Source organism: Streptomyces silvae, from assembly GCF_016745505.1.
Taxonomy (GTDB): domain Bacteria; phylum Actinomycetota; class Actinomycetes; order Streptomycetales; family Streptomycetaceae; genus Streptomyces; species Streptomyces silvae.
In genome coordinates, this window is record NZ_JAERUC010000111.1 from 56,667 (window position 1) to 107,465 (window position 50,799).

A 50,799-nucleotide genomic window follows, 5' to 3' on the forward strand; every position below is an offset into this window, starting at 1 on the left:
CACGCCGCTCCTACACTCCGTCGAAGACCTGGAGATCACTCGGTCGCACCGGACCGGTTCACAACGGAGTGTCCCCATTGCCTGAGCACAAAATGCTCGTACTCGGGTTGTCGCACATCGAGGAAGACATCTACCGGCATCTGCTCCGCAACCCCGGCATCGAGGTGGACGAGATCCACGTCCTGCTCCGCCACGAGGCCGAGCCGACCCGCCGGTCCATCCGGAGACTGCGCGAGCTGAAGATCATCCAGCAGGTCGACGGCCAGACCCGGGCCTGTGAGCCCGAGCTCGTGGTGGCCCGCCTCGCCGAACAGCGACTGGAGGAGCTGTACGACGACATCCGCTCGCTGACCCATCTCCGCCCCCTCGTGGACTCGCTGGGGCGGGAGATCCCCGAACCGGAGCCGGAGGACGACGAGAAGCCCGTCGAGCGGATCACCGGCCTGGAGGCGATCCGTACGCGCCTGGACGAGCTGGCGTTCTTCGCCCGGGAGGAAGTGCTCGCCGCCGAGCCCTACGACGCGCTCACACCCGAGAACATCGAGAACTCCCGGCCCCTGGACCTGCGCTGCCTGCGCCGTGGTGTCAGCTGCCGCAGTCTGATCCGCCGGGTCGCCATGGAGGACGGGCCGACCCTCGCCTACCTCCAGGAACTCACCGCGGCGGGTGCGCGGATCAGGGTCCTGGACGAGCTGGACGAGCTCATGCTCGTCTACGACCGGCACACCGCGCTGGTGCCGCTGGACCCCGGCAACACGGCCAAGGGGGCGCTGTGTTCCCAGGAGGAGGGCATCGTCACCACCGTCGTCAACAACTTCGAGCGGCTCTGGGCGGGGGCGGAGGACTTCGCCGCCCTGGCCGGGCAGCGCGACGGCGCGGACGGCCCCGGGCCCACCGAGATCCAGGCGAAGGTGCTGCGCCTGATGTGCACGGTCGGCAAGGACGAGATCGGCGCCCGCGAGGCGGGCATCGCCCTGCGCACCTACCGCCGCCACATCTCGGACCTGATGCAGCTGCTGGGCGCGGAGAACCGGGCCCACGCGGCACTGCTCGCCCGCGAACGCAACTGGATCTGAGGGCCGCCGGCTTCCGGACGTACCGGGTTGCCGACGGCCTGTCGGTCCTGTCGGTCCTGTCAGTCCTGGCGCCGGTCCGTCACGTGCCGGGGCAGCTGACGGGCGGCTTCCCCTGCCACCCGTTGATCGGGCCCCGGCAGGGGTCGTCCCAGGGGGAGTCGGCCACCTGCCGTACGCCCCTGTCCGCACCGCCCGCCTGACCGGCCGCCACCCAGGACGACCCGGCCAGCGTGAGGACCACCAGAGCCGCTCCCGCCATGGCTCCACGAGTACCGCCGAAGATCACACGCATCATGTTTCCTCGCAACCCGCCCGGCGCCCCAGTCCCCGTACAGCTGGGGCGTCCCGGGTGAACAGCCGTCAGTCTGGCACCCGGGGCACCCGTGCGGGACGGCCGAGCGAGGCAGCCTCCTGCCAACCGGGAGGCAGGATCCTGCCGTTCCCCGGAGGCCGCCCCGCCCCGGTCACGGCTTGGGCAGCGCGCACCCGGCCAGGTCCAGGTCGATCTCGTTGCCGCTGCCGATGCAGGGCACGATGCCGTAGGTCTGCTGGGCGTAGTTGATGCCCTCGCGTACGGTCACGGCGCCGTTCTCGTCGACCTCGCACGGGTTGTTGTCCGTGCACTCCTGCCCGTCCTCGTTACCGGTGTTGTTGACGGCGACCACCTTGCCGGTCGCGTCGTCGATCACCGGGGAGCCGGACGTGCCGCCGATGGTCTGGCAGGCGGAGGTGTAGCGGACCGAGTCCTTCCAGGTCCAGGCGCCTTCCTTGAGCCGGTAGGCGAACCCGTCGACGGCGCAGCTGTACGTGCGCTTCCAGTAGCCCGAGGCGACCGTGATGGCGGTGCCCTGCGCCGGGCGCCCTGCGTCGAGCTCCAGGGCCTCGATGCCGTAGCTGCTCTCGATCTGGGCGTACGTGCTGGTGAGCCGGTAGAGCGAGACGTCCGTGTCGGTCATCGTGCCGTACGCGACCTTGTCGGCGCGCAGGGTGCCGACGCCGCTGCCCGCCCCGTTCAGCAGGGTGAAGCTCCGGGTCGAGGCCTGGTCGAGGACGACCTTGCCGGGGGCGGGGAAACCGGACTCCAGGCAGTGCCCGTTGGACAGGACGAGGGCCGGGTCGTCGGGGAGCGAGGACGGTGCCCGCACGACCGATCCGGAACAGTTGCTGAGCGCGACGGTCCCGGCGAGATCGACGGCCTTCACCCGGACGTCGGCGGTGTCCTGGCCGGTGGCCGCGGTTGCGGGTGCGATGCCCGCGCCGAGGAACAGGACAGCAAAAAGCGCACCGATGAGAGGCTTCTTCATGTGGGGGGTCCCCTCCGTGTTGCATGTGACCGGAGTTCTTCCGGTTTTTGACATGCGCATGTTTGCGTACGGAGAGGGGGTGCACAAGGGTCGGAATCAAGCCGGGACGATCAACTATGGGCGGTGAGGGGGTTATGAGCTGCTGGCCTTTGAGCGTGCAGGAGTGAGTTGTTGGGCCTGGGGGTGAGTCCGGTTGGGTGGGTGGAGGTCGGGAACGGGTGTTCTTGGGTCGTATGGGTGACCTTGGTGGTGGTGGTTCGTTGTGCTGGGTGGCAGTCGGTACGGCTTCGGGGTGGGGGTGTGGTGGTGGGTGGTGTGCGGGAGTTGGCGGCGTCGTTCGTGGTGCCGGGTCCTTCCGGGGTGGCGGTACGGGACCGTCTCAAGCACCTGACACCCCTGGACGAAGAGGTCCTGCGGGCGGTGGGGGCGCATCAAGGTGCGCTCGCCTCCCGCGACCTCAAGACCCGATGTGCGCAGGGCCTGGATCACAGTGCGGAGTCGTGGGCGGCCCGTAAGCGCGAGCTGACGTCGGTGTCGTCGTCAAGGATCGCCGGGGCGATCACGAAGGCCACGCACGCCCAGTGGGCGCTCGCCCGCCGCTGCCAGGCCGCCCACATCCGCTCGCTGGAAGCCGGGATCAAGACCCTCAGGCACCGACTGTCCCTCCCCATCGGGCAGAAGGGCACCAAGCGTGCGGCCGGCGGCTACCGGTCCCGGCGTGAGTGGTTCCAGAAATCGCGTCGCCTCACCGCCCTGGAAGCACGACACACCGCCGCAGTGGCGGACTGGCAGGCCGGCCGGGTGCGGGTGGTGCGGGGCGGGAAACACCTGCTCACCACCCGCCACCATCTGGCCGAGGCCGGGCTCACCGAGGACGAGTGGCTTCAGCGGTGGGAGGCGGAACGCTGGTTTCTGGCGGCGGACGGTGAGTCGGGGAAGCGGTTCGGGAACGAGACGATCCGTGTCACCCCGGACGGCCTGGTCAGCATCAAGCTGCCCGCCCCGCTGGCTCATCTGGCCAACGCCCCGCAGGGCCGCTACATCCTGACGGGCGCGGTCGGGCTCGCGCATCGGGGTGTGGAGTGGGCTGACCGCGTCGAAGCGAACCAGGCTGTCGCTTACCGCATCCACTACGACACCGAGCGTGGGCGCTGGTATCTGACCGCGTCCTGGCAACGCCCCACCATACCGACCGTGTCGCTGGAGGCGGCCCGGGCCAAGGGCGTGATCGGTGTGGACACCAACGCCGACCACTTCGCCGCCTACCGCCTCGACAAGCACGGGAACCCGGTCGGCGAGCCGCACCGCTTCGGCTACGACCTGTCCGGCACCACCACACACCGCGACGCCCAACTCCGCCACGCCCTCACCCGCCTCCTGCACTGGGCCACACAGAGCGGGGTGGCAGCGATCGCCATCGAGGACCTCGACTTCACCGCCGAGAAGACGCGGGAGAAACACGGCCGTCGTAAGAAGTTCCGGCAGCTGATCTCCGGCATCCCGACCGGGAAACTCAAAGCCCGCCTGGTCTCCATGGCCGCCGAACACGGGCTCGCGATCATCGCGGTCGACCCCGCTTACACCTCGATGTGGGGTGGACAGCACTGGCATAAGCCACTGGCCACCCCGCGTCGGAGAATGTCCCGTCACGATGCCGCCGGTATCGCTGTCGGGCGACGCGCTCTCGGACACCCGGTCCGGCGTCGGACGGCACCGCCCCCACAGGACCGGAGTGATCGTGCGGGGCATCGGACCGTCCAGGCCCAACCAGGTGCACGAGGGCGTGAGGGAACCCGCCCGCCCGCAGCGGACCACGCCCCTGGAGGCGTGTCACCGAACGGGACGCGAAAGCGGCAACCCAGCGCATCCAACACCGTTCGGGATGTCCGCAGTGAGCAGGAATGGGTACAAGACCCATTCCTGCTCACTGAATAGGAACGGTATGACACTCGACCTCGACGCCTATTTCGCCCGCATCGGCCGGGCGGGAGACACGGACCGCCGCCCCACCGTGGAGGTACTGCGGTCCGTGCACCGCGCCCACATGCTGGGCATCCCGTTCGAGAATCTGGAGCCTCTCCTCGGCAGCGCCCCGTCCCTCGCGCTCCCCGACCTGGAGAGGAAGCTCGTCCGCAGTGAGCGCGGCGGGTACTGCTACGAGCACAACACCCTTCTCGCCGCCGTCCTCACCCAGCTCGGGTTCCGGGTGACGCTGCTGACCGCGCGGGTGGTGCTGGGTGCCGCGCCCGGTGACATCAGGCCCCGTACGCACATGCTGATGCAGGTGGACGTGGAGGGTGAGTCCACCCCGTGGCTGGCCGATGTCGGCTTCGGGTCGCACGGTGCGCTGCTGGAGCCGATCCCGCTGGTGGTGGACGCCGAGCTGCTCGACACCCCGCGCCGCCACCGGCTCGTGCACGCCCCGCACGACGGGCCGCTGGAGATGTGGGAGCTGCAGGCGGACAAGGGCGGCTACTGGGAGCCGCAGTACGAGTTCACCCTGGAGCCCTTCGAGGCCCCGGACTACGACGTCATCAACTGGCACATCGCGACGAACCCGCGCTCGCCGTTCCGGCAGGCGCTGTACGCCCAGCGCACCCTGCCGGGCCTGCACCGGGCCCTGTCCGGGCGGACGCTGGTGGAGACCGCCGACGACGGCACGGTCACGGAGCGGGAGCTGAGCGACTCCGCCGAGGTGGTGCGGGTGCTGGCCGAGGACTTCGGCGTACGCCTCCCCGAGGGGACCGTGCTGCCCGGCTGACCGGGGCGGGCCGGCGTTCGTGGCGCATCTCACCCGGCTCCGCCGCCCACGCCCGGATTCCAAGCCGTGGCCCCGCCGCGACCGGCCGTTCCCACGGTCCGCGGGCGGGGCGGCATGCCGATGGAAGACCCGGCGCGCCGGAGCGCACCCCCGGAGGGAGCAACCGGTGCGCGAACCGGGCGCAGTGCGGGAAACACGGCCGTAAGCTCGCAGACATGCAGGTCATCCAGTCCACGAAGCTCGCCGGCGTCTGTTACGAAATCCGCGGCCCCGTGCTCGAGGAAGCGATGCGGCTCGAAGCCGCAGGTCATCGCATCCTCAAGCTCAACACGGGCAACCCCGCGGCGTTCGGGTTCGAATGTCCGCCGGAGATCCTCGAGGACATCCTGCGCAACCTCTCCGGGGCGCACGGCTACGGCGACGCCAAGGGCCTGCTGTCCGCGCGCCGCGCGGTGATGCAGCACTACCAGACCAAGGGGATCGACCTCGACGTCGAGGACATCTACCTGGGCAACGGCGTCTCCGAGCTGATCCAGATGTCGATGCAGGCGCTGCTCGACGACGGTGACGAGGTGCTCGTCCCCGCCCCGGACTACCCGCTGTGGACGGCCTCGGTCTCGCTGGCCGGCGGTACGGCGGTGCACTACCGGTGCGACGAGCAGGCCGACTGGATGCCCGACCTCGCGGACATCGAGCGGAAGATCACGGACCGCACCAAGGCGCTCGTGATCATCAACCCGAACAACCCGACCGGCGCGGTGTACGACGACGAGATGCTGCGCGGGCTGACGGAGATCGCCCGGCGCCACAACCTGGTCGTCTGCTCCGACGAGATCTACGACCGGATCCTCTACGACGGCGCGACGCACACCCCGACCGCCGCCATCGCCCCCGATCTGATGGTGCTGACCTTCAACGGGCTCTCGAAGAACTACCGGATCGCGGGGTACCGCTCGGGCTGGATGGCGGTCTGCGGCCCGAAGGCGCACGCCTCCTCGTACATCGAGGGCCTGACGATCCTGGCGAACATGCGGCTCTGCGCCAACATGCCCGCGCAGCACGCGGTGGCGACCGCGCTCGGCGGCCGGCAGTCGATCAACGAGCTGGTGCTGCCGGGCGGGCGGATCCTGGAGCAGCGGGACGTGGCGTACGACCTGCTGACGCAGATCCCCGGGGTGACCTGTGTGAAGCCGAAGGGTGCGCTGTACCTCTTCCCGAGGCTCGACCCGAAGGTGTTCAAGATCAAGGACGACCGGCAGATGGTCCTGGACCTGCTGCGGGCCGAGAAGATCATGGTGGTGCAGGGTACGGGCTTCAACTGGCCGGATCCCGATCACTTCCGGGTGGTCACGCTGCCGCCGGCCAAGGATCTGACGGACGCGATGACGCGGATCGGCAACTTCCTGGACGGTTACAGCCAGCCCTGAGCGACGAAGAGCCACCAAGATCTTCGGATCCGACACAACTTTAGACTGAATCCAAGATAGGATGGCTCTACTGCACGATCAGGAGGCCATCCATGTACGAGCCGATCCGCACCAAGTCGGTCCACACATCGGCCGACGACGCCGATTTCCCCCACCGCAGCCGCGAGGACGAGCTGGACATCCAGCTCGCCGGGCATCTCTCGGCCCTGCTCGCCGTCACCGACGAGCTGGGGCTCGACGCCATGGGCGACCGCATCGCCGGGCAGGTCGCCCGGCTGCGCTCGGCGCCGCCCGCGCGGCACGCGGGCCGGAGCGAGGCGTCCCCGGCCGCTCTGCACCGCCGCGCCCACGCCCTCGCGGGCCGGGTCCTCGTGGTGGCCGCGTCCCGCGCGGACACCGCCGTGGCGATCCTCGCGGCCGAGGCCATGGACGCGCACGCCGCGGCCCTGTCCGTCCCCACCGCGCCGACCGTCCTGGTCGGCGCCCCCTGACGGCCCCGGTCCACGGGTCGCGAAGACGCGTGGACCGGGTGCCACACACCTGCCCGGGCGCCCCGGCACCCGGGGCGCATCCCGGTGCCCTGCACGTGAGACGCGCACCGCACGAAAGCGGCACCCGGAGCCATGAGGGGGCTCCGGGTGCCATGCCGCGGCGGGCCGTTGACCCCACAGGTCAGGGCGGATGTCGGAAGGCCCGGCCGCGGGGTTCGGGAGTGGGTCAGCCCAGGCGCCGGACCAGCGCGCGGTACTCGTCCCACAGCTCCTTCGGTGTGTGGTCGCCGAAGGTGTTGAGGTGCTCGGGGATCAGTGCGGCCTCCTCACGCCAGACCTCCTTGTCCACAGTGAGCAGGAAGTCGAGGTCGGACTCGGAGAGCTCCAGGCCCTCGGTGTCCAGCGAGCCCTTGGCCGGCAGGATGCCGATGGGGGTCTCGACGCCCTCGGCCCTGCCCTCCAGCCGCTCGACGATCCACTTGAGGACGCGGCTGTTCTCGCCGAAGCCGGGCCACACGAACTTGCCCGCGTCGTTCTTGCGGAACCAGTTGACGTAGTAGATCTTCGGGAGCTTCGACTGGTCGGCCTTGTCGGCGCCGACCTCGACCCAGTGCTTCATGTAGTCGCCCATGTTGTAGCCGCAGAACGGCAGCATGGCGAAGGGGTCGCGGCGCAGCTCGCCGACCTTGCCCTCGGCGGCGGCGGTCTTCTCGGAGGCGACGTTGGCGCCGAGGAAGACGCCGTGCTGCCAGGTGAAGGACTCCGTGACCAGCGGGACGGCGGAGGCGCGGCGGCCGCCGAAGAGGATCGCCGAGATCGGCACGCCCTTCGGGTCCTCCCACTCCGGCGCGATGATCGGGCACTGCCCGGCCGGGACGGTGAAGCGGGCGTTGGGGTGGGCGGCGGGCGTCCCGGACTCCGGGGTCCAGTCGTTGCCCTTCCAGTCCGTGAGGTGCGCCGGGGGCTCCTCGGTCATGCCCTCCCACCACACGTCGCCGTCGTCGGTGAGCGCGACGTTCGTGAAGACGGAGTTGCCCCACATGGTCTTCATGGCGTTGGCGTTGGTGTGCTCGCCGGTGCCGGGCGCGACGCCGAAGAACCCGGCCTCCGGGTTGATCGCGTACAGCTGGCCGTCCTCGCCGAACCGCATCCAGGCGATGTCGTCGCCGATGGTCTCGACGGTCCAGCCGGAGATCGTGGGCTCCAGCATGGCGAGGTTGGTCTTGCCGCAGGCGCTGGGGAAGGCGGCGGCGACGTATTTCGACTCACCGCGCGGCGGCGTCAGCTTGAGGATCAGCATGTGCTCGGCGAGCCAGCCCTCGTCACGGGCCATGACGGAGGCGATGCGCAGGGCGTAGCACTTCTTGCCGAGCAGGGCGTTGCCGCCGTAGCCGGAGCCGTAGGACCAGATCTCACGGTCCTCGGGGAAGTGCGAGATGTACTTGGTGGAGTTGCACGGCCACGGCACGTCGTCCTGGCCCTCCTCCAGCGGCGCGCCCAGCGTGTGGACGGCCTTCACGAAGAAGCCGTCGGTGCCGAGCTCGTCCAGGACCTCCTGGCCCATGCGCGTCATGGTGCGCATGGAGACGGCGACGTACGCGGAGTCGGTGATCTCGACGCCGATCGCGGAGAGCGGGGAGCCGACGGGGCCCATGCAGAACGGGACGACGTACATCGTGCGACCGCGCATGGAGCCGCGGAAGACGCCCTTCTCGCCCGTGAAGATCTCCCGCATCTCGGCGGGGGCCTTCCAGTGGTTGGTCGGGCCCGCGTCCTCCTCCTTCTCGGAGCAGATGAAGGTGCGGTCCTCGACGCGGGCGACATCGCTCGGGTCGGAGGCGGCGTAGTACGAGTTGGGGCGCTTGACCGGGTCGAGCTCGGTGAAGGTGCCCTTGGCGACGAGCTCCTCGCACAGGCGCTCGTACTCGGCCTCGGAACCGTCGCACCAGACCACACGGTCCGGCTGGGTGAGGGCGGCGATCTCGTCCACCCAGGAGACGAGCTCCTGGTGCCGAGTGGGAACAGTGAGGGGAGCCGCGATGTCTCGCGCCACGATCGCTCCTTGGAGAGAGGGTGTGTTGTCCGGCCCCGTGGGGGCTGCGACCCGGATGCTGACCCCTTCGAATTCCCCTGGCGCTCATCCGGTGCCGACCGCACTCATTTGATCATCCGACCATCCCGCCCATATGTCCAGAGGGCCGCACACGTGAGCATCGCCACTGATATGAGGCGGGCAGCCCTACCTACGGGAGCGTAGGTAGCATGCCAATATGACTTCTGCCGCCTCCGGGTCCGGACCCGTCGAGCTCACCGACCCCGTCCCGGTCAAACCACGGATGCGCGGGTGGCTGCACGCCGGGATGTTCCCCGCGGTCGTCATCGCCGGAATCACGCTGATCGCCCTGGCCGACAGCACACGCGCCCGGGTCGCCTGCGCGGTCTACGTACTCAGCGCCTGTCTGCTCTTCGGTGTGAGCGGGGTCTACCACCGGGGCACCTGGGGCCCGCGGGGCGAGGCCGTGCTGCGCAGGCTCGACCACGCCAACATCTTCCTGATCATCGCGGGCACCTATACGCCGCTGACACTCCTCCTGCTGCCGGAGTCCACCAGCCGTCCGCTCATGTGGGCGATCTGGGGCGCCGCGGCGGCCGGCATCGCGTTCCGCGTGTTCTGGGTCGGCGCCCCGCGCTGGCTCTACACCCCGTGCTACATCGCCATGGGCTGGGCCGCGGTGTTCTTCCTGCCGGACTTCATGCGGGCGGGCGGCATCGCCGTGCTGGTCCTCGTCGTCGTCGGCGGGCTGCTCTACAGCGCGGGCGGTGTCATCTACGGGATCAAGCGCCCCAACCCGTCGCCGCGCTGGTTCGGCTTCCACGAGGTGTTCCACTCGCTGACGCTGGCGGCGTTCATCGTGCACTACGTCGGCATCTCCCTGGTCGCCTACCAGCAGTGACCCGACCGCGTACGGCGAAGGGCCCGGCCACCACGGCCGGGCCCTTCGCCGTACCCGCGCGCTGCGCGTACCCGCGTGCGTCCGTCAGCCGCCGAGCTTCGCGGCCAGCTCCCCCGCGTCCGTCGTCGGCGCGTCGCAGACCAAGTGCCGGCAGACGTACGCGGTCGGCTCGCCGCCCACCAGCGGCCGGTCCACCAGCAGCGGGAACTCGGTGCCCGCGTCCGCCTCCTCGCCCGCCGCGACGACCGCGCCGGGCGCCCGCCCCAGCAGCGCCGTCCGGTGCAGCTCCCCGCCGACGGGACCGGCCACCGCGACCTCGCGCGGGCCGTCCAGCAGGGCTTCGGCGACCGCGAGGCCCCAGCCGATGAAGCGGGGCGCCTTCGGGCCGAGCGCCCCGACGATGCCGAGGGCGCGCTCGGCCGCGGTGCGGTGCGCCTCGGAACCGGTGTGCGCGGCGTACGAGAGCAGCGCACCGGCGGCGGCGGTCCAGCCGGCCGGGGTGGCGCTGTCGGTGGGGTCCTGGGGGCGGCGGATCAGCCGCTCCGCGTCATCGGCGGTGTCGAAGAGCTGTCCGTCCTCGCCGGTGAAGCGCTCCAGCACGATGTCCAACAGAAAGCCTGCGAAGTCCAGCCAGGCGCCCTCGCCGGTGACGGAGGCGAGCGTGAGGAACCCTTCGGCGACATCGCCGTGGTCCTCCAGGACCCCGGAGTTGTCCCCGGCGCGGCCGTCCCTCGACGTGCGGCACAGCCGGGCGGCCTCGCCCATGTGCACCCGTACGAGCAGGTCGGCGGCCTCGGTGGCCCGCTCGATCAGATCCGGGCGGTCGAAGTACGCCCCGGTCTCGGCCAGCGCGGCGATCGCCAGCCCGTTCCAGGCGGCGACGATCTTGTCGTCCCGCTCGGGGCGGGCCCGCAGCTCACGCGCGGCCAGCAGCCGGGCCCGTACGCCGGCGACCCGGGCCTCCTCGTCCGGCTCGGCGTCCCGCATGAGCCGCAGCACGGAGGAGCCCTCCTCGAAGGTGCCCTCCTCGGTCACCCCGAAGTACCCGGCGGCGAAGCCGGCGTCCTCCTCCCCCAGCACCTCGCGCAGCTGGGCGGGCGTCCACACGTAGAAGGCGCCCTCGACATGGCGCCCCTGCGCGTCCTCGCTGTCGGCGTCCAGCGCGGAGGCGAAGCCGCCCTCCGCGGTCCGCAGCTCGCGGACCATGAAGTCGGCCGTCTCCAGGGCCACCCGGCGCGCCAGGTCCGAGCCGGTGGCGCGCCAGAGGTGGGCGTACACGCGGCAGAGCAGCGCGTTGTCGTAGAGCATCTTCTCGAAGTGCGGGACGATCCATTCCCGGTCCACGGAGTACCGGGCGAAGCCGCCGCCGAGCTGGTCGTAGATCCCGCCGTGGGCCATGGCCGCGCAGCTGTCGGCGGCCATCTGCAGGGCGCCCTCGGCCCCCGTACGGGCGTGGTGGCGCAGCAGGAACTCGATGACCATGGACGGCGGGAACTTGGGCGCGCCCCCGAATCCGCCGTGCTTCTCGTCGTAGTCACGGGTGAGCCGCAACAGGGCCTGCGCCAGCTCCGCCTCGCCCGGCAGGCCCCCCTCGCCGGCGGCCAGGGAGCGCCCGGCGAGGTCGCGGACGATACGCCCGGCGACCTCGGCGACCTCCTCGCGCCGGTCGGACCAGGCGGCGACGACCCCTTCGAGGACCTGCCGGAAGGCGGGCATGCCGTGGCGCGGCTCGGGCGGGAAGTACGTGCCGAAGTAGAAGGGTTCGGCGTCGGCGGTCAGGAACACGGTCATCGGCCAGCCGCCCTGACCGGTCGCGGCCTGCACGGCCTCCATGTACACGGCGTCGACGTCGGGCCGCTCCTCGCGGTCGACCTTCACCGGCACGAAGTGCGCGTTGAGGTACTCGGCGACGGCCGTGTCCTCGAACGACTCGTGGGCCATCACGTGGCACCAGTGGCAGCTGGCGTACCCGACGCTGAGCAGCACCGGCACGTCCCGCCTGCGGGCCTCCTCGAAGGCTTCGGGCGACCACGGCCACCAGTCGACCGGGTTGTCAGCATGCTGAAGCAGATAAGGCGAGGTCACGCCAGCCAGCCGGTTCATGCGATCCAGCCTCTCACAATCCCCCTCCCGGCCGATGAGGCCCGCACGGGCGCTGCCCCGCCTGGCGGAACTGCGCTTCCGCCCCGTCACACGGCGGACGAACCGCTCGCCGCCGGGCACAACTCGCCGAGCAGGAGCAACCCTTGGGACGGCTCGGGGCGGGCGTCGCCCATGCCCCCGTACGTCCCGTCCGGCTGCCCCGATGCGAAGAGCCGGACAGGACGCACGGGGCGCGGGTCAGGCGCGCCTGCGGCGGCGCATCATCACCAGGGCGCCCGCGCCTGCGGCCACCAGGAGGGTGCCCGTCGCCGCCAGCGGGGCGGTGTTCGAGCCGCCGCCGGTGGCCGCGAGGTCGGTGGTGTCCTCGGCCGGGGCCGAGCCGCCGCTCCTGACCTCGGTGGCGTCCACCGCGCCGTCGCCCGCGTCGGTGTCCGAGCCGGTGTGTTCCGGGGCCGGGGCCGGGGCCGGGTTCGCGTCCGTGGTCTTCCCGGCGGAGGGCCCGGAGGTGAGCTTCTCGCCGTCGAGGGAGACCTTCACCGTGGCCTTTCCACCCCCGGAGGACACGACCGCCACGGAGACCTTGCTCGCCGTGTCGGTGACGGCGGTGATCGCGTCGGCGTCGGTCGCGGCGTCGTTGGCGAGGGTCTTGTTGGCCTCCGTCATGTCGATCAGCGAGGAGGAACCGTACGCGCCCTTGGGCACGCGGTAGGCGTGCACGCCCTCGATGGCGCCGTCCAGGGTGCCCGCGGCGTGGCGGTACTCGACGACGAGCCGGTCCTCACCCATCGGTATGTCCAGGGCGCGCGTCCCCTCGCCCGCGCCGTGCAGCGACCGCAGGGTGTACGTGCCCGACGCGTCGACCTTGACGGCCTCGCTGCCGGAGAGCCAGCCGGCCCGGATCATCTCGGGTGCGGAGAAGCCCGCGGCCGGACCGCCGCCGCCCATCAGCGACTTGGCGCTGGTGCCGTTGGAGGTGCAGTCGACCAGGTCGCCGTCGGTGCACATCGAGCGGCCCTGGTGCCCGAGGCCCAGGTTGTGCCCGAACTCGTGGCCGAGCACGCCCAGTCCGCCGGCCGTGCCGTACAGGTTGATCCAGGTGTACGGGCCGGGGACGGAGCCCAGACCGGCCCAGGCGCAGCCGGTCTTCTGCGCGGGGAAGATGACGGACAGGCTCTCGTAGTCCTCGCCCATCACCAGGCCCTGGGCGGCCAGCGCCTCCCGGGTCAGCGTGTTGATCCGGTTGTGGTCGCAGCCCGCGGCGGTCATCGGCAGGGTGACCGGGCCGACGACGCCTTCCTCGACGGCGGGGACCGTCGTGTACTGCCCGCGCGACACCTCGGTGAAGAACGAGGCCAGCGAGTCCTTCCCCGTACCGAAGTAGGTGTCGGGGGTGCCCGCCTTCACGGCGTCCGCGTCCTGGAACGACGCGTCGCTGAACTCCACCATGACGGGGAGGGTCTTCCTCTCGACCTTGCTGTCGTCCGCGTGCGCCGTGGCGGGGAGGGCGCCGGCGGTGAGTGCGGCGACGCCGGCGGCCAGGGCGATGCGGCCAAGGGCGGATGTCTTCATGGGGTCCTTTTTCCTTCGGAAACGCTTCCGCCGGAAAAGGAGGGCGGGCCCTGGAACCCGTCCCGCCGCTTTGCCCTTTCTTTACCTTGAGTGTTACGGGGCTACTGCCCGGACAGCATCGCGGGCTCGAAGCGGAACCTCATGGAGGCCGATCCGTAGTAGTACCGCGTGGTGCCGACCGACGCCCCGTGGGCCTGGTCCTTGTCCGCCCTGGCCCACTCGACGAGGCCCAGATACCGGGTGCCGTCCGCGTCCCGCAGGGCCGCCTCGCCCTTCGCGGCGTCCGCCCACAGATTCCAGAGCTGGGTCTCCCGCGCCGGGTCACAGGCCCGCTGGTCGACCGGCGCGTGGTCCTCCGTGGACCCCGAACGCGTCAGGCACAGCCCGCTCGCCTCGTTCCGCACCTGGGTCCGCGCCCGGTCTCCCTCGTACGGTTCCAGCAGCACCCACCGCTGCCCCGCACCGCCGCCGCACGCGGCCTCCACGGGCCGGGCGCCGGGCCCCGCCGCGATCTCCAGACAGCCGCCGGTGGACACGAACCGCAGGGTGCCGGGGGCGCCCAGGGCCGGCGCCCCGGGCTCCGGGGCCGCCGGGGTGCTCGCCGTGCGCGACGGGGAAGCGGAAGGTGAAGTGGAGGACGAGGCGGACGGGCTCGCGGGCGGGGACAGCTGGGCCCGGGGTGCGACGAGCGCCGCCGTGGCGCTCGCCGCGGGTGAGGGGCGCTCCTGCAGGGGCTCCTCGCCGCCCGGCCGGAGCGCCCAGCCGCCGAGCAGCACCGCCACGGCGCCCACGGCGAGCAGGCCGGCCTTCGCCCCCGCCACGCCGCCGCCGGCCGTGGCCTGCCCGGACGCCTCCGCGACCGTGGCCGCCGCGCGGGCCTCCAGGTAGGCCGGGCCGCCGAACAGCAGCACCGCCACCGGAAGCACCGTACGCAGCCGCTGGTTCAGGTCGGTCAGGTCATGGGCCGCCCGGCGGCACCGCCCGCACCGCTCCAGGTGACGGTCCAGCAGGGGGTCGCGGCGCGGACGGGTGCGCCGTACCGCCGCCGCCAGCCGGTCGCCGCACCTGCGGCACTCCTCGTCGGCCGCGCCCTGGACGGCGTGCGCCGCCAGGTACGCCTCCCGCAGCCCCTCCCGGGCGCGCGCGGTCAGCGAGGCCACCCCGCTCGGGGTGAGGCCCAGCTGGGTTCCCACCTTCGCGGCGGGCTCCTCCTCCACGACGGAGTGCCAGAGCACGGCACGCCACCGTTCGGGCAGGGCGCGGAAGGCGGCGGCGACCAGGCCGCCGTCCTCCGCGCGCAGCACGTGTTCCTCGCCGCCCGTTTCGCCGCTCACCGGCTCCCCGCCCCGGCGCCGCGCGGCGGCGGAGTCCGCCCATGTCCCGAAGCCGGGCGTGAGGTCCACCCTGCGGGCCTGGTCGGCCCAGTCGGCGGCGGTGTGGCGGACGACGGCCAGCAGGTAGGGGCGCCACGCCTCGGCGGGCCCCTTCCCGTCGCGTACGGCCCGCACCGTACGGGCGAACGCCTCCGAGGCGAGGTCCTCCGCGGTGTGCGGGTCGCGACAGCAACTCCGGGCGTACAGCAGGACGGCGGGGGCGTGGCGGCGGTAGAGCTCGGCGGTCGCCCCGGCGTCTCCGCCGTCGCGTATCTCAGCCGTCAGCAGGGCGTCGGACCGTGTGTCCACGGTGTCCTGCGCCCGGTGCCGGCCCGCGGCGGCGCCGTTCCGCGTCCGGCCGGTGGTGCCACGGTCGTCCATGTTCCTGCGCTCCGCATCCGTACGGCTGTCGGCGCGCAGTCTCGCAGACGCCCTGTCGCCGGGGCACCGGACCCTGGAGACTGGGGGGTCCACACGAACGGATCCGGTCGCGGCCGGCGACGCGCGCAACGAGGGGGACGCATGCGGGACAGCCATCGGGCGGAAGCCGAACGGCTGTTGGTACGTGCCGTGGAGGAAGAGGCACGGCGGACAGGGGGCAGGACGGACTCCGGGGCGCTGCTGGCGCGGGCGCGGGGCGCGCTCGACACCATGGCGGCGGGCGCGGCCGACGAGTACGCCGCGTACACCCGGGCGCTGGACGCGGCGGGGGCGGGCCAGCAGCCGCTGTCGGCGCGCTTCAGCCGGGCGACCCTCGGAACTCCCCTGCTGGTGACGGGTGTTGCCGCGGCGGCCGCCTTCGGCGCGGATCTGGCGCTCGGCACCGCTGCCGGGCTCGCGCTGGGCGCGGGCGCGGTCGTCGCCGCCGCCGGGACGACCGCGACGGTGGCGCGGGTGACCGCCTCGCACTGGCCCGCGGCCCATCGCAGGGCGGGCGAGCGGAACCAGCCGGGCGGACCCGAGCAGTTGCGGCTGGAGTGGCTGACGGCCCTGGAGGTACGGGGCATCCGCCCGTTCCTCGACCAGCAGCGCATGCTGACCGCCTCCACCCGTAAGCCCAAGAAGGCCGGCGCCTCGGTGGTGGCGCAGCTGCGCGGCGGTGACCGCAGCGCAGCCGCACGCACCCGCTCACTCCTCGAACAGTCCTTCGGCCATCTGCCCGCCGCCGACGGTCCGTTCGCGGGCCGCCGCACCGAACTGGCGCAGATCGCCCAGTGGGTGCACGCGGCCCGCGCGGCGACCGAGACCCGGCCGACCGTGGTCGTCCTGCACGGCACCCCGGGGTCCGGGCGCACCACACTCGCCGTACGGGCCGCGCACGCGCTGAAGGACCAGTTCCGCGGGGCGTGCGTGGTGGACCTGCGGGGCGGTGTCTCCGGCGAGACGCCGCTGCCGACCCGGGACGCCCTGCTGCACCTGCTCAACCGGCTGGGTGCGCCGCGCGAGCAGCTGCTCTTCCGGGAGAGGTCGTCCGCCGAGCAGCAGGTGCGGCGCCTGAGCGAGCTCTACCACCAGCATCTGACGGGTACGCCCGTCACGATCGTCCTGGACGACGCCACGGACGCCGCCCAGGTCCGCACGCTGGTCCCCGAGCGCTCCGACAGCCTGGTCCTGGTCACGTCCCGCGAACCGCTGGAGCTGCCCGAGGACATCCCGGCCCGGGTGTACCAGCTGCCGGTCGGCGGTCTGGACGCGGCGGGCGCCGAGGAGGTGCTGCGGGAGTCGGCCCTCGTTCCCCAAGCTCTCGACTCCGCTCGAGCAGGGGAGGCCCCTATGGAGACCGGTCCGTACGACTACCCGTCGACGGACACCGTCGTCGAGCTGTGCGGCGGGCTGCCGCTCGCGCTGCGGGTCGTGGGTTCCGCGCTCGGCGCGCGCTCTCGTGCCGAACTCGCCGCCGCCCTCGGGGCGTACGGCCCGGTCGCGCCCGTCGAGCGGGCCCTCTGGCTGCGCTACACCGACCAGTCCGAGGCGGCCCGCCGGCTGCTGCGCCGGCTCGCCCTGGCCGGCCGGGCGAGTCTCGGGGCCGCGGCGGCGGCGTCGCTGCTCTCCTCGGACGAGCAGGAGGCCGGCCGGCTGCTGGAGCTGCTGGCCCGGGCCGGGCTCCTGGTGCATGTGCGGGGCACCCGCTACCGGCTGCACGACCTCGTACGGGACTTCGCGCTGGCCCGGCTGCTCGACGAGGAGCCCGCGGCCGACCGTACGGCCGCGCAGGAACGCCTCATCCAGAACTACGCGGAGCTCGCCGACGCCGTGATCCGCATGGTCGACGGCAAGATGTCCACCCGCGCGGGGCAGTTCGGCTCGCACGGCTTCAGCTCGCTGGACGCCGCCCTGCGCTGGCTGGACGACGAGTCCAGCTTCATCACCTCCGCGCTGCGGCACGCCGAGGGCGTCGACCAGGCGGCGGTGCTCCATCTGCTGGGCGCGCTCTGCGACTACTGCCTGCTGCGCGGCGACCTCTACCGGCTCGGTGAGATCAGCGAGCTGACGCAGGCCGTCGACCAGGGGCTGCTGGAGCGCTCGGTGCAGTGGCGTACGGGGATCGCGGCCCGGCAGCTCGGCGAGCTCGACAAGGCCCGCACCACGCTGTCCTCGGTCGTCGGCCTCTACCGCGAGGCACAGAACGACGCGGGCGCCGCGCTGGCGCTCTGCTCGCTGGGCATCACCCTGCACCACCAGGGCAATCTCACCGAGGCGTCGGCCCGGCTGCGGGAGGCGCTGGCGCTTCAGGCATCCCCGGAGCAGGCCGAGGACCGGGCCTGGTCGCTGCACGCCCTGGCGGCCGTGGAGCGCGACCGGGCCAATCTGCCCGAGGCCCTCACCCTGCTGGACACGGCGCTGGCCCTGCACCGCGAGGGCGAGTCGCTGCACGGCGAGGCCTGGTCGCACTTCCAGCTCGGCCAGGTCTGTCTGCGCCTCGGCGAGGTCGCCAGGGCCCAGGAGGAGCTGTCCGCCGCGCTGGACCTGTACGGGCGCACCCGGGACGAGCGCGGGGAGGCCTGGGCCCTGACCCAGCTGGCCCGCGCCCGGCTGCTCGACGGCGAGACGGCTCCGGCCGTGGAGCAGCTGCGCGGCGCCCTCGCCCGGCACCGGGGCAACGAGGACGCGCGGGGCGAGGCGTGGACGCGGTACTACCTCGGGCAGGCGCTGGAGGAGGACGGCGACACGGATCAGGCGGTACGGGAGCTGGAGCGGGCCCGCACGATGTTCTCCCGGATGCGGGACGTGTACGGACTGGCCTGCGCCCGCCACCACTCGGGGCGCGTCACCCGTGACCAGCGGGCCGCGCAGACCGGCAACCTGCGCAACTCCGGCTTCGCCCGGCAGCTCCTGGTGGACGCCCGGGCCGACTTCCGGCGGATCGGGGTGCCGCACGGCGAGGCCTGGACCTGCCTGGAACTGGCCCTGGTCGACGGCGGGAACAACCGCGCCGCCCAGGCGCTGGAGCTCTGCGGCGAGGCGATCACCCTGTTCGCCTCGTACGGCGATGCCCGGGGCGGCGACTGGGCGGCGTTCCTGCGGTGCACCCTGCTGCCGTACGCCTCACCGGGCGGCAGCGAGGTGGGCACGGCGGTGGCGCAGCAGGAGCTGGCCGATCTGGTGGAGGCCGCCCACCCGCTGCGCGACGCCCAGCTGGAGGACTGCGCCGAGGCCTTCCGGGTGGTCCTGAACCGCGGGGTGGACCTGGACGACGGCTGGCAGGCCTGGCGTCTCGGCCTGACGCCGTCCCGGCACGCCCGCGAGGTGATGGGCGTCGCCGTGGGCGTACGTCCGTAGGCATCGGTCCTACGCGCGGGGCAGGCCGAGCCGGCCGCGGGTGGCGAGGAGCAGCACGGCGGCCGCGGCCGTGGAGCTCACGAGGAAGGCGTGCCCCGCGTACGCCGGGTCCAGCGAGGGGAACATGTCCGTGAAGGCGACCGAAAAGTAGTTGTTGACGCTGGTGTGCAGCAGCATGGCCAGCAGCAGGGCCTGCCGGGTGTGGTTGAAGACCCAGGTCATCACGAAGCTGAAGGCGATCGTGGTGGCGATGAATTCCACGGGCGTCCACCAGAGGACGTGCGGGCCGCCCCAGTCGCTGAGGTACAGCGGCAGGTGCCAGGCGCCCCACAGCGGGCCGAGGACCAGCGTGCCGCGGACGGGGCCGAACCTGTCCTGCAGCCGGGGCATCGCGAAGTCGCGCCAGCCCGGCTCCTCGGCGACACCGGTGGTGACCATCTGGAGGGCCAGGCCGGGCAGGAAGGCGACCAGCACGACGGCGCTCGGCATGACCGGGCTCTCGCCGCCCAGGGCGTACAGCGTGAGGACGAGGACGAGCGGCACGGTGACGATGATCGCGGCCCACCAGCGCCAGCCGACCCGCCACTTGGTCATCCGGCCTGCCCAGGCCCGGAGGCCGGGGCGTCCGTCGGCGACGGCGGTGACGACGAGCGCGGAGAGGATCGGGCCCAGGTAGGCGCCCGGGAGGACCCCCAGCAGCTGGCCGGTGACCTCGCCCCCGGGGAAGGTGAAGTCCAGGACGCCCTGGCCGTTCCCGGACAGGATGTACGGCACCCAGGCCACCCAGCTCAGCGCGAACGCCAGCGAGAAGAACCAGGTGAGGGGGCGGCGGCTCATGCCGGCCCGCCATCCTCCGCGCGGCTCGGGCGTGCTGGGCGCCGGAGGGGAGCCGGGGATGAGCTGTGTCCCGGCGCTCATCGGGCGGTCCTCTCCGGGGAGCGGGCGCGGCGGTGGTCCGCGACGAGGGCGATCCCGCAGGCCAGGGCGGCCAGCCCCGCGGCGACGGAGACGGCCGTGGCGATCCCGCCCATCATCGAGGTGACCGCGTTGCAGACAGCGCAGAGCAGGAGCAGCAGCCAGAGCACGGGACGTGCGGGCCGCCGGGAGGAATCAGCCATCGTCTTCTCCTTGTCCGAGGGGGAGTTGGGCACGGAAAGGACGCTACGGAGGCGGCGCGGTGGCGACGATCCCGCCAGGTGGAGGACCGGGGTACAGCAGGCTGTACCTGCCGTCCCCCGCCCGTCGCGCACCCGCCGGGAGATGCCATAGTGGCGCGGCACCAGGAGGTGGAGATGCCCGCGCACGACGCCCCGCCGGCGACCGCACAGGAACCAGCCCGCCCCTGGGACGTGTTCGCCCGCGCCCGGACCGCTCTCGACGCCTTCGAGCATCTCGTCGGCGGCATCGGTACGGCGATCCTCGCCCTGATCACGCTGCTGTGGCTGGTGTTCACCGCCGCCGCGTGCCTCTTCGGGGTCGGCCTGTTCCTGGTGCCGGGCACCCTGAGGGCGCTGCGCGCCGTCGCCGGACGCGAACGCGTGCGGCTGTCCCGGTGGGGGCCGGAGGTCATCGGGCCGGGGCCCTCACCGACCGGGCTGCGGCAGGCCGTCGCCGACCCGGCCACCCGGCGCGAGGTGGGCTGGGTGGCCTCGCACGCCCTCCTCGGAACGGTGCTGGGCCTGGTCGGGCTGACGCTGCCCCTCACCTCGGCGACGGATGCCGCGTTCCCGCTGTGGTGGTCGTTCGTACCGCCCTCGGAGGCCACCCCGTCCCTGGGCCTGTGGACCGTGACGGACTGGCCGGGGGCCTTCGCGGTCAGTCTGCTGGGAATCGGATGGTTCGCCGTCACCCTGGCCGTCGCGCCCGGCATGGCGCGGCTCCAGGCGTGGCCGGGGCGGCGGCTGCTCACCCCTCCGCCCGGCACCGACCTCGTGACGCGCGTCGCCGAGCTCACCGCGACCCGCGCCGCCGCACTGGACGCGCACGCCACCGAGCTGCGGCGCATCGAACGGGCCCTGCACGACGGCACCCAGAACCGGCTGGTCGCGGTGACGGTGCTGCTGGGGGCGTCCCGCCGGGCGGTGTCCCGGGGCTCCGCCGACGCCGACGCCCTGCTGGAACGGGCCCAGGACGCCGCCGAGCAGGCACTCGCGGAACTGCGCGCGGTCGTACGGGGCATCCTGCCGCCGGTGCTGGCCGACCGGAGCCTGACGGACGCGCTCTCGGGGCTGGCCGGCAGCTGCCCGGTGCCCTGCCGGGTCGACGCGGACGTGGAGGGGCGGTTCGCCGCGTCGGTCGAGGCGACCGCCTACTTCGTGGTGGCGGAGGCGCTCACCAACGTCGCCCGGCACAGCGGGGCACGGGCCGCGTCGGTCACGGTCCGCCACCGCGACGGACGGCTGTGGCTCAAGGTCACCGACGACGGCCGCGGCGGAGCGGACGAGCACGGCGGGTCCGGCCTGGCCGGCATCCGTAAGCGCGTCGAGGCGCTGGACGGCGTACTCACCCTGGCCAGCCCACCCGGCGGGCCCACGACACTGGAGGCCGGACTGCCATGCGGATCGTGATCGCGGAGGACGACCCGCTGCTGAGGGAGGGGCTCGCGCTGCTGCTGCGCGCGGAGGGCCTCGACGTCGTGGCGACCGCGGGTACCCCGGACGTCTTCCTGGCGGCGGTGGACGAGCACCGGCCGGACCTCGCGATCGTCGACGTACGGATGCCTCCGACGCACACCGACGAGGGAATCAGGGCGGCCGTGGAGGCGCGGCGCCGTCAGCCGGGGCTCGCGGTCCTCGTGCTGTCCGCCTACGTCGAGCAGGCCTTCGCCACCGACCTCCTCGCCGACGGCAGCGCCCGGCTCGGGTATCTGCTCAAGGAGCGGGTCGGCCGGGTCGAGGAGTTCCTCACGGCTCTGGAGCGGGTCGCGGACGGCGGCACGGCCATCGACCCCGAGGTGGTCGCGCAGCTCTTCGCGCGGACCCGCCCCGACACCCGTCTGGACCGGCTCAGCCCGCGCGAACGGGAGGTCCTGGCGCTGATGGCGGAGGGCCTGGGCAACGCGGCGATCGCCGAGCGGCTCGTGGTGACGGACGGCGCCGTCCACAAGCACATCCGGAGCATCTTCGCCAAGCTCGGCCTGGCGCCCGCCGACGGCACGGACCGCCGGGTCGCGGCCGTGCTGCGCCATCTGAACGACGCGCACCGGCGGGCCTGAGGGACGGCGCGGGCCACCTCCGCCCCGTACGGGGAAGGGGGGTGGCCCCGCCGTGTCAGCCCTTGCCCGAGGCGGTCGCCTTCGTGCCGGCCGCCTTCGTCCCGGCGCCGGAGGACGCCTCCGCCGGCTCTCCGTCGGTGTCACCCGGCCGGGCCGCCGGGTCGGGGGTCTCCTCGAAGTCGACCTTGCCCATGTGGCGGTTCATCGACTTCATCAGGAGCCATGTCCCGACGGCGAGTGCCGCGAAGACGAGGAAGCCGAGGACGCCGGGGGTCACCTTGTTCTTGTCGAGCTCATCGGCGGCGAGCGGAACGAGCTGCGTCAGTGCCTGGGTCGCGTACATATCAGGCATTGTCGCGGATGCCCGCGAAGAGGTCGCTCTCGGGGAGGGAGGTATCGACCAGAGACTTGGCGAGCTCGTACTCCTCGGTCGGCCAGACCTCCCGCTGGACGTCCATCGGCACCCGGAACCAGCCGCCGTCCGGATCGATCTGCGTGGCGTGCGCGATCAGCGCCTTGTCACGGATCTCGAAGAAGTCGTCGCACGGGATGTGCGTGGTCAGCGTGCGCTCGGCGCGCTCGAACTGCTTCCAGCGCTCCAGCCAGTCGCCGTACGGGGACTCCAGTCCACGGGCGAGCAGCGCCTCGTGCAGGGCGACCGTGCGCGGCTTGTTGAAGCCCTGGTTGTAGTAGAGCTTCTGCGGCTGCCAGGCCGGGCCGAACTCCGCCTCGGGGAACCTCTCGGTGTCCCCGGCCCCCTCGAACGCGATCATCGAGATCGTGTGGGTCTTGATGTGGTCGGGGTGCGGGTATCCGCCGTTCTCGTCGTAGGTGGTGATCACCTGCGGCCGGAACGCGCGGATCTTCGCGACGAGGCGCCCCGCCGCCGTCTCGTCGTCCTCCAGGGCGAAGCAGCCCTCGGGCAGCGGGGGCAGCGGATCGCCCTCGGGCAGACCCGAGTCGACGAAGCCGAGCCACTCCTGCTTGACGCCCAGGATCTCCCGGGCCTCGTCCATCTCCTTCTTGCGCACCTCGTGGATGTTCGCCTCGATGTACGCGTCCCCCTGGAGCTTCGGGTTGAGGATGGATCCCCGTTCGCCCCCTGTGCAGGTGACGACCAGGACGTCCACCCCCTCGGACACGTACTTGGCCATGGTGGCCGCGCCCTTGCTCGACTCGTCGTCGGGGTGGGCGTGGACGGCCATCAGTCTCAGCTGCTCGGTCAAGACTCGGTCCTCAGTGATTGGTCGCAGTGGTCGGCTTCTATAGTGACTGAACCGGGGGGTGGAAAATTCCTCGATCCCCGGTACGGGAGGAACGATCATGGCAGCGGTGCGCGAGGCCTTGCCCGAGGGGCGCTACGGCCGGTCGCAGGACGAACGCGCGGACCGCAAGCTGAAGATCATCGGCTCGGTTCTGGGTGTCGCCTTCCTCGCTGTGATCGGCTGGTTCGGATACGCGTACGTCGCCGGTACGGACGTCAGCGCCGAGCTCATCAAGTCGAGGATCGTCTCCGACAGCCGCGCCGAGGCCCACCTGGAGGTCCGCAAGGACCGGGACGCCGACGGGCACTGCACGCTCCGCGCCCTGAGCGAGGACGGCGGGGAGGTCGGCCGGGCCGACTTCCGGTTCGACGAGCGGTCCGAGCGGATCGACGAGGTCGTCACCCTGCGCACCACCTCCAGGGCCACGGCGGTGGAACTCAAGGGCTGCGCCTCGGGCGGCTGAGCGCACCGCGACGCCCACGGCCGGCCGCGCGCCGGGGCGCGCGCCGTCCTCACCCCCACGATTCGGGGCTGACCTGCGCCGATGTGCGTGTGACGTTTTACCTTCTCCCCCTTTTCGCGCGGAATTGTTAGGCTCGTTGTTTCGCCCACCCGTGGCAGCGCATGCTTGGGGTAGGGCGTTGCTTTGTATTCCCAGCACCGACGAGGAGCACCCTGTGACCCAGACCAGCGATAACGTCACCTGGCTCACGCCGGAGGCGTACAACCAGCTGAAGGCCGAGCTGGAGTACCTGTCTGGTCCCGCGCGCACGGAGATCTCCGTCAAGATCGCGGCGGCCCGGGAGGAGGGTGACCTCCGTGAGAACGGCGGGTACCACGCGGCCAAGGAGGAGCAGGGCAAGATGGAGCTCCGGGTCCGTCAGCTGACCCAGCTCCTGGAGCACGCGAAGGTCGGCGAGGCACCTGCCGACGACGGCGTGGTCGAGCCCGGCATGGTCGTGACCATCGCCTTCGACGGCGACCCCGACGACACGGTCACCTTCCTGCTCGCCTCCCGTGAGTACGCGAGCGCCGACATCGAGACCTACTCCCCCCAGTCCCCGCTCGGCACCGGCGTGAATGGCAAGCGGATGGGCGAGACCGCGGAGTACGAGCTGCCGAACGGCAAGAAGGCCACGGTGAAGATCGTCTCGGCGAAGCCCTACACGGGCTGACCCGAACCCCTTGCGCAGAGGAGCCCCGGCCGCGGACGCGGCCGGGGCTCCCTCGTGTGCGGGGTCAGGCCGTGGCCGAGCGGTACCTGCGGACCGCCAGGGTCCGGAAGACCGCGACGATCACGACCGACCAGATCACCGAGGCGAGGATCGGGTGCTGCATCGGCCAGGCGTCCGGGGTGACGAAGCCGGGCGGCAGGTTGCCGAACAGCTCGCGGCAGGCCTGCACGGTGGCGCTGAAGGGGTTCCACTCGGCGATGTGGCGCAGGACCGTCGGCATCTGGTTGGCGTCCACGAAGGCGTTCGAGATGAACGTCAGCGGGAAGAGCCAGATCAGTCCGCCGGACGTGGCCGCCTCCGGGGTGCGCACGATCAGGCCGATCATCGCGCCGATCCAGGAGAAGGCGTAGCCGAGGAGGAGCAGCAGCAGGAAGCCGAGCAGCACCCTGCCGATGTTCTCGTGGGTCCGCCAGCCGATGATCAGCGCGACACCGGCGAGGACGACGAGGGTGAGCGCGGTCTGGACGAGGTCGGCGAGCGTACGTCCGGTGAGCACGGCGCCCCGGGCCATCGGCAGTGACCTGAAGCGGTCGATCAGCCCCTTGTGCATGTCGTCCGCGATGCCCGCTCCCGCGCCGGCGGTGGCGAAGGTGACGGTCTGGGCGAAGATCCCGGCCATCAGGAACTCCTTGTAGGCCGTCGACGAGAGCGAACCGCCGACCTTGATCGATCCGCCGAACACATAGGTGAACAGCACCACGAACATGATGGGCTGCACCAGGCCGAAGATCACCATCTCGGGGATCCTGACCATCCTGATCAAGTTACGCCGCGCGACGACCAGCGAGTCGGCCACCGAGCGGCCGAGCGCCCCGCGGGTCTTGAGCTGCGGCACGTTCGGTGTGTCCGTGACGGCGCTCACTGCCCGTCCTCCTTCCGGCCCTCTGCGGCCTCGGTCGATGCGTTCTCGCCGTTCTTCCCCAGCTCGGCGGCGTGGCCGGTGAGCGAGATGAAGACGTCGTCGAGGGTGGGGCGGCGCAGGCCGATGTCGTCGATCTCCACGCCGTGGGCGTCGAGGTCGCGGATGACCTCGGCGAGCAGCTTGGCCCCGCCGGTGACCGGGACCGTCAGCTTGCGGGTGTGCTCGGCGACGGCGATCTCCCCCTTGCCGTACGTGGCGAGCACCGAGCGGGCCGGTCCGATCTCGTCCGGCCGGTGCACGACGACCTCGACGCGCTCGCCGCCCGTACGGGCCTTGAGCTGGTCGGAGGTGCCGCGGGCGATGACCTTGCCGTGGTCGATGACGCAGATGTCGTGGGCCAGGTGGTCGGCCTCCTCCAGGTACTGCGTGGTCAGCAGCAGCGTCGTACCGCCCGCGACGAGCTCCTCGATGACCTCCCAGAGCTGCTGCCGGTTGCGCGGGTCGAGCCCGGTGGTGGGCTCGTCCATGAACATCACCGGCGGGGAGACGACGAGCGCCGCCGCCAGGTCGAGGCGGCGGCGCATGCCTCCGGAGTACGTCTTCGCGGTGCGGTCGGCGGCGTCGGCGAGGTTGAACTTCTCCAGGAGCTCCCCCGCCCGCTTCTTCGCGTCGCGTGCGCCCATCTGGTAGAGCTGCCCGACCATCTGGAGGTTCTCGCGGCCGGTGAGGTATTCGTCGACGGCCGCGAACTGGCCGGAGAGGCCGATCGAGCGGCGTACCTCGTCGGGGTTCTTCAGGACGTCGATGCCCGCCACGACAGCCTGCCCGCTGTCCGGCTGGATCAGGGTGGTCAGGACGCGGACCGCGGTCGTCTTGCCGGCGCCGTTGGGCCCCAGCAGGCCGAGGACGGTGCCTTCGGGTACGTCGAGGTCGACGCCGTCCAGTGCTCGTACATCGCCGAAGGTCTTCACCAGGCCTTCGGCGTAAATGGCGCCTGGCATACGGGATTCCCCCAGTTGCTTTCGCGTGAATTCCTGAGCGGATCGTAGGGTTCCCGACCCCTCGGGGCCGGGAACACCGGAGTGTTCGGCGATGCACGGTAACGCGATACATCGCGACTCACAACAGGTTTTCGGAAAGGGACCCGCCCGCCCGGGAAGACCTGGGGAAGACCTGGGGAACCCCTGGGGCACGCCTCAGCAGCGCACCAGGTAGCCCGCGGTCCGCAGCGCGGCGGCGACCTCCTCGCAGTGCTCGGGGCCCTTGGTCTCCAGGTGGAGTTCCACCTCGGCCTCGGTGAGCCCGAGCCGTGGGTCGGTCCGCACGTGCTGGATGTCGAGCACGTTGGCGTCGGCGACGGACAGGGTGGCGAGCATCGCGGCCAGCGCCCCCGGCCGGTCCGTGAGCCGCAGCCGCAGGCTCAGGTAGCGGCCCGCGGCGACCATGCCGTGGGTCAGGATGCGCTGCATCAGCAGGGGGTCCACGTTGCCGCCCGACAGCACGGCGACGACGGGCCCGCGGAACGCCTTCGGGTCGCTCAGCAGCGCGGCGACGGGGCTCGCCCCTGCCGGTTCGACGACCATCTTGGCGCGTTCCAGGCAGAGCAGCAGCGCGCTGGAGAGCTCGTCCTCGGAGACCGTACGGACCTCGTCGACCAGCTCCTGGACCAGCGGGAACGTGAGGTCGCCGGGGCGGCCCACCTTGATCCCGTCGGCCATGGTCTGCACCGAGTCCAGCGCCACCGGGTGGCCGGCGGACAGCGAGGGCGGGAAGGCGGCCGCTCCCGCCGCCTGGACGCCGACGACCTTGACGTCGGGGCGCAGCGCCTTCACCGCGACCGCGATGCCGGCGGCCAGGCCGCCCCCGCCGATGCCGACGACGACCGTGCGGACCTCCGGGCACTGTTCGAGGATCTCCAGGCCGACGGTGCCCTGGCCCGCGATGATGTCCGGGTGGTCGAAGGGGTGGATGAAGACGGCGCCGGTCTGCTCGGCGTACTCCTGGGCGGCGGCGAGCGTCTCGTCGACGACATGGCCCTGGAGCCGGACCTCCGCGCCGTACTCCCGGGTCGCCGCGACCTTCGGCAGAGGGGCGCCGACGGGCATGAAGACCGTGGAGCGTACGCCGAGCAGCGAAGAGGCGAGTGCGACACCCTGCGCATGGTTTCCGGCACTCGCGGCCACCACGCCTGCCGCCCTCTCGACGGGGCTGAGCCCGGCGATCCGCACGTACGCGCCGCGCAGTTTGAACGACCCGGTGCGCTGGAGGTTCTCGCACTTGAGGTGGACCGGTGCGCCGACGAGTGAGCTGAGGTGGCGACTGCCTTCCATCCCGGTCGTTCTGGCCACCCCGGACAGCATCTTCTGCGCCCCTCGGATGTCGTCGAGGATCAGCGGAGGGAAGGGGCCTGACGTACGGAAGCTCATGGCAGCAAGTCTTGCAGCTCGGAGCGGTCGGGGCCGTCGCATCTCATGGCGGCCTGCGGTGGTGTCCACAGGTTTGTGCAGCGCTGGTACACGTTGCCCCGTGGCCGCGTACTCTGTCCCCCACCCATCCGACACCGCACGAAGAGAGCCTCCGGCCATGCCCCCTCAGGACATGACGACTGCTGCGTCTCCTTCCGGGGGCGCGACCCCCGGACATCCGGGAACCGACCACCTGCTCGACGCTCTCCAGCACCAGGTGGCCGTCTTCGCCCGCCGTGCCGAGCAGACCCGCCTCGGCGGTGTCGGCCAGGTCCGCAACTCGATGGACCGGGCGGCCTACCTGCTGCTCAACCGGCTCGACGTGGAAGGCCCCATGGGCGTCAAGGCGCTGGCCGCGGGCATGGGGATCGACTCGTCGACCGTGACCCGGCAGGTCGCGCCGCTCGTCGACACCGGTCTGGTCAAGCGCACCTCGCACCCGGAGGACGGGCGCGCCGTCGTGCTCCAGCTGTCGCCGCGCGGCCAGTCCCGGCTGGAGGAGGTCCGCGCCTCGCGGCGTGAGCTGATGTCCCAGGTGACCGACGGCTGGACCGAGGAGGAGCGCGACACGTTCTGCGCCCTGCTGACCCGGTTCAACGGCTCGCTGGCGGCCCGGCAGTCGGCGCACCAGTCGGCCCAGGAGAACTGACGGGCTCTCCCGGCCTGTCCCTCCGGCCCGGCGGATCTACCCTGGAAGTGCCTGCACTCGCGAGTCGAGGAGGCCCGCCATGACACGGAAGATCGCCGACTGCCGTAGGTACCCGAGCGTCATGAACTGCACCCTCACCATCTCCGGTGAGGAGGACGAGGTCGTCCGGGCAGCCGCCGAGCACGCGGTATCGGTCCATGAGCACACGGACAGCCCGGAGCTGCGTGAACAGATCCGGGCCTCGCTGGAGGACGAGAAGGTAGCTGTCTGACGCCGGTACGCACGCCGTCCGGCGGCCGGGACCGGTCCCGGCCGCCGGACGGATCCGTGTCAGCCCAGCGCCTGCGTCAGGTCGGCCAGCAGGTCGTCGGCGTTCTCGATGCCGACGGACAGCCGGACCAGGTCGGCCGGGACCTCCAGCAGGGAGCCCGCGGTGGACGCGTGCGTCATGCGGCCGGGGTGCTCGATCAGCGACTCCACACCACCGAGGGACTCACCGAGCGTGAAGAGCTTCGCCCGGTTGCAGACCTCGACCGCCGCCTCCTCGCCGCCCGCGACGCGGAACGACACCATCCCGCCGAACGCCTTCATCTGCTTGGCGGCGACCTCGTGGCCCGGGTGCTCCGGCAGGCCCGGGTAGAGGACCTGGGTGACCTTCGGGTGCCGGGTCAGCAGGTCGGCGACCTTGGTGGCGTTCGCGTCGTGACGGTCCATGCGGACCGCGAGGGTCTTGATGCCGCGCAGCACCAGCCACGCGTCGAACGGCCCGGCGACCGCGCCCATCGCGTTCTGGTGGTACGCCAGTTCCTCGGCCAGCTCCGGGTCGCCGACGACGAGCGCGCCGCCCACGACGTCCGAGTGGCCGCCCATGTACTTGGTGGTGGAGTGCACGACGACGTCCGCGCCGAGCGCGAGCGGCTGCTGGAGGTAGGGGCTGGCGAAGGTGTTGTCGACGACCAGCCGCACGCCCGCCTGCCGGGCCACGCCGGCGACGGCGGCGATGTCGGTGATGCCGAGCAGCGGGTTCGACGGCGTCTCCACCCAGATCGCCTTGGTGCGCGGGGTGAGCGCCGCGCGTACCGCGCTCACGTCCGAGGTGTCGGCGACCGAGAACTCCACGCCCCAGCGCGAGGCGACCTTCGCGAACAGGCGGAACGTGCCGCCGTACGCGTCGTTCGGGATGACCACGTGGTCGCCGGGGGTCAGCAGCGTACGCAGGAGGCAGTCCTCGGCGGCGAGGCCGGACGCGAAGGCGAGTCCGCGGCGGCCGCCCTCCAGTGCGGCGAGGTTCTCCTCCAGTGCGGTGCGGGTGGGGTTGGCGCTGCGGCTGTACTCGTAACCGCCGCGCAGTCCGCCGACGCCGTCCTGCTTGTACGTGGACACCTGGTAGATCGGCGGGACCACGGCGCCGGTGAGGGGATCCGCCGTGTTGCCGGCGTGGATCGCAAGGGTCTCGAAGCTGTGCTGGTCGCTCATGGGGCCCGAGCGTAGTTCGTCGGGAGGGCAGTTACAGGCCACTCGCCGCCCGGTTACCCGTCCGGGGACAATGGGCCGCATGGAGATTCTGTGGTTCCTGCTCGCCGTGTGCATGCTCGTCGCCGTCGTCGGCCCGCTCATGCTGCGGCGCCGTGGCGGTATCCGCCTGGTCGCGCCCGGTTCGCCCGACGCCGCCGACCCGGACACGTACGGCTTCGCACGCCAGGAGGAGCTGGACGTCCGGATGCCGGGCCCCGACCAGGACCTCCTCGACGTGCTCGACGTCGTCCAGGGCACGGGGAGCTGGCGGGCCGCCTCGCAGCTGCTCGCGGGGACGCCCAAGGAGAGCGAGATCCGCTGGCAGCGGGTGCAGGCGTTCGCCGGTGCGGCCTCCCTGGAGCTGGCGCAGCGGCCGGGTGCCGGCGGGGCGTGGCTGAGGACGTGGCGGGCCGAGGCGCCGAAGGACGCGGGCGCGGCGGCGGTGCACGCGGAGTTCCTGGTGCAGCAGGCGTGGCGCACGGGCACCGTGGGCACGGACGACTTCCGGATCATCCTGGAGGAGGCCCGTACGGTCTGCGGCGAGGCGGCCCTGCTGGCCCCGGGCGACCCCGTCCCGTACATCGTCGAGCTGGCCGTCGCCCGTGGACTGGGCTACTCCCACGAGGAGTTCGACCAGCTCTGGGCGAAGATCATCGACCGTGCCCCGGCGCACATGGGCGCGCACATCGCGGCCCTGCACTTCTGGTGCGAGAAGTGGCACGGCTCACGCGAGGAGGCCGACCGCTTCGCGACGACGGCCGCCGCCCGCGCCCCGCAGGGCTCGCTGCTGGCCGCGCTGCCGCTCTTCGCGGTGTACGAGCACCTGCCCGAGGTCAACCTGGTGCAGGGCTTCTACCGCGGTGTCGTGGTGACGAAGGCGGTCGAGGGCGCGATGTTCGCGGTGCACGCGGCGCGCGCCGACGACCCGATGCTCGCCCACGTCCGGCACCTGCTGGTCCTCTTCCTGGTCCGCATGGAACGCTGGTCGGAGGCGATGCACCAGCTCGTCCACATCGACGGCCATGTGGGCGCGCTGCCCTGGACCCAGAGCTCCGACCCGGCCGCCGAGTACACGGTGTACCGGGCGCTGGCCGTCGCCGGGTACGAGGCGAACGGCGGCAGCCCCGCGACGCTGCTCCACTGACCCCGGCACGACCTGCCCCCTCCGGATTGGACCGGCACACCCATGGCACGACTGATCCCGCTGATCCTGATAGCCCTCGCCGTCTGGTTCTGGCTGCGGGCCCGCAGGAAGACCGCCGCGTACATGGCCTCCTACGAGTCACCGGCCGGCGGTGACCGCGAGGCCGGTCCGGACCGCGCCGCCGGCCCGGACCGCGAGGCCGGCGAGCGCCGCGATCCCCCGGCCCCCGCGGCCTGAGACCCGGAATCCACGGCGCCCCCGCGGCGTTGTACGGAGCGAACCCCGACCCCGGAGGAGCCCCCGCATGTTCCTGACCCACCGCACCCCGCAGCTCCCCACCCCGGAGGAGGCCCTGCGCGGTCGTCCCACCCCCGAGTTCACCGTGCCGTCCCGCCACACGGTCCTCGGCAACCCGCTGACCGGCCCGTATCCGCAGGGCCTGGAGGTCGCCGACTTCGCGCTGGGCTGTTTCTGGGGTGCCGAACGCAAGTTCTGGCAGACGGAGGGCGTCTGGACGACGCTCGTCGGCTACCAGGGCGGCTACACCGAGAATCCCTCGTACGAGGAGACCTGCTCGGGTCTGACCGGCCACACGGAGGCGGTCCGTGTCGTCTTCGACCCGAAGGTCGTCAGCTACGCGGACCTGCTGAAGGTCTTCTGGGAGTCCCACAACCCGACCCAGGGCTTCCGCCAGGGCAACGACGTGGGTACGCAGTACCGCTCGGCCCTCTACACCCACTCCCCCGAGCAGGCGGAGGCCGCGCAGGCGTCCCGCGAGGCGTACCAGCAGGTGCTGACGGGCGCCGGCTTCAAGGAGATCACCACGGAGATCCTCCCGGCCGAGGGCCGCACCTTCTGGCCCGCCGAGCCGTACCACCAGCAGTACCTCGACAAGAACCCCGACGGCTACTGCGGCATCGGCGGCACGGGCGCCACGCTGGAGTCCCCCTCGGAGACCAACTGGGGCCGCGCCTGCCCGACCGGCATCGCCCCGGCGCCCAGCGCCTCCGAGTGACCTGACGGAGCCGGCCGCGTGGGGCGGCCGGCCCGGGGCGGTGGGACGACGCCCTGAATCACCCTCTGCCCGCGGCATATCTGCCGCGGGCAGATATGCGTGATGCGGGGGCCCGGGTGGGCCAAGAGTGGAGGGAACGCGGCCGCCCAGGCCGCCGCCCCTCACCGGGAGGTCCGATGTCGCCCCACCCCGCCGCCCACCCACGCGCCGCCGACGAGGACACACCGTCGACACGGTTCGACGACCACCTCGCCGCCCAGCTCCTCGCCCAGCGGATCGTCTTCCTCGGCACCCAGGTGGACGAGGTCTCCGCCAACCGGGTCTGCGCCCAGCTGCTGCTGCTGTCCGCCGAGGACCCCCGCACCGACATCAGCCTGTACATCAACAGCCCCGGCGGCTCGGTGACGGCGGGGCTGGCCATCTACGACACGATGCAGCTCATCCCGAACGACGTCTCCACCCTCGCCATGGGGTTCGCCGCGTCCATGGGGCAGTTCCTGCTCACCGTCGGGACCGAGGGCAAGAGGTACGCCCTGCCGAACGCGCGGATCATGATGCACCAGCCCTCGGCGGGCATCGGCGGCACCGCCTCCGACATCGCGATCCAGGCGGAGAACCTCGAGTTCACGAAGCAGGCGGTCGAGCGGATCACCGCGGCGCACACCGGGCAGTCCGCGGAGACGATCTCCCGGGACGGTGACCGCGACCGCTGGTTCACGGCCGGGCAGGCCAAGGAGTACGGCATGGTCGACCACGTCGTCGAGTCGCTCGACGACGTGCGCCCGGCCGGTTCACGGCGACGGATGGGACTCTGACATGGGCCAGTACACGATTCCGAACGTCGTCGAGCGCACCCCGCAGGGCGAGCGGTCCTACGACGTGTTCAGCCGGCTCCTGTCCGAGCGGATCATCTTCATCGGTACGGAGATCGACGACGGGGTCGCCAACGTCGTCATCGCCCAGCTGCTCCACCTGGAGTCGTCGAACCCCGGGGGTGAGATCGCGGTCTACCTCAACTCTCCCGGCGGCTCGTTCACCTCGCTCATGGCGATCTACGACACGATGAGCTTCGTCTCGGCGCCCATCGCGACGTTCTGCGTCGGCCAGGCAGCCTCGACCGCGGCGGTCCTCCTGGCCGGCGGAGACCCCGGGCGGCGGTTCGTCCTGGAGCACTCCCGGGTGCTGCTGGGACAGCCGGCCAGCGGCGGGCAGCAGGGCACGGTCTCCGATCTGCGGCTCCACGCCCGGGAGATGCTGCGGATCCGCTCGCAGGTCGAGGAGGTCCTGGCCCGTCACACGCCGCACGACGTCGCGACCCTGCGCGCGGACACCGACCGGGACCGGGTCTTCACCGCCGAGGAGGCGGTGGCGTACGGCCTGGCGGACGAGGTGCTCAGCCGCCGGGTCCTGGCCGCCGCCTGAACGTAGGCCGGCACCGGACGCCGGCACCGGACGCCGCCCGCCCGGCGTGGCCCGCCGCCCCCGTCCGCGGCGGGTCAGGCGGCCAGGCGCACCTCGCCCATCGGGGCCCGCGCCGGAGCCGTGCGGGACGGTGCGCGGCGGGCGATCTCGTCCTGGGCCAGGGACAGCACGTCGGCCAGCCCGAGCCCCAGCGAGCGGGCCGCGGCGGCGAGCACCTCCGACGAGGCCTCCTTGCGGCCGCGCTCGATCTCGGAGAGGTACGGCATGGAGATGCGGGCGGCCTCGGCCACGTCCTTGAGCGTCCGCCGCTGGGCGGTGCGCTCACGGCGCAGGACATCGCCGACGACGTCCCGCCAGAGCGGCTCCTTGGCGGCAGCGGCGGGGGCCGGTGCGGCGTGGACGGGGCGCAGGGGGATGACGCGGGCTCGGCCGGTCGCGTGGCTGCTCATCGCCCCAGCCTAGGAGCGGTGTGCCCGGTACGGGAGCGGTCGGCCGTCCGCGCCGGGCGGATCTGCTGTCGGCAGAACGGCGGTTGTCACCGAACCGCACCTCCCGGCGTACGTGGGCGGGGCATCCTGGGGGCGTCCGTACGGCCCGTACAGGGGGTTCAGAACCGATGACCGCGAACGAGGACCACAGACATCTCACCGCTCTGCGCGGCCGGCCCTGGGTCGCGGCGAACGAGGCACTCGCGTTCGTCGTCGAACTGGTCGCGATCGGCGCTCTCACCGTGTGGGGCTTCACGGCCCCGGAGGGCGTCCCGGCGTCGGTGGCCCTGGGGATCGGCGCCCCGGCGGCGGCCGTCGTGCTGTGGGGGCTGTTCGCCGCTCCCCGCGCCCGGTACCCGCTGCCCCTGGCGGGGGTGCTGGCCGTGAAGACCCTGGTCCTCGGCGGCGGCGTCGCGGCGGTCCACGGGACGGGCCACCCGGTGGCGGCCGTCGTGCTCGCCGTGGTGACGGTGGCGAACACGGGCTGCGCGGAGTACTTCAGGCGCCGGTAGCACCGGCGCGGGGGCCGGGGGCCCGATGCCCCCGGCCCGGTGCGGCGGGGTCAGATCAGGCCCTGCGCCAGCATGGCGTCCGCGACGAGCTCGAAGCCCGCGATGTTCGCGCCCACCACGTAGTTGCCGGGGCTGCCGTACTTCTCGGCGGTGGTGTAGCAGGAGTCGTGGATGTGGCGCATGATCTCCGCCAGCCGCTCCTCGGTGTGGGAGAACGTCCAGGAGTCGCGGGAGGCGTTCTGCTGCATCTCCAGCGCACTGGTGGCCACCCCGCCCGCGTTGGCCGCCTTGCCGGGGGCGAAGGCGACGCCCGCGTCCTGGAGGACATGGACGGCCTCGGGGGTGGTGGGCATGTTGGCGCCCTCGGCGACCGCCTTGACCCCGTTGCGTACGAGGGCCAGCGCGTCCTCCTCGTGGAGTTCGTTCTGGGTGGCGCAGGGCAGGGCCACGTCCACCGGGACGCTCCAGACGCCCGTGCCGGGGACGTAGCGCACATGGTCGCCGCGCCGCTCGGCGTACTCGGAGATCCGGCCGCGGCCGTCCTCCTTGACCTCCTTGAGCAGCGCGAGGTCGATGCCCTTCTCGTCCACGACGTAGCCGCCCGAGTCGGAGCAGGTCACGACGGTCGCGCCGAGCTGCTGGGCCTTCTCGATGGCGTAGATGGCCACGTTGCCGGAGCCGGACACCGCGATGCGCTGGCCTTCGAGGGACTCGCCGCGCACGCGGAGCATCTCGGCGGTGAACAGGACGCAGCCGTAGCCGGTCGCCTCGGTGCGGGCCTGGGCGCCGCCCCAGCCGAGGCCCTTGCCGGTGAGCACGCCGGACTCGTAGCGGTTGGTGATCCGCTTGTACTGGCCGAAGAGGTAGCCGATCTCCCGGCCGCCGACGCCGATGTCACCGGCGGGGACGTCGGTGTACTCGCCCAGGTGACGGTGGAGTTCGGTCATGAACGACTGGCAGAACCGCATGACCTCGGCGTCGGACCGGCCCTTGGGGTCGAAGTCCGCCCCGCCCTTGCCGCCGCCGATCGGCATGCCGGTGAGGGCGTTCTTGAAGATCTGCTCGAAGCCGAGGAACTTCACGATGCCGAGGTTGACGGAGGGGTGGAAGCGCAGTCCGCCCTTGTACGGGCCGAGCGAGCTGGAGAACTCGACGCGGAAGCCGCGGTTGACGTGGATGTCGCCGGCGTCGTCCGCCCACGGCACCCGGAAGATGAGCTGCCGCTCGGGCTCGCAGACGCGCTCGATGATCCGGGCGTCGACGAACTCCGGCCGCTGCGCCAGCACGGGGCCCAGGGTTTCGAGGACCTCGCGCACCGCCTGGTGGAACTCGCCCTCGCCCTGGTTGCGCCGGAGGATCTCCGCGTACAGCGGCTCGATGACACGGTTCTCGGCGGTGCGCGGGGTGAAGGAGTCGGAGCTGGCCGGCATCTGATCAAGACCTTCCGTGGGTGGGCTCATGCGCGTCGGCGCTCCCCGTCCCTGGAGGCGCCACCGGCCCGTGGGGACCGTTTGCACCCCGCAAGTCTCGCAGCGCGGCCCCGTCGCGCTCCGGCGACATCCACATAGTGGCCACGGGCGCCCGTCCGGTACGGGTGCTTCTGGGCCCGTACACCCGTTCCCGCCGGGGCGCACGGGCCGCGCGCCAGCCGCACCGCGGGGCGGTGCGGGTGGCGAACCTCACAGCCGGAGGAGGATGGCCGTGAGGTCCGGCGGCGGCCGGGGGTCAGGCCGCCGCGTTCTCCGTCACGGTGACCCTGCCCTTGCGGATGGTCGCCACCCTGGGTGCCTTACGGGCGAGGGAGCTGTCGTGGGTGACCATCACGAAGGTGAGCCCGTGCTCCTTCCACAGCCCGTCGAGCAGCTCCATGATCTCGTCGCGCATGGACTCGTCGAGGTTGCCGGTCGGTTCGTCGGCGAGCAGCACCTTGGGCCGCTTCACCAGGGCCCGGGCGATCGCGACGCGCTGCTGCTGACCGCCGGACATCTCGCTCGGCAGGTGGGTGGGGCGGTCGCCGAGGCCCACCGACTCCAGGGCCTCCGCGGCCCGCTCGCGGCGGATCCTCGCGCCGAGGCCGAGGGGGACGAGCGCGGTCTCGACGTTCTCCTGGGCGGTGAGCGTCGGGATCAGGTTGAAGCTCTGGAAGACGAATCCGATGGACTCGGCGCGGACCTTGGTGAGCCGGGACTCGGGGAGCCTGGCCAGGTCGACACCGTCGAGCTCGATGGTGCCGGAGGTGGGCCGGTCGAGTCCGCCGAGCATCTGCAGGAGCGTGGACTTGCCCCCGCCGGTGGGGCCCTGGATGACGAGCCGTCCGCCGTCCTCGATGGTCAGATCGACTCCGGCGAGTGCGTCGACGGGATTCTTGCCGCGCATGTAGCGCTTGGTGACGCCCTTGAGCTGGTACACGTGTGGACTCCTGCTGTACGTACGGGAGGGGAGGGAGGATCTACGCGACGCGGCGCAGTGCGTCGGCCGGCCGCAGCCGGGAGGCACGCCAGCCGCCGAAGGCTCCCGCGATGAGCCCGCCCGCCACCGCCAGGCCCACGGCGATGAGGATCGTGGTGAGGGAGACGGGTGCGGTCAGTGCGATGTCCAGGGTCTTGGACGCGGTCTGACGGCCGCCTCCGCCGCCGCCCATCGGGCCGCCGCCGCCCATGCCGCCTCCGCCGCCGCCCCCGCCGGTGGAGCCGAGCTGGGCGGTGAGGGTGGGGCTGATGGCCGTGACGACGTAGGCGCCGGCGACGCCGACGGCGATACCGAGGACACCGCCCATCAGACCGTTGACGAGGGCCTCCCCGACGACCTGGCGGGTGACCCGCCCGCTCTTCCAGCCGAGCGCCTTGAGGGTGCCGAACTCCCGCACCCGGCGGCTGACCGCGGAGGACGTGAGCAGGCCGGCGACGAGGAACGCGGCGATCAGGACCGCGACGGAGAGCCACTTGCCGACGCTGGAGGCCAGGTCGGAGGCGGTGGAGAGGGAGCCGGACACCGTGTCGGCGAGGTCGGCGGAGGTGGTGACCGTCGTGCCCGAGATGTTCTTCTGGATGGCGGCCTTGACGGTGTCGATCTTCTGCGAGTCGGCGGCCTGGACGTAGACCGTGGTGACCTTGTCCTTGGAGTCCGCGACGGTCTGCGCCTGCTTCAGCGGGATGTAGACGTTGGCGGCCGCGTCGCCGCTGTCCGCCGTGGAGACCCCGACGATCTTGTACGTGGTGCCGGAGACGGCCACGGTCCTGCCGACCGCGAGCTCCTTCTCCTTGGCGTAGGCGGAGTCGACGACCGCGACCTTCGCGTCGGTCTCGGTGGCCTTGAAGGTACGGCCCTCGGTGATCTTGGAGGAGGTCAGCGGGCCGAGGTCCTGCTGGGTGACGTCGGTGCCGTACACGGTGAAGGAGTTGACGTCGAAGGATGCTCCGCCGCCCTGGACCTCACCCTGCGGCTGGCCGCCGCCGCTGCCGCCCCGGCCGCCGGGGCCGTCCTGGGACGCGCTCTCGTCCTGCTTGAACTCGCCGCGCTTGAACTGGCCGTCGACCTTCATGACGGTCAGGCTCAGCCCGCCCACCGCGTCCGCGACGCCGTCCTGCTCGCCCACCTTGTCGACGGTGCTGGAGGCCAGCGTCTGGAAGCCCTGGACCATCACGCGGTCCGTGCTCTGGGTCGCTTCGTCGTCGTCCTTGGCGTCGAAGTTGAACTTGGGCCGCTCGGTGCCGCCGGAACCCGGGGCGGCCGCGGCCTTGGTCACCGTCATGTCCGTGCCCAGGCCGTACAGCGATTCGAGGACCTTGTCCTGGGCCTTGCTCATGCCCGAGGAGACCGAGCTGACGATGATGACGAGCGCAATGCCGAGGGCGAGCCCCGAGGCGACGACGAGCGCCGCCTTTCTGCGGCGGCGCAGCTCGCGCCGGAGGTAGGTGAAGAACATGGCGCGAAGATATGGAGCGGGCGTGATGAGGAGTTAAGTCTCCGATGAGAGCTGGATGAGAACACCGACGGCGCGCCTGCACCCCCTCCGCACACGCCGAAGGCGGCGGCGCCCGGAACGCTCCGGGCGCCGCCGCCTTCGGTGGGGAGAGGGGCGCGGTCAAAAGGTCAGGCGGCGTTGGCCGTCCACTCCGACCAGCTCATGTTCCAGCCGTTGAGGCCGTTGTCCGGGGCGATGGTCTTGTCCGGGGAGTTCTTGACGATGACCACGTCACCGACCATCGAGTTGTCGTACAGCCACGCGGCGGGGGTGTTGGGGTCGTCCGCACCCTGGGTGTCGGAGAGACCGACACAGCCGTGGCTGGTGTTCGCGCTGCCGAAGATCGACTTGGCGCCCCAGTAGTTGCCGTGGATGAAGGTGCCCGACGTGGAGAGCCGCATGGCGTGCGGCACGTCCTTGATGTCGTACTCGCCCTTGCCGTCGTCGTCCGTGAAGCCGACCGTCGAACCGTCCATGCGGGTCTCCTTGAACTTCTCGGAGATCACCATCTGGCCGTTGTACGTCGGGTTGTCGGAGGATCCGGCGGAGATCGGGATGGTCTTCACGGTCTTGCCGTCCCGGGTGACCGTCATGGTGTGCGCCTTGGCGTCCACGGTCGAGACCTGGTTGCGGCCGACCTTGAAGGTGACCGTCTTCTGCTGCACACCGACGACGCCGTCGGCGCCCTCGACGCCGTCCAGGGCCAGCTTCAGCGTGACGGTGGAGCCGCCCTGCCAGTAGTCCTCGGGGCGCAGGTCGAGGCGCTGGTTGTTGAACCAGTGGCCGACGACTTCCTGGCCGCTGCTGGACGTCACCTTGATGCCGTCCTGGACGGCCTTCTTGTTGGTGATCGCCTTGTTGAAGTTGATCGAGACGGGCATGCCGACGCCGACGGTCGAGCCGTCCTCGGGGGTGAAGTTCCCGATGAAGCTGTTCTCCGGGGAGACCGTGGTGAAGGAGCTGTTGCCGTGCGCCTCGCGCCCCTTGGAGTCCGCCGCGGTGGCGCTGATCTTGTACGTCGTGGAGCGCTCGAGCTGGCCGCTGGGCTTCCAGCTGGAGCCGTCGGCCGCGAGGGTGCCCTCGACGGCGTCGCCGTCGGCCGAGGTCATGGTGACCTGGGTCAGCTTCCCCTTGGCGACGGTGACCATGGCGGCGTTGTTGATGCTCGCGTTGGTCGCACCGTTCTTCGGCGCGATCGTTATCTGCGCCTCGGAGGCGTCCTTGGCGGCCGCCTCGTCCACCTGCGCCTGTGACGTCTTCGAGCTGTCGGCGCTCGCGCCGCTGTTACCGCCGTCGTCGCTACAGGCCGAAAGCACCAGCACGCCGCCGAGCAGTGCGGACGCGGCCATGAGGCCCCTGCGCCGCTTGCTGTCCGTCATCACAAGCTTCTCCATCGTTGCCGATTCCCCAAGATCCCCGGACAGGGTCGCCCGACGGCGATTCCCCGTCAATGTTCCAAGAACACCGTGACCGGGTCTTCCGTTCCACATCCACCGCGGATGTGGGGAACACCACTCATCGACGCACCCGGAACGGCGGCGGTTCCCGCCCCCTGTGAGGAGTGCCCCGGCAGCGTCAGCGTTCCGTGTTCCCGCCGCCTTCTTCGTCGTCCGTCTCATTGTCCTCGATCCCGTAGTACGCCTCGTCCCCGTCCTCTCCGGCGGTCCAGTCCTCGGCGTCGGGGTCGTAGTCGATCGTCTCGCTGCTCCAGGAGGCCTGGGCGAGCTCGACCCCGGGCACCTGGCTCACCAGATCGAAGGGGTCGATCAGCGAGGCGAGGGCCTCCGCTGCGTCTTCCCTGACGGTCTCCTCGGCATGCGTACGTTCCTCGTCCGACTCGTCGGCCGAGGCGCCGGTGGCGGTGAAGTCGGCGGCGATGCTCTCCAGCGCCGTTCCGGTCAGGGCGTCCGCGTCGCTGATCTCCAGCACCATCTCCACGCGAAGCCGAACAAATGAGGGTGTCTCCGAAGTGCTCATACGCCGGAGCGTAAGGCTCCCGGGACCCGCGGCTTTCCACCGACCCGCTGCTTTGCTTAGCATCGGCCCACGGGGCAAGGGCCTTTCGTCCGGCCTGATCCGAACGAGTGGCCTCAACTGATGGTTGTCGCAAGGGGATCGATTCTGTGTCCATCGCTCGTCGCACGCTGCTGACCACCACAGCGGCAGGCACCCTGCTCTGTGCTCTCTGGTTCGTCCCCTCCGCGAACGCGACGGGCGGGACGGGCGCACCGAGCGGTTCGGCCGGCTCGTCCGCCGGTTCCTCGACGGAGGTCCGCCAGGCCTCCGCCACGGGGGAGTTCACCTCCCAGGAGACGCTCGCCGACACCGGGACGGGCATCGACACGACGCCCTACCTGATCGGCGGCACGGCCTCCCTGTGCGTCGGCGCGGGGTTCGTCGTGTACTCGATGCGCCGTGGCTCGGCGCAGGGCACCGGCTTCTGAGGTACGCGAGGGCTGCCGCATCCCCCGGGGTGCGGCAGCCCTCGCGCGTACGGGCCGGGACGCTCAGGCCAGCGGGCCGGTCACCGTCTCCACGGCCGCGACCAGCTTCCCCTCCCGTACGAAGGCGTCGGCGGCCTCCAGGTCGGGCGAGAGGAAGCGGTCGGGGCCCGGGCCCTGGACCCCGGCGGCGCGCAGCGCGCCGATGACGGCCTGCGCGGCGGGCCCAGGGGTCAGCCCCTCGGCAACGCGCAGCTCGACGGCGCGGGTGGCGGCGTACAGCTCGACGGCGACGATCCGCGCGAGGTTCGTGACGGCCGTACGGAGCTTGCGCGCGGCCGACCAGCCCATGGAGACGTGGTCCTCCTGCATCGCGGAGGACGGGATCGAGTCGACGGACGCCGGTACGGCGAGCCGCTTCAGCTCGCTGACCAGGGCGGCCTGCGTGTACTGGGCGATCATCAGCCCGGAGTCGACCCCGGCGTCGTCGGCGAGGAACGGCGGCAGGCCGTGCGAGCGGTTCTTGTCCAGCAGCCGGTCCGTGCGGCGCTCGGTGATCGAGCCGAGGTCGGCGGCGACGATCGCCAGGAAGTCGAGGACGTACGCGACGGGCGCGCCGTGGAAGTTCCCGTTGGACTCGACCCGGCCGTCCGGAAGCACCACCGGGTTGTCGACCGCCGAGGCCAGCTCGCGGTCGGCGACGAGCGCGCCGTGCGTGAGGGTGTCGCGGCCTGCGCCGTTGACCTGGGGGGCGCAGCGCACGGAGTAGGCGTCCTGGACCCGGGGGGCGTCGTCCTGGTGGTGGCCGGTCAGGCCCGACCCGGCGAGCACCCGCAGCATGTTGTCGGCGGAGACGCCCTGCCCGGGGTGCGGGCGGATGGCGTGCAGCTCGGGGGCGAGGACCCGGTCCGTACCGAGGAGGGCCTCCAGGGAGAGCGCGGCGGTGATGTCCGCGCTGGTGTAGAGGTTCCTGAGGTCGGCCAGGGCCATCACGAGCATGCCCAGCATGCCGTCGGTGCCGTTGAGGAGGGCGAGGCCCTCCTTCTCGCGCAGCTCGACGGGGGTGATGCCGTGCGCGGCGAGGAGCTCGCCCGCGGGGCGTACGACGCCGTCGGCGCCCTCCGCGTCACCCTCGCCCATCAGGGTCAGGGCGCAGTGCGAGAGCGGGGCGAGGTCGCCGGAGCAGCCGAGCGAACCGTACTCGTGGACGACGGGGGTGATGCCCGCGTTGAGCACGTCGGCCATGGTCTGCGCGACCTGGGGGCGTACGCCGGTGTGGCCGGAGGCGAGCGTCTTGAGCCGCAGGAACATCAGCGCCCGGACGACCTCGCGCTCCACGTGGGGGCCCATGCCCGCCGCGTGCGAGCGGACGATGTTGCGCTGGAGCTGCGCCCGCAGATCCGGGCTGATGTGCCGGCTGGCCAGGGCTCCGAAGCCGGTGGAGACGCCGTAGACCGGCTCGGGCTTGGCGGCGAGGGCGTCGACGATCTCCCGGGCGGCGGCGAGCGCCTCGACGGCGGCCGGAGAGAGCTCGACCCTGGCGCCCCCGCGGGCCACGGCGACGACGTCCTCGGCGGTGGTTCCGGACGTCCCCACCACGACTGTATGCATATCCATATTCAGAAGCGTACGGACTGAAAGCCGTCATGTCACCAGTGGTCGCGGGGTTGACCCCTTACCGATCGCCGCCGGGCGGGTTGCCGCGCAGCCTGCGGCGGTCGTGGGGGGACCGGGGCGGGGAGTCCGCGAGCCGGATCACGTCACCGTCGCGCCCGGCGACCACGGGCCTGCGGGAGTGCGCGGCCTTCGCCTGGTACTGGGCGGCGTCCGCCAGCCGGAAGAGCCGGCGCGCGGACTGGACCGGGCCGATGTCGTCACCGGTGGACGCGACCCCGCAGGCGACGCCGTCGCCGGGCTCCAGGGCGACGGCCCGCGTGCAGAGCTCCTCGGAGACCCGGACCACGTCGTCCGCCGGGGGCCCGACGGCCAGCAGGCAGAACTCGTCGCCGCCCAGGCGCGCGGCCAGGGCTCCGGGAAGCATCGCGCCGCAGAGGGAGAGCACGGAGCCGAAACGTTCCAGCAGACGGTCACCGACCGCGTGGCCGTGCGTGTCGTTGACCGTCTTGAGGCCGTTCAGATCGCAGACCACCAGGCTGACCACGGCTCCCTCGGTGCGGTACCGGTCCACCGCCTCGTCAAGACGGAGATCGACGGCCCTGCGGTTCGCCAGGCCGGTCAGCGGGTCCGTGAAGGCCAGCTTGCGGACCTCCTCCAGCCGCTCGGTCTGCGCGATGCCGGCCGCGACGACGGCGGCCAGCACGGTCGCGAAGTCCGCGTCGTCCCGGTCGAAAACGGGGACCCCCGCGGGGCGGGCCACGTACAGCTCGCCCCAGGCCCGTCCGTGCAGCACGATCGGCGCCACCACGCAGCAGCCCCGCCCGCGCCGGCGCAGCGCGGCGACCCGCTGGTGGCAGTACGGGCGGGCGCCCCTGGCCGGCGCCCCGGCGGCCGGGGCGCCGTCGGCGGTCTCCACCCAGGCGTCGGGCTCACCGCCGCCCGCCCAGCGCTCGTGCAGGAACTCGGTGATCTCCGGGAACTGGTGCACCGGGTAGGCCTCGTCCTCGGGGAACTCCTCCTCCCCCTCGGCCCGCTCCCCCGCGTTCACCAGCACGCGCAGCCTGCCCTGGTCCCGCTCCCACACGGAGAGGGCGGCGAAACTGCCCCCCAGCGCCTCGCACGCCCCCATCGCCGCGGCGTGCCAGGACTCGTGCGGGGTGTAGGCCGCCGCCATCGTCTGTGCCAGCGCAACCACGGCGCGCAGCCGCGCATCATCACCGCCCATCGCCCCAGCTTAGGGAGGTTTGTGATGATTTGATCAGTTGGCAGCGCTGATGATCTTCAGATCGCTCCCGGGCTCCGCCGCCCGGGCTCACTCACCGGGCCAGCTGGGCTTCCGCTTCTCGTTGAACGCTGCGACCCCCTCGGCCCGGTCCCCGGAGAAGGCCACGGACCGCCAGGCGGCGTCCTCCACCTCGAGACCGGCCCGCAGGTCCAGCCCCTGGCCCAGCCGCAGGGCTCGCTTGGCAGCCCGGAGCCCCACCGGCGAGTTCGCCGCGATCCGGGCGCCGAGCGCCAGCGCCTCCTCACGGTCCCGGCCCGCCTCCACCAGCTCGTCGACCAGGCCCAGCTCGCGCGCCTCGGCCGCCTCCACCCGCCGGGCGGTGAAGACCAGCTCGGCGGCGCGCGCGGCCCCGATCCGGCGGGGCAGCAGCTGCGTACCGCCGCCTCCGGGGATGACACCGACGGACACCTCGGGCAGGCCGACCACGGCCGTGCGGTCGGCCACGATCACGTCGCAGGCCAGCGCGAGCTCGAAGCCGCCGCCGAGGGCGAAGCCGTGCACGGCGGCGACGACCGGCATCGGGAGCTCCAGCACCCCGGTGTAGGCGGCCCGCGCCGTGGGCCGCTGCCGCACCAGCTCGGCGTCGGTGAAGGAGTTCCGCTCCTTGAGGTCCGCACCCACGCAGAAGGCCCGCTCATGGCTGGAGGTGAGCACCGTGGCCCGCACCCCCTGGTCGGCGGCGAGCGCGGCGCATGCCTCGGCGATGGACCGCGCCATCGCGGTGCTCACGGCGTTCATCGCCTCGGGCCGGTCGAGCACCAGCTCCGCGACGTGGTCCTGGCCCTCGTGCCGCCGTACGACGACGAACTCCCCGAACCGCTGCTCCGACGTGACACCCATGACTGAACCCCTCCGGTTAACGAGCGTTACCGGAATCCTAGGGGCAGGCCTTTCCGGCACCCGTCCGTCAGGTCGAGGGCTTGCCCCGCCGGGCCAGCAGCCAGGGCTCCACCACGCCCAGACCGCGCACCGGCCGCTGCCACATGGGCTGCAGTCCGAAGCGGTACGACGGGTGCGGGGGCTCCTCGTCCGGGCGGCGGTCCTCCTTCTCCGCCAGCCGGGCCCGCTCGGCCGCCGCGGCGGTCTCCTCGGCCTCGGAGGCGGGGGCGTCGCCGTTCCTGATGAGCTCCGCGGCGAACGCGCCGTCGACCAGCACCGCGTCCTTGGGCGCTATCGACGTGAGCCGGCTGGCCAGGTTCACCGTCGTACCGAACACGTCGCCCATGCGCGTGGTGACCGTGCCGAACGCGATGCCGACCCGCAGCGAGGGCATCGTCGTGTCCTGGGCCATCACCTCGACCAGCCGGAGCGCTATCTCGCCCGCCGTGCCCGCGTCGTCCGCGGCGAAGAGGACCTCGTCGCCCAGGGTCTTGATGAGCCGCCCGCCGTGCGCGGCGACCAGGTCGGCCGAGGTCGTCTCGAAGGCCTCGACCAGCTCGCCGAGCTCCTCCTCCTCCAGCCGCCGGGTCAGCCGGGTGAAGCCGACGAGGTCGGCGAAGCCCACGGCGAGCCGCCGGTCGACCATCTCCTCGTCGTCCCCGGTCTGCACGACCCGGCCCGTGGCGGCGGCGAGCTGGCGCCGCCACACGTAGACCAGGAACTCCTGGAGCTCGGGCAGGAGCAGCTCGATCAGCGGATACGTGACCTCGGTGCGGGTCATCCCGGGCTCGGGGGGCTCGGTCAGCCCCGCCAGGAACGAGTCGATCTGCCACTCGGCGAGCCGGGCGGTGGTCTGCCCGGTCGACCGGGCCACCTGGATCGCCATGGGCTCGCTGAGCAGCCCGGCCTCGACGAGTCCGGCGAGGCGGCGCAGTGCCAGGACGTCGGCCTCGGTCAGCGCCTTGGCCTGCCCGATGTCGGCGAACCCCATCGCCCGCCAGAAGCGGGACGCCAGGTCCATGGAGACCCCGGCGGTCCTGGCCGCCTGGAACGGCGTGTAGCGACGGTCGGCCCCCAGGATCAGCTGTTCCAGCCTGATCGCGAGAGGGTCGTCGGTCGGTTCGGCCGTGTGGTCGACCTCGTGATGCGGTGTCGAGTGGACGGACGGTCCCGACGAGGGCTCCGCGCCGTCGTCGGAGTTCGTGTCGTCGACGGTCACCGGCCGCCTCCTGCCCGTTCCCTGCGCACTGCCCTGCCGATCTGTCGCTGGATCGCCTCAACGATACGGCAGGTGTGCCCTGGCTCACGTCCCCGGTGGCGCGGTCTCACCTGATCCGGCGTCCCGCACACGCGTGGCACCACGCGTGTGTGCGGGGCCGGTGGATCAGGTGAGACCGCCCTCCTCCCCGCGCAGGTGGACGATGTCCCCGGCCGACACCGGCTCCTGGAGGCCGTCGCCCGTGGCCAGCACGAGCCGTCCGTCGCCGTCGATCGCGACGGCCTCGCCGACGAGGGTGCGGTCGCCCGGCAGCTCGGCCCGCACCGTCCGGTCGAGCGTGGCGCAGCCCGCCGCGTAGGCGGCCTGGAGGCCGCTCTCGGCGGCGTCGCCGTTCGCGTCGCGCCACTGCACGTACCACTGTTCCAGTGAACGCAGGACGGCCCGGAGCAAGGTCTCGCGGTCGGTGGAGACGGCTCCGGCGAGCGCCAGCGAACCGGCGTGCGGGGCGGGCAGCTCGGCCGCGCGCAGCGACACGTTGAGGCCGATGCCGACCACGACCCCGTCGCCGGCGCGCTCGGCGAGGATGCCGCCGGTCTTGCGCTCGGTGCCGCCGATGGTCACCAGGAGGTCGTTGGGCCATTTCAGTGCCATGTCCACGCCCGCCGACTGCGCGAGGCCCGTGGCGGCGGCGACACCGGCCAGCAGCGGCAGCCATCCCCACCGCTCGGCGGGTACGTCGCCGGGGGTGAGGTAGACCGAGAGGAAGAGGCCCGAGCGGGGCGGGGCCGTCCAGCTCCGGTCGAGCCGCCCACGGCCCGCGGTCTGCTCCTCCGCGACCAGCACCGCGCCTTCGGCCAGGCCGCCGCCGGAGGCCCGTGCCGCGAGGTCGGTGTTGGTGGAGCCGGTCGCCTCGACGATGTCGAGCGAGGTCCACAGGCCCTCGGGCTTCAGGAGCCCGCGGCGCAGCGCGGTGGCGTTCAGGGGCGGCCTGTCGAGGTCCGACCAGCGGTTGTGCGGCGCATCCGGAGGTGTCATGCAACCCACATTAGGTGTGGCCAACGACGCACTGCCGAACCGTATCCGCGCCGATACGCTACGGGTCAGTAGCAACCACCCGCCGACGAGCAGACAGCCGTCGAGCACGGTACTGGATGCACCAGATGTACCAGCCGTCCCCGTGACCAGGCAGGGAGCCGCCACCCGATGTCCGAGCCGCAGAGCGACATCCACACCACCGCGGGCAAGATCGCGGACCTGCAGCGCCGTATCGAAGAGGCCACACACGCAGGTTCCGCCCGTGCCGTCGAAAAGCAGCACGCCAAGGGCAAGTTGACCGCCCGGGAGCGGGTCGATCTCCTGCTCGACGAGGGCTCCTTCGTGGAGCTCGACGAATTCGCACGGCACCGGTCCACCAATTTCGGCATCGAGAAGAACCGCCCTTACGGGGACGGCGTGGTCACCGGCTACGGCACGGTCGACGGCCGCCCCGTCTGCGTGTACTCGCAGGACTTCACGATCTTCGGCGGCTCGCTCGGCGAGGTCTACGGCGAGAAGATCGTCAAGGTCATGGACTTCGCGATGAAGACCGGCTGCCCGGTCATCGGCATCAACGACGGCGGCGGCGCACGCATCCAGGAGGGTGTGGCCGCCCTCGGGCTGTTCGCGGAGATCTTCCGCCGCAACGTCCACGCCTCGGGTGTGATCCCGCAGATCTCCCTGATCGTCGGCCCCTGCGCGGGCGGCGCGGTCTACTCCCCCGCGATCACCGACTTCACGGTGATGGTCGACCAGACCTCGCACATGTTCATCACCGGCCCGGACGTCATCAAGACGGTCACCGGCGAGGACGTCGGCTTCGAGGAGCTGGGCGGCGCCCGTACGCACAACACCACGTCCGGCGTGGCCCACCACATGGCGGGCGACGAGAAGGACGCCATCGAGTACGTCAAGTCCCTGCTGTCCTACCTCCCCTCGAACAACCTCTCGGAGGCCCCGGCCTTCCCGGAGGAGGCCGACCTGGAGACCACGGACGAGGACCGCGAGCTCGACACCCTCATCCCGGACTCGGCGAACCAGCCGTACGACATGCACTCCGCCATCGAGCACGTGCTCGACGACGGTGAGTTCCTGGAGACCCAGGCCCTGTTCGCGCCGAACATCGTCACCGGCTTCGGGCGCGTCGAGGGCTACCCGGTCGGCATCGTCGCCAACCAGCCGATGCAGCTGGCCGGCTGTCTGGACATCGACGCGAGCGAGAAGGCCTCGCGCTTCGTCCGTACCTGCGACGCGTTCAACGTGCCGGTCATCACCTTCGTCGACGTGCCCGGCTTCCTGCCCGGTGTCGACCAGGAGTACGGCGGCATCATCCGGCGCGGCGCCAAGCTGATCTACGCGTACGCCGAGGCCACCGTCCCGCTGATCACGGTGATCACCCGCAAGGCGTTCGGCGGGGCGTACGACGTCATGGGGTCCAAGCACCTGGGCGCCGACCTGAACCTGGCCTGGCCGACCGCACAGATCGCCGTGATGGGCGCGCAGGGCGCGGTCAACATCCTGCACCGCAGGACCATCGCCGCCGTTGCGGACGCCGACGAGCGCGACGCCACCCGCGCCGAGCTGATGGCGGACTACGAGGACGCCCTCCTCAACCCGTACGTCGCGGCCGAGCGGGGCTACGTCGACGCGGTCATCATGCCGTCCGACACCCGCGCGCACCTCGTGAAGGGCCTGCGCCAGCTCCGTACGAAGCGCGAGTCGCTGCCGCCGAAGAAGCACGGCAACATCCCCCTCTAACCACCGGGAGGCACCATGATCAAGGTCGTACGGGGCAACCCGACGCCGGAGGAGCTCGCCGCGGCCCTCGCCGTGGTCCGGGCGCGAGCGGCGGCGGTGACCGCCGAGCCGTCCGGGGCACCGCTGCCGCCCGAGCAGTGGTCGGACCCGGGGCGGATCGCCCGCCGGGGCGCGCTCCGGCCGGGGCCCCGCTCCTGGGCGCGGACGTACTGGCCCTCCTGAGAGCGGGCCGGGCGGCGCTTGAGTACGCGTACTCAGGCGCCGCTGTCGTCTCCGGAGCACCATCGGAACCATGCTGTGGTCCGACCCCGAGAACAAGCCGCCCAAGGAACTGCGCGACGCCCAGGACATGATGCGTCGCGCGGGGCTGCTGCTCGCGCTGGCCATGGTCGTCGCGATGTTCGTCCTGGGCACCCGCTGAGGGGCCTTCGGGCCCGCCTACGATGGCGGGTATGACTGATCAGCGCCGCCTCGTGCTCGCCTCCGCCTCCCCCGCCCGTCTCGGCCTCCTGCGGCAGGCGGGCTTCGCCCCCGAGGTGATCGTCAGCGGTGTCGACGAGGACGCGCTGACCGCTCCGACCCCGGGTGAGCTGGCGCTCGTCCTGGCCGAGGCGAAGGCGGCCGCGGTGGCGGCCCGCCCGGAGGCCTCGGGCGCGCTCGTCATCGGCTGCGACTCGGTGCTGGAGCTGGACGGCGAGGCGCTCGGCAAGCCCGCCGACAGCGAGGAGGCCACCGCCCGCTGGAAGTCCATGCGCGGCCGGTCGGGCATCCTGCAGACGGGCCACAGCGTCATCGACACGGCCACCGGCCGTACGGCGTCGGCGACCGCGTCCACCGTCGTCAGGTTCGGCGAGCCGACGGACGCCGAGGTGGCGGCCTACGTCGCCTCGGGTGAGCCTCTCCATGTCGCGGGGGCGTTCACCCTGGACGGCCGCTCGGCGCCGTTCGTCGAGTCGATCGAGGGCAGCCACGGCAACGTCATCGGACTCTCACTGCCGCTGCTGCGCCGGCTGCTCGGCGAACTGGGCGTCTCCGTCACCGACTTGTGGGTCTGAGCGAGCAGACCGTCAGCGGGCCTCAGACCGGTTCCGGGGCCGCTCCTGGGCCGGTCTTCGCCTCTTCCGGCTCACGCCGGTCGAACGCCACCAGGGTCAGCACGATCAACGCCAGGACGACCATCAGGAACGCGAAGGCCGCCCAGCCGATCAGCCCCACCGCCAGCGCGCCCAGCACCCCGTGGACGACCGCGCAGGCGATCAGGGCGATCCTGCCGAGGCGGCCGGGCGCCCGGTCGCGTATCCCGGCCAGCAGCGGTATGAGCCCGCAGAGCACCAGCAGGGCCCCGGAGACACCGCCCATCACCCATGTGCCGGTGACCATGGCGTCCGGATCCATCCCGGCCAGGGACATGCTCTGGTTGTCGGCGACCGTCGCGAGGACGCCGTTGACGAGCACGATGCCCACGGCCTCCACGAACAGAACGATCGCGGTCACGACGGCCACTGGTCTGCGCACCACGGCACCCACCCCTTGTTACCTGTAGTACGTCCGGTACAGCGCGGACCCTACGTGGAGGTCCCCCCTGCTCTTCAAGAGCTTGGGGGAGGGTAATGGCAGGGACAAGAGGTCGTGCACACTTCGCACGCCCGTACCGCCGCTTCGGCACGGCGGCAAAGATTCCCTCGTCCGTTCGTAGGGAGTCCACAAAGAAACGCCGCGCGGCGTTGAACGTCCGGACAGAGACTTGGGCCACACTTCGTGGCTACTGTGCGGTTGAGGATCGCGGCGTACCGTGGTGCGACAAGGGATTTCGCGACCCGAGCAAGCCTCGGATCACACTCCGTGTGGGCAAGTTCACTATTGGGGACGGGTCGTACGGCCGTGTCGGTAGTCCCTAAACTCAGCTTGTTCTCAAGGAGGGAGTCATCGTGCGCAAGGTGCTCATCGCCAACCGTGGTGAAATCGCTGTTCGTGTTG

General features: G+C 71.9%; 50 protein-coding genes. 24 read left to right on the forward strand and 26 right to left on the reverse strand.

What is annotated here, in order from left to right:
* Window positions 1–68: 68 nt before the first annotated feature.
* Window positions 69–1,076 (forward strand): helix-turn-helix transcriptional regulator, encoded by a 1,008-nt coding sequence (locus JKV81_RS17310; RefSeq protein WP_307820565.1) that lies wholly within the window; start codon window positions 69–71, stop codon window positions 1,074–1,076.
* A 79-nt stretch (window positions 1,077–1,155) separates the two neighbouring features.
* Here the strand turns inward: JKV81_RS17310 and JKV81_RS17315 are convergent, their stop codons facing one another.
* Together JKV81_RS17315 and JKV81_RS17320 are read right to left on the reverse strand one after the other, a co-directional pair.
* Entirely contained in the window at window positions 1,156–1,371 is a 216-nt protein-coding gene (locus JKV81_RS17315) for a hypothetical protein (RefSeq protein WP_129265222.1), read from the reverse strand.
* Window positions 1,372–1,540: 169 nt separating this feature from the next.
* Entirely contained in the window at window positions 1,541–2,380 is an 840-nt protein-coding gene (locus JKV81_RS17320) for a S1 family peptidase (RefSeq protein ID WP_129265221.1), read from the reverse strand.
* A gap of 306 nt (window positions 2,381–2,686) precedes the next feature.
* Here JKV81_RS17320 and JKV81_RS17325 point away from each other — a divergent pair, with 306 nt between their 5' ends.
* From JKV81_RS17325 to JKV81_RS17340, 4 genes are all read left to right on the forward strand, one after another.
* A complete protein-coding gene (locus JKV81_RS17325; RefSeq protein ID WP_202076708.1) occupies window positions 2,687–4,315 on the forward strand; it encodes a transposase in 1,629 nt (542 codons plus the stop codon).
* Between the two features lie 7 nt (window positions 4,316–4,322).
* Window positions 4,323–5,141 carry an arylamine N-acetyltransferase family protein gene (locus JKV81_RS17330; protein WP_124274415.1) on the forward strand — a complete coding sequence of 273 codons (819 nt, stop codon included), beginning with the start codon at window positions 4,323–4,325 and terminating at the stop codon, window positions 5,139–5,141.
* A gap of 215 nt (window positions 5,142–5,356) precedes the next feature.
* Window positions 5,357–6,568, forward strand: a complete 1,212-nt coding sequence (locus JKV81_RS17335) for a pyridoxal phosphate-dependent aminotransferase (RefSeq protein WP_099174758.1) — start codon at window positions 5,357–5,359, stop codon at window positions 6,566–6,568.
* Window positions 6,569–6,660: 92 nt separating this feature from the next.
* The gene (locus JKV81_RS17340; protein ID WP_129265217.1) at window positions 6,661–7,059 is read left to right on the forward strand and encodes an SCO4983 family protein; all 399 of its coding nucleotides are present in this window, start codon (window positions 6,661–6,663) and stop codon (window positions 7,057–7,059) included.
* 226 nt (window positions 7,060–7,285) lie between these two features.
* On the opposite strand, the gene JKV81_RS17345 is transcribed toward JKV81_RS17340, so the two are convergent.
* Window positions 7,286–9,112: a phosphoenolpyruvate carboxykinase (GTP) gene (locus tag JKV81_RS17345; RefSeq protein ID WP_202076678.1), complete on the reverse strand. Its 1,827-nt coding sequence runs from the start codon at window positions 9,110–9,112 to the stop codon at window positions 7,286–7,288.
* Between the two features lie 217 nt (window positions 9,113–9,329).
* On the opposite strand from JKV81_RS17345, the gene trhA reads away from it, so the two are divergent.
* Window positions 9,330–10,013: a PAQR family membrane homeostasis protein TrhA gene (gene trhA / locus JKV81_RS17350; protein ID WP_129265215.1), complete on the forward strand. Its 684-nt coding sequence runs from the start codon at window positions 9,330–9,332 to the stop codon at window positions 10,011–10,013.
* Window positions 10,014–10,097: 84 nt separating this feature from the next.
* On the opposite strand, the gene JKV81_RS17355 is transcribed toward trhA, so the two are convergent.
* The 3 genes from JKV81_RS17355 to JKV81_RS17365 form a co-directional block, all read right to left on the reverse strand.
* Window positions 10,098–12,116 (reverse strand): thioredoxin domain-containing protein, encoded by a 2,019-nt coding sequence (locus tag JKV81_RS17355; protein WP_202076681.1) that lies wholly within the window; start codon window positions 12,114–12,116, stop codon window positions 10,098–10,100.
* Between the two features lie 237 nt (window positions 12,117–12,353).
* A complete protein-coding gene (locus tag JKV81_RS17360; RefSeq protein WP_202076682.1) occupies window positions 12,354–13,685 on the reverse strand; it encodes an LAETG motif-containing sortase-dependent surface protein in 1,332 nt (443 codons plus the stop codon).
* A 101-nt stretch (window positions 13,686–13,786) separates the two neighbouring features.
* Window positions 13,787–15,439 (reverse strand): sigma-70 family RNA polymerase sigma factor, encoded by a 1,653-nt coding sequence (locus JKV81_RS17365; protein WP_202076683.1) that lies wholly within the window; start codon window positions 15,437–15,439, stop codon window positions 13,787–13,789.
* A 141-nt stretch (window positions 15,440–15,580) separates the two neighbouring features.
* Here JKV81_RS17365 and JKV81_RS17370 point away from each other — a divergent pair, with 141 nt between their 5' ends.
* Complete coding sequence (locus JKV81_RS17370) at window positions 15,581–18,838, forward strand: tetratricopeptide repeat protein (protein WP_202076684.1); 3,258 nt, start codon at window positions 15,581–15,583, stop codon at window positions 18,836–18,838.
* A gap of 9 nt (window positions 18,839–18,847) precedes the next feature.
* On the opposite strand, the gene JKV81_RS17375 is transcribed toward JKV81_RS17370, so the two are convergent.
* A complete protein-coding gene (locus JKV81_RS17375) occupies window positions 18,848–19,675 on the reverse strand; it encodes a CPBP family intramembrane glutamic endopeptidase (protein ID WP_129265210.1) in 828 nt (275 codons plus the stop codon).
* A gap of 77 nt (window positions 19,676–19,752) precedes the next feature.
* A complete protein-coding gene (locus tag JKV81_RS17380) occupies window positions 19,753–19,956 on the reverse strand; it encodes a hypothetical protein (RefSeq protein ID WP_014154384.1) in 204 nt (67 codons plus the stop codon).
* A gap of 174 nt (window positions 19,957–20,130) precedes the next feature.
* Between JKV81_RS17380 and JKV81_RS17385 the strand changes: the two genes are divergently transcribed.
* Window positions 20,131–21,405 (forward strand): sensor histidine kinase, encoded by a 1,275-nt coding sequence (locus JKV81_RS17385; protein WP_202076686.1) that lies wholly within the window; start codon window positions 20,131–20,133, stop codon window positions 21,403–21,405.
* Window positions 21,393–22,052 carry a response regulator transcription factor gene (locus tag JKV81_RS17390; RefSeq protein ID WP_129265208.1) on the forward strand — a complete coding sequence of 220 codons (660 nt, stop codon included), beginning with the start codon at window positions 21,393–21,395 and terminating at the stop codon, window positions 22,050–22,052. Before JKV81_RS17385 ends, JKV81_RS17390 begins: the two co-directional genes overlap by 13 nt.
* 55 nt (window positions 22,053–22,107) lie before the next feature.
* Here the strand turns inward: JKV81_RS17390 and JKV81_RS17395 are convergent, their stop codons facing one another.
* A complete protein-coding gene (locus tag JKV81_RS17395) occupies window positions 22,108–22,395 on the reverse strand; it encodes a hypothetical protein (RefSeq protein WP_129265207.1) in 288 nt (95 codons plus the stop codon).
* A 1-nt stretch (window position 22,396) separates the two neighbouring features.
* Window positions 22,397–23,278: a mycothiol conjugate amidase Mca gene (gene mca / locus JKV81_RS17400; RefSeq protein WP_124274401.1), complete on the reverse strand. Its 882-nt coding sequence runs from the start codon at window positions 23,276–23,278 to the stop codon at window positions 22,397–22,399.
* Between the two features lie 97 nt (window positions 23,279–23,375).
* Between mca and JKV81_RS17405 the strand changes: the two genes are divergently transcribed.
* Together JKV81_RS17405 and greA are read left to right on the forward strand one after the other, a co-directional pair.
* Window positions 23,376–23,780, forward strand: a complete 405-nt coding sequence (locus tag JKV81_RS17405; RefSeq protein ID WP_124274400.1) for a DUF4307 domain-containing protein — start codon at window positions 23,376–23,378, stop codon at window positions 23,778–23,780.
* Between the two features lie 214 nt (window positions 23,781–23,994).
* The gene (gene greA / locus JKV81_RS17410; RefSeq protein ID WP_124274399.1) at window positions 23,995–24,492 is read left to right on the forward strand and encodes a transcription elongation factor GreA; all 498 of its coding nucleotides are present in this window, start codon (window positions 23,995–23,997) and stop codon (window positions 24,490–24,492) included.
* 64 nt (window positions 24,493–24,556) lie between these two features.
* Here the strand turns inward: greA and JKV81_RS17415 are convergent, their stop codons facing one another.
* The 3 genes from JKV81_RS17415 to ilvA all read right to left on the reverse strand — a co-directional run bounded on the left by JKV81_RS17415 (window position 24,557) and on the right by ilvA (window position 27,840).
* Complete coding sequence (locus JKV81_RS17415) at window positions 24,557–25,414, reverse strand: ABC transporter permease (protein ID WP_129265206.1); 858 nt, start codon at window positions 25,412–25,414, stop codon at window positions 24,557–24,559.
* A complete protein-coding gene (locus JKV81_RS17420; protein ID WP_099174780.1) occupies window positions 25,411–26,415 on the reverse strand; it encodes an ATP-binding cassette domain-containing protein in 1,005 nt (334 codons plus the stop codon). The genes JKV81_RS17415 and JKV81_RS17420 overlap by 4 nt, the downstream gene beginning before the upstream one ends.
* A gap of 195 nt (window positions 26,416–26,610) precedes the next feature.
* Window positions 26,611–27,840, reverse strand: coding sequence for a threonine ammonia-lyase (gene ilvA / locus JKV81_RS17425; RefSeq protein WP_202076688.1), 1,230 nt, complete (start codon window positions 27,838–27,840; stop codon window positions 26,611–26,613).
* Between the two features lie 157 nt (window positions 27,841–27,997).
* On the opposite strand from ilvA, the gene JKV81_RS17430 reads away from it, so the two are divergent.
* Both JKV81_RS17430 and JKV81_RS17435 read left to right on the forward strand, forming a co-directional pair.
* Window positions 27,998–28,528 (forward strand): MarR family winged helix-turn-helix transcriptional regulator, encoded by a 531-nt coding sequence (locus tag JKV81_RS17430; RefSeq protein ID WP_129265204.1) that lies wholly within the window; start codon window positions 27,998–28,000, stop codon window positions 28,526–28,528.
* A 79-nt stretch (window positions 28,529–28,607) separates the two neighbouring features.
* Window positions 28,608–28,799 carry a DUF1059 domain-containing protein gene (locus JKV81_RS17435; protein ID WP_099174783.1) on the forward strand — a complete coding sequence of 64 codons (192 nt, stop codon included), beginning with the start codon at window positions 28,608–28,610 and terminating at the stop codon, window positions 28,797–28,799.
* Between the two features lie 59 nt (window positions 28,800–28,858).
* Here JKV81_RS17435 and JKV81_RS17440 read toward each other — a convergent pair whose 3' ends face one another.
* Window positions 28,859–30,004, reverse strand: coding sequence for a cystathionine gamma-synthase (locus tag JKV81_RS17440; RefSeq protein WP_129265203.1), 1,146 nt, complete (start codon window positions 30,002–30,004; stop codon window positions 28,859–28,861).
* 79 nt (window positions 30,005–30,083) lie between these two features.
* On the opposite strand from JKV81_RS17440, the gene JKV81_RS17445 reads away from it, so the two are divergent.
* The 5 genes from JKV81_RS17445 to JKV81_RS17465 all read left to right on the forward strand — a co-directional run bounded on the left by JKV81_RS17445 (window position 30,084) and on the right by JKV81_RS17465 (window position 33,624).
* Window positions 30,084–31,187 (forward strand): hypothetical protein, encoded by a 1,104-nt coding sequence (locus JKV81_RS17445; protein ID WP_202076689.1) that lies wholly within the window; start codon window positions 30,084–30,086, stop codon window positions 31,185–31,187.
* 42 nt (window positions 31,188–31,229) lie between these two features.
* Window positions 31,230–31,424, forward strand: a complete 195-nt coding sequence (locus tag JKV81_RS17450; RefSeq protein ID WP_129265201.1) for a hypothetical protein — start codon at window positions 31,230–31,232, stop codon at window positions 31,422–31,424.
* Between the two features lie 67 nt (window positions 31,425–31,491).
* A complete protein-coding gene (msrA, locus tag JKV81_RS17455; RefSeq protein WP_124274391.1) occupies window positions 31,492–32,202 on the forward strand; it encodes a peptide-methionine (S)-S-oxide reductase MsrA in 711 nt (236 codons plus the stop codon).
* 176 nt (window positions 32,203–32,378) lie between these two features.
* Window positions 32,379–33,017, forward strand: a complete 639-nt coding sequence (locus JKV81_RS17460; protein ID WP_124274390.1) for an ATP-dependent Clp protease proteolytic subunit — start codon at window positions 32,379–32,381, stop codon at window positions 33,015–33,017.
* A 1-nt stretch (window position 33,018) separates the two neighbouring features.
* Entirely contained in the window at window positions 33,019–33,624 is a 606-nt protein-coding gene (locus tag JKV81_RS17465; protein ID WP_124274389.1) for a ClpP family protease, read from the forward strand.
* 74 nt (window positions 33,625–33,698) lie between these two features.
* Here the strand turns inward: JKV81_RS17465 and JKV81_RS17470 are convergent, their stop codons facing one another.
* Complete coding sequence (locus tag JKV81_RS17470) at window positions 33,699–34,073, reverse strand: helix-turn-helix domain-containing protein (RefSeq protein ID WP_124274388.1); 375 nt, start codon at window positions 34,071–34,073, stop codon at window positions 33,699–33,701.
* A 167-nt stretch (window positions 34,074–34,240) separates the two neighbouring features.
* Here JKV81_RS17470 and JKV81_RS17475 point away from each other — a divergent pair, with 167 nt between their 5' ends.
* Window positions 34,241–34,624, forward strand: coding sequence for a YrdB family protein (locus JKV81_RS17475; RefSeq protein ID WP_202076690.1), 384 nt, complete (start codon window positions 34,241–34,243; stop codon window positions 34,622–34,624).
* 50 nt (window positions 34,625–34,674) lie between these two features.
* Here the strand turns inward: JKV81_RS17475 and gdhA are convergent, their stop codons facing one another.
* The 5 genes from gdhA to JKV81_RS17500 form a co-directional block, all read right to left on the reverse strand.
* A complete protein-coding gene (gene gdhA / locus JKV81_RS17480) occupies window positions 34,675–36,054 on the reverse strand; it encodes an NADP-specific glutamate dehydrogenase (protein WP_202076691.1) in 1,380 nt (459 codons plus the stop codon).
* Window positions 36,055–36,349: 295 nt separating this feature from the next.
* Window positions 36,350–37,033, reverse strand: a complete 684-nt coding sequence (locus JKV81_RS17485) for an ABC transporter ATP-binding protein (protein WP_202076692.1) — start codon at window positions 37,031–37,033, stop codon at window positions 36,350–36,352.
* Between the two features lie 40 nt (window positions 37,034–37,073).
* Window positions 37,074–38,549, reverse strand: a complete 1,476-nt coding sequence (locus tag JKV81_RS17490) for an ABC transporter permease (RefSeq protein ID WP_202076693.1) — start codon at window positions 38,547–38,549, stop codon at window positions 37,074–37,076.
* 167 nt (window positions 38,550–38,716) lie between these two features.
* Window positions 38,717–39,982: a L,D-transpeptidase gene (locus JKV81_RS17495; protein ID WP_202076695.1), complete on the reverse strand. Its 1,266-nt coding sequence runs from the start codon at window positions 39,980–39,982 to the stop codon at window positions 38,717–38,719.
* A 181-nt stretch (window positions 39,983–40,163) separates the two neighbouring features.
* A complete protein-coding gene (locus JKV81_RS17500; protein WP_236056977.1) occupies window positions 40,164–40,520 on the reverse strand; it encodes a hypothetical protein in 357 nt (118 codons plus the stop codon).
* Between the two features lie 191 nt (window positions 40,521–40,711).
* On the opposite strand from JKV81_RS17500, the gene JKV81_RS17505 reads away from it, so the two are divergent.
* Complete coding sequence (locus tag JKV81_RS17505) at window positions 40,712–41,032, forward strand: hypothetical protein (RefSeq protein WP_124274382.1); 321 nt, start codon at window positions 40,712–40,714, stop codon at window positions 41,030–41,032.
* 63 nt (window positions 41,033–41,095) lie between these two features.
* Here the strand turns inward: JKV81_RS17505 and hutH are convergent, their stop codons facing one another.
* The 5 genes from hutH to JKV81_RS17530 all read right to left on the reverse strand — a co-directional run bounded on the left by hutH (window position 41,096) and on the right by JKV81_RS17530 (window position 47,064).
* Complete coding sequence (gene hutH / locus JKV81_RS17510) at window positions 41,096–42,646, reverse strand: histidine ammonia-lyase (RefSeq protein WP_202076699.1); 1,551 nt, start codon at window positions 42,644–42,646, stop codon at window positions 41,096–41,098.
* A 58-nt stretch (window positions 42,647–42,704) separates the two neighbouring features.
* Window positions 42,705–43,871: a GGDEF domain-containing protein gene (locus JKV81_RS17515; RefSeq protein WP_202076700.1), complete on the reverse strand. Its 1,167-nt coding sequence runs from the start codon at window positions 43,869–43,871 to the stop codon at window positions 42,705–42,707.
* Between the two features lie 87 nt (window positions 43,872–43,958).
* The gene (locus tag JKV81_RS17520) at window positions 43,959–44,771 is read right to left on the reverse strand and encodes an enoyl-CoA hydratase/isomerase family protein (protein ID WP_202076701.1); all 813 of its coding nucleotides are present in this window, start codon (window positions 44,769–44,771) and stop codon (window positions 43,959–43,961) included.
* Between the two features lie 67 nt (window positions 44,772–44,838).
* Window positions 44,839–46,029, reverse strand: a complete 1,191-nt coding sequence (locus JKV81_RS17525) for an adenylate/guanylate cyclase domain-containing protein (protein WP_124274378.1) — start codon at window positions 46,027–46,029, stop codon at window positions 44,839–44,841.
* Between the two features lie 165 nt (window positions 46,030–46,194).
* Entirely contained in the window at window positions 46,195–47,064 is an 870-nt protein-coding gene (locus JKV81_RS17530) for a biotin--[acetyl-CoA-carboxylase] ligase (RefSeq protein ID WP_124274377.1), read from the reverse strand.
* Between the two features lie 168 nt (window positions 47,065–47,232).
* On the opposite strand from JKV81_RS17530, the gene JKV81_RS17535 reads away from it, so the two are divergent.
* The 4 genes from JKV81_RS17535 (at window position 47,233) to JKV81_RS17545 (ending at window position 49,877) form a co-directional block, all read left to right on the forward strand.
* Window positions 47,233–48,822: an acyl-CoA carboxylase subunit beta gene (locus JKV81_RS17535; protein ID WP_129265189.1), complete on the forward strand. Its 1,590-nt coding sequence runs from the start codon at window positions 47,233–47,235 to the stop codon at window positions 48,820–48,822.
* A 15-nt stretch (window positions 48,823–48,837) separates the two neighbouring features.
* Window positions 48,838–49,044 (forward strand): acyl-CoA carboxylase subunit epsilon, encoded by a 207-nt coding sequence (locus JKV81_RS17540; RefSeq protein ID WP_099174805.1) that lies wholly within the window; start codon window positions 48,838–48,840, stop codon window positions 49,042–49,044.
* A 70-nt stretch (window positions 49,045–49,114) separates the two neighbouring features.
* Window positions 49,115–49,243 (forward strand): morphogenic membrane protein MmpB, encoded by a 129-nt coding sequence (mmpB, locus tag JKV81_RS36565; protein WP_099174806.1) that lies wholly within the window; start codon window positions 49,115–49,117, stop codon window positions 49,241–49,243.
* Window positions 49,244–49,265: 22 nt separating this feature from the next.
* On the forward strand, window positions 49,266–49,877 hold the full coding sequence (locus JKV81_RS17545) for a nucleoside triphosphate pyrophosphatase (protein ID WP_129265188.1): 612 nt from the start codon (window positions 49,266–49,268) through the stop codon (window positions 49,875–49,877).
* Window positions 49,878–49,899: 22 nt separating this feature from the next.
* Here the strand turns inward: JKV81_RS17545 and JKV81_RS17550 are convergent, their stop codons facing one another.
* Window positions 49,900–50,340, reverse strand: coding sequence for a hypothetical protein (locus JKV81_RS17550; RefSeq protein ID WP_187281812.1), 441 nt, complete (start codon window positions 50,338–50,340; stop codon window positions 49,900–49,902).
* Window positions 50,341–50,799 lie beyond the last annotated feature (459 nt).

What these genes read in the sequence shown, in the direction of transcription:
- JKV81_RS17390 (WP_129265208.1), top strand. Translation starts at nt 21,393, where the DNA reads ATGCGGATCGTGATCGCGGAGGACGACCCGCTGCTGAGGGAGGGGCTC.
- JKV81_RS17385 (WP_202076686.1), top strand. Translation starts at nt 20,131, where the DNA reads ATGCCCGCGCACGACGCCCCGCCGGCGACCGCACAGGAACCAGCCCGC.
- JKV81_RS17475 (WP_202076690.1), top strand. Translation starts at nt 34,241, where the DNA reads ATGACCGCGAACGAGGACCACAGACATCTCACCGCTCTGCGCGGCCGG.
- mmpB (WP_099174806.1), top strand. Translation starts at nt 49,115, where the DNA reads ATGCTGTGGTCCGACCCCGAGAACAAGCCGCCCAAGGAACTGCGCGAC.
- JKV81_RS17380 (WP_014154384.1), bottom strand. Translation starts at nt 19,956, where the DNA reads ATGGCTGATTCCTCCCGGCGGCCCGCACGTCCCGTGCTCTGGCTGCTG.
- JKV81_RS17540 (WP_099174805.1), top strand. Translation starts at nt 48,838, where the DNA reads ATGATCAAGGTCGTACGGGGCAACCCGACGCCGGAGGAGCTCGCCGCG.
- JKV81_RS17545 (WP_129265188.1), top strand. Translation starts at nt 49,266, where the DNA reads ATGGCGGGTATGACTGATCAGCGCCGCCTCGTGCTCGCCTCCGCCTCC.
- JKV81_RS17520 (WP_202076701.1), bottom strand. Translation starts at nt 44,771, where the DNA reads ATGGGTGTCACGTCGGAGCAGCGGTTCGGGGAGTTCGTCGTCGTACGG.
- JKV81_RS17530 (WP_124274377.1), bottom strand. Translation starts at nt 47,064, where the DNA reads ATGACACCTCCGGATGCGCCGCACAACCGCTGGTCGGACCTCGACAGG.
- hutH (WP_202076699.1), bottom strand. Translation starts at nt 42,646, where the DNA reads ATGGATATGCATACAGTCGTGGTGGGGACGTCCGGAACCACCGCCGAG.
- JKV81_RS17405 (WP_124274400.1), top strand. Translation starts at nt 23,376, where the DNA reads ATGGCAGCGGTGCGCGAGGCCTTGCCCGAGGGGCGCTACGGCCGGTCG.
- JKV81_RS17435 (WP_099174783.1), top strand. Translation starts at nt 28,608, where the DNA reads ATGACACGGAAGATCGCCGACTGCCGTAGGTACCCGAGCGTCATGAAC.
- JKV81_RS17420 (WP_099174780.1), bottom strand. Translation starts at nt 26,415, where the DNA reads ATGCCAGGCGCCATTTACGCCGAAGGCCTGGTGAAGACCTTCGGCGAT.
- JKV81_RS17450 (WP_129265201.1), top strand. Translation starts at nt 31,230, where the DNA reads ATGGCACGACTGATCCCGCTGATCCTGATAGCCCTCGCCGTCTGGTTC.
- JKV81_RS17360 (WP_202076682.1), bottom strand. Translation starts at nt 13,685, where the DNA reads ATGAAGACATCCGCCCTTGGCCGCATCGCCCTGGCCGCCGGCGTCGCC.
- JKV81_RS17495 (WP_202076695.1), bottom strand. Translation starts at nt 39,982, where the DNA reads ATGGAGAAGCTTGTGATGACGGACAGCAAGCGGCGCAGGGGCCTCATG.
- JKV81_RS17340 (WP_129265217.1), top strand. Translation starts at nt 6,661, where the DNA reads ATGTACGAGCCGATCCGCACCAAGTCGGTCCACACATCGGCCGACGAC.
- JKV81_RS17320 (WP_129265221.1), bottom strand. Translation starts at nt 2,380, where the DNA reads ATGAAGAAGCCTCTCATCGGTGCGCTTTTTGCTGTCCTGTTCCTCGGC.
- JKV81_RS17500 (WP_236056977.1), bottom strand. Translation starts at nt 40,520, where the DNA reads ATGGTGCTGGAGATCAGCGACGCGGACGCCCTGACCGGAACGGCGCTG.
- JKV81_RS17445 (WP_202076689.1), top strand. Translation starts at nt 30,084, where the DNA reads ATGGAGATTCTGTGGTTCCTGCTCGCCGTGTGCATGCTCGTCGCCGTC.
- JKV81_RS17470 (WP_124274388.1), bottom strand. Translation starts at nt 34,073, where the DNA reads ATGAGCAGCCACGCGACCGGCCGAGCCCGCGTCATCCCCCTGCGCCCC.
- JKV81_RS17315 (WP_129265222.1), bottom strand. Translation starts at nt 1,371, where the DNA reads ATGATGCGTGTGATCTTCGGCGGTACTCGTGGAGCCATGGCGGGAGCG.
- JKV81_RS17430 (WP_129265204.1), top strand. Translation starts at nt 27,998, where the DNA reads ATGCCCCCTCAGGACATGACGACTGCTGCGTCTCCTTCCGGGGGCGCG.
- ilvA (WP_202076688.1), bottom strand. Translation starts at nt 27,840, where the DNA reads ATGAGCTTCCGTACGTCAGGCCCCTTCCCTCCGCTGATCCTCGACGAC.
- JKV81_RS17330 (WP_124274415.1), top strand. Translation starts at nt 4,323, where the DNA reads ATGACACTCGACCTCGACGCCTATTTCGCCCGCATCGGCCGGGCGGGA.
- JKV81_RS17465 (WP_124274389.1), top strand. Translation starts at nt 33,019, where the DNA reads ATGGGCCAGTACACGATTCCGAACGTCGTCGAGCGCACCCCGCAGGGC.
- JKV81_RS17335 (WP_099174758.1), top strand. Translation starts at nt 5,357, where the DNA reads ATGCAGGTCATCCAGTCCACGAAGCTCGCCGGCGTCTGTTACGAAATC.
- JKV81_RS17515 (WP_202076700.1), bottom strand. Translation starts at nt 43,871, where the DNA reads ATGGGCGGTGATGATGCGCGGCTGCGCGCCGTGGTTGCGCTGGCACAG.
- JKV81_RS17395 (WP_129265207.1), bottom strand. Translation starts at nt 22,395, where the DNA reads ATGTACGCGACCCAGGCACTGACGCAGCTCGTTCCGCTCGCCGCCGAT.
- JKV81_RS17370 (WP_202076684.1), top strand. Translation starts at nt 15,581, where the DNA reads ATGCGGGACAGCCATCGGGCGGAAGCCGAACGGCTGTTGGTACGTGCC.
- gdhA (WP_202076691.1), bottom strand. Translation starts at nt 36,054, where the DNA reads ATGCCGGCCAGCTCCGACTCCTTCACCCCGCGCACCGCCGAGAACCGT.
- JKV81_RS17535 (WP_129265189.1), top strand. Translation starts at nt 47,233, where the DNA reads ATGTCCGAGCCGCAGAGCGACATCCACACCACCGCGGGCAAGATCGCG.
- JKV81_RS17375 (WP_129265210.1), bottom strand. Translation starts at nt 19,675, where the DNA reads ATGAGCCGCCGCCCCCTCACCTGGTTCTTCTCGCTGGCGTTCGCGCTG.
- JKV81_RS17460 (WP_124274390.1), top strand. Translation starts at nt 32,379, where the DNA reads ATGTCGCCCCACCCCGCCGCCCACCCACGCGCCGCCGACGAGGACACA.
- JKV81_RS17440 (WP_129265203.1), bottom strand. Translation starts at nt 30,004, where the DNA reads ATGAGCGACCAGCACAGCTTCGAGACCCTTGCGATCCACGCCGGCAAC.
- JKV81_RS17355 (WP_202076681.1), bottom strand. Translation starts at nt 12,116, where the DNA reads ATGAACCGGCTGGCTGGCGTGACCTCGCCTTATCTGCTTCAGCATGCT.
- JKV81_RS17490 (WP_202076693.1), bottom strand. Translation starts at nt 38,549, where the DNA reads ATGTTCTTCACCTACCTCCGGCGCGAGCTGCGCCGCCGCAGAAAGGCG.
- JKV81_RS17365 (WP_202076683.1), bottom strand. Translation starts at nt 15,439, where the DNA reads ATGGACGACCGTGGCACCACCGGCCGGACGCGGAACGGCGCCGCCGCG.
- msrA (WP_124274391.1), top strand. Translation starts at nt 31,492, where the DNA reads ATGTTCCTGACCCACCGCACCCCGCAGCTCCCCACCCCGGAGGAGGCC.
- trhA (WP_129265215.1), top strand. Translation starts at nt 9,330, where the DNA reads ATGACTTCTGCCGCCTCCGGGTCCGGACCCGTCGAGCTCACCGACCCC.